Annotated in this window: 49 protein-coding genes (1 of these 49 running past the window's edge); 16 read left to right on the top strand and 33 right to left on the bottom strand. The window is 68.5% G+C overall.

Annotated elements, in window-relative coordinates; genetic code table 11:
- Positions 1 to 465, bottom strand: the 5' portion of a protein-coding gene (locus tag BLA15945_RS31635) for a glutathione S-transferase family protein (RefSeq protein WP_059233040.1). Its footprint begins 150 nt before the window's first position; only the first 465 of its 615 coding nucleotides appear in the window; its start codon is at positions 463 to 465; its stop codon lies off the left edge, out of view.
- Between the two features lie 360 nt (positions 466 to 825).
- On the opposite strand from BLA15945_RS31635, the gene BLA15945_RS31630 reads away from it, so the two are divergent.
- Both BLA15945_RS31630 and BLA15945_RS31625 read left to right on the top strand, forming a co-directional pair.
- A complete protein-coding gene (locus BLA15945_RS31630; protein WP_174994232.1) occupies positions 826 to 1,383 on the top strand; it encodes a DapH/DapD/GlmU-related protein in 558 nt (185 codons plus the stop codon).
- Positions 1,384 to 3,099: 1,716 nt separating this feature from the next.
- Entirely contained in the window at positions 3,100 to 6,672 is a 3,573-nt protein-coding gene (locus BLA15945_RS31625; protein WP_174994231.1) for an indolepyruvate ferredoxin oxidoreductase family protein, read from the top strand.
- Positions 6,673 to 6,767: 95 nt separating this feature from the next.
- Here the strand turns inward: BLA15945_RS31625 and BLA15945_RS31620 are convergent, their stop codons facing one another.
- Entirely contained in the window at positions 6,768 to 8,435 is a 1,668-nt protein-coding gene (locus tag BLA15945_RS31620) for a Na+/H+ antiporter (protein WP_059233043.1), read from the bottom strand.
- A 296-nt stretch (positions 8,436 to 8,731) separates the two neighbouring features.
- On the opposite strand from BLA15945_RS31620, the gene BLA15945_RS31615 reads away from it, so the two are divergent.
- From BLA15945_RS31615 to BLA15945_RS31595, 5 genes are all read left to right on the top strand, one after another.
- Complete coding sequence (locus BLA15945_RS31615; RefSeq protein WP_059233044.1) at positions 8,732 to 10,018, top strand: sensor domain-containing phosphodiesterase; 1,287 nt, start codon at positions 8,732 to 8,734, stop codon at positions 10,016 to 10,018.
- A gap of 157 nt (positions 10,019 to 10,175) precedes the next feature.
- Positions 10,176 to 10,562 carry a hypothetical protein gene (locus tag BLA15945_RS31610; RefSeq protein WP_059233045.1) on the top strand — a complete coding sequence of 129 codons (387 nt, stop codon included), beginning with the start codon at positions 10,176 to 10,178 and terminating at the stop codon, positions 10,560 to 10,562.
- Complete coding sequence (locus tag BLA15945_RS31605) at positions 10,559 to 10,963, top strand: hypothetical protein (protein WP_174994230.1); 405 nt, start codon at positions 10,559 to 10,561, stop codon at positions 10,961 to 10,963. The genes BLA15945_RS31610 and BLA15945_RS31605 overlap by 4 nt, the downstream gene beginning before the upstream one ends.
- Before the next feature lie 83 nt (positions 10,964 to 11,046).
- Positions 11,047 to 11,772 (top strand): copper homeostasis protein CutC, encoded by a 726-nt coding sequence (locus tag BLA15945_RS31600; protein ID WP_059233047.1) that lies wholly within the window; start codon positions 11,047 to 11,049, stop codon positions 11,770 to 11,772.
- Between the two features lie 81 nt (positions 11,773 to 11,853).
- Complete coding sequence (locus tag BLA15945_RS31595; protein ID WP_174994229.1) at positions 11,854 to 12,942, top strand: suppressor of fused domain protein; 1,089 nt, start codon at positions 11,854 to 11,856, stop codon at positions 12,940 to 12,942.
- Between the two features lie 32 nt (positions 12,943 to 12,974).
- On the opposite strand, the gene BLA15945_RS31590 is transcribed toward BLA15945_RS31595, so the two are convergent.
- From BLA15945_RS31590 to BLA15945_RS31565, 6 genes are all read right to left on the bottom strand, one after another.
- Entirely contained in the window at positions 12,975 to 14,330 is a 1,356-nt protein-coding gene (locus tag BLA15945_RS31590) for a purine-cytosine permease family protein (RefSeq protein ID WP_174994228.1), read from the bottom strand.
- A 220-nt stretch (positions 14,331 to 14,550) separates the two neighbouring features.
- Positions 14,551 to 15,546, bottom strand: a complete 996-nt coding sequence (locus BLA15945_RS31585; RefSeq protein WP_059233050.1) for a 5-oxoprolinase subunit C family protein — start codon at positions 15,544 to 15,546, stop codon at positions 14,551 to 14,553.
- A complete protein-coding gene (locus BLA15945_RS31580; RefSeq protein ID WP_059236589.1) occupies positions 15,536 to 16,411 on the bottom strand; it encodes a 5-oxoprolinase subunit B family protein in 876 nt (291 codons plus the stop codon). Before BLA15945_RS31580 ends, BLA15945_RS31585 begins: the two co-directional genes overlap by 11 nt.
- Positions 16,408 to 17,865 (bottom strand): acetyl-CoA carboxylase biotin carboxylase subunit, encoded by a 1,458-nt coding sequence (locus BLA15945_RS31575; protein WP_174994227.1) that lies wholly within the window; start codon positions 17,863 to 17,865, stop codon positions 16,408 to 16,410. The genes BLA15945_RS31580 and BLA15945_RS31575 overlap by 4 nt, the downstream gene beginning before the upstream one ends.
- A gap of 4 nt (positions 17,866 to 17,869) precedes the next feature.
- Positions 17,870 to 18,112, bottom strand: coding sequence for an acetyl-CoA carboxylase (locus BLA15945_RS31570; protein WP_059233052.1), 243 nt, complete (start codon positions 18,110 to 18,112; stop codon positions 17,870 to 17,872).
- 22 nt (positions 18,113 to 18,134) lie between these two features.
- A complete protein-coding gene (locus tag BLA15945_RS31565; RefSeq protein WP_059233053.1) occupies positions 18,135 to 18,917 on the bottom strand; it encodes a 5-oxoprolinase subunit PxpA in 783 nt (260 codons plus the stop codon).
- A gap of 260 nt (positions 18,918 to 19,177) precedes the next feature.
- On the opposite strand from BLA15945_RS31565, the gene BLA15945_RS31560 reads away from it, so the two are divergent.
- Positions 19,178 to 20,095, top strand: a complete 918-nt coding sequence (locus BLA15945_RS31560; protein WP_059233054.1) for a LysR family transcriptional regulator — start codon at positions 19,178 to 19,180, stop codon at positions 20,093 to 20,095.
- An 84-nt stretch (positions 20,096 to 20,179) separates the two neighbouring features.
- On the opposite strand, the gene bioB is transcribed toward BLA15945_RS31560, so the two are convergent.
- The 9 genes from bioB to aceK form a co-directional block, all read right to left on the bottom strand.
- On the bottom strand, positions 20,180 to 21,199 hold the full coding sequence (gene bioB, locus BLA15945_RS31555) for a biotin synthase BioB (RefSeq protein ID WP_059233055.1): 1,020 nt from the start codon (positions 21,197 to 21,199) through the stop codon (positions 20,180 to 20,182).
- Between the two features lie 41 nt (positions 21,200 to 21,240).
- Positions 21,241 to 21,960 (bottom strand): dethiobiotin synthase, encoded by a 720-nt coding sequence (gene bioD / locus BLA15945_RS31550; RefSeq protein ID WP_174994226.1) that lies wholly within the window; start codon positions 21,958 to 21,960, stop codon positions 21,241 to 21,243.
- Positions 21,957 to 23,141, bottom strand: coding sequence for an 8-amino-7-oxononanoate synthase (bioF, locus tag BLA15945_RS31545; protein ID WP_174994225.1), 1,185 nt, complete (start codon positions 23,139 to 23,141; stop codon positions 21,957 to 21,959). The genes bioD and bioF overlap by 4 nt, the downstream gene beginning before the upstream one ends.
- Positions 23,138 to 24,484, bottom strand: a complete 1,347-nt coding sequence (gene bioA, locus BLA15945_RS31540) for an adenosylmethionine--8-amino-7-oxononanoate transaminase (RefSeq protein WP_174994224.1) — start codon at positions 24,482 to 24,484, stop codon at positions 23,138 to 23,140. The genes bioF and bioA overlap by 4 nt, the downstream gene beginning before the upstream one ends.
- Before the next feature lie 477 nt (positions 24,485 to 24,961).
- Entirely contained in the window at positions 24,962 to 26,227 is a 1,266-nt protein-coding gene (locus BLA15945_RS31535; RefSeq protein ID WP_174994223.1) for a dienelactone hydrolase family protein, read from the bottom strand.
- A 106-nt stretch (positions 26,228 to 26,333) separates the two neighbouring features.
- Entirely contained in the window at positions 26,334 to 26,771 is a 438-nt protein-coding gene (locus tag BLA15945_RS31530; protein ID WP_059233060.1) for a YchJ family protein, read from the bottom strand.
- 39 nt (positions 26,772 to 26,810) lie between these two features.
- Positions 26,811 to 27,488, bottom strand: coding sequence for an SDR family oxidoreductase (locus BLA15945_RS31525; RefSeq protein WP_174994222.1), 678 nt, complete (start codon positions 27,486 to 27,488; stop codon positions 26,811 to 26,813).
- Between the two features lie 102 nt (positions 27,489 to 27,590).
- The gene (can, locus tag BLA15945_RS31520; protein WP_059233062.1) at positions 27,591 to 28,358 is read right to left on the bottom strand and encodes a carbonate dehydratase; all 768 of its coding nucleotides are present in this window, start codon (positions 28,356 to 28,358) and stop codon (positions 27,591 to 27,593) included.
- Between the two features lie 55 nt (positions 28,359 to 28,413).
- Positions 28,414 to 30,231, bottom strand: a complete 1,818-nt coding sequence (gene aceK / locus BLA15945_RS31515) for a bifunctional isocitrate dehydrogenase kinase/phosphatase (RefSeq protein WP_174994221.1) — start codon at positions 30,229 to 30,231, stop codon at positions 28,414 to 28,416.
- A 304-nt stretch (positions 30,232 to 30,535) separates the two neighbouring features.
- Here aceK and BLA15945_RS31510 point away from each other — a divergent pair, with 304 nt between their 5' ends.
- Positions 30,536 to 31,615: an MBL fold metallo-hydrolase gene (locus tag BLA15945_RS31510; RefSeq protein ID WP_174994220.1), complete on the top strand. Its 1,080-nt coding sequence runs from the start codon at positions 30,536 to 30,538 to the stop codon at positions 31,613 to 31,615.
- A gap of 16 nt (positions 31,616 to 31,631) precedes the next feature.
- Here BLA15945_RS31510 and BLA15945_RS31505 read toward each other — a convergent pair whose 3' ends face one another.
- The 6 genes from BLA15945_RS31505 to argS form a co-directional block, all read right to left on the bottom strand.
- Positions 31,632 to 33,272, bottom strand: a complete 1,641-nt coding sequence (locus BLA15945_RS31505; RefSeq protein WP_174994219.1) for an ABC-F family ATP-binding cassette domain-containing protein — start codon at positions 33,270 to 33,272, stop codon at positions 31,632 to 31,634.
- A gap of 192 nt (positions 33,273 to 33,464) precedes the next feature.
- Positions 33,465 to 35,060 carry an ABC transporter substrate-binding protein gene (locus tag BLA15945_RS31500; protein WP_174994218.1) on the bottom strand — a complete coding sequence of 532 codons (1,596 nt, stop codon included), beginning with the start codon at positions 35,058 to 35,060 and terminating at the stop codon, positions 33,465 to 33,467.
- 389 nt (positions 35,061 to 35,449) lie between these two features.
- The gene (locus BLA15945_RS31495) at positions 35,450 to 36,223 is read right to left on the bottom strand and encodes an SDR family oxidoreductase (protein ID WP_059233067.1); all 774 of its coding nucleotides are present in this window, start codon (positions 36,221 to 36,223) and stop codon (positions 35,450 to 35,452) included.
- A gap of 19 nt (positions 36,224 to 36,242) precedes the next feature.
- On the bottom strand, positions 36,243 to 36,881 hold the full coding sequence (locus BLA15945_RS31490; protein WP_059233068.1) for a thiol:disulfide interchange protein DsbA/DsbL: 639 nt from the start codon (positions 36,879 to 36,881) through the stop codon (positions 36,243 to 36,245).
- Between the two features lie 70 nt (positions 36,882 to 36,951).
- The gene (locus tag BLA15945_RS31485) at positions 36,952 to 37,854 is read right to left on the bottom strand and encodes an SPOR domain-containing protein (RefSeq protein ID WP_059233069.1); all 903 of its coding nucleotides are present in this window, start codon (positions 37,852 to 37,854) and stop codon (positions 36,952 to 36,954) included.
- Between the two features lie 92 nt (positions 37,855 to 37,946).
- Positions 37,947 to 39,728: an arginine--tRNA ligase gene (gene argS, locus BLA15945_RS31480; RefSeq protein WP_059233070.1), complete on the bottom strand. Its 1,782-nt coding sequence runs from the start codon at positions 39,726 to 39,728 to the stop codon at positions 37,947 to 37,949.
- A gap of 200 nt (positions 39,729 to 39,928) precedes the next feature.
- On the opposite strand from argS, the gene BLA15945_RS31475 reads away from it, so the two are divergent.
- Entirely contained in the window at positions 39,929 to 40,252 is a 324-nt protein-coding gene (locus tag BLA15945_RS31475; RefSeq protein ID WP_011353361.1) for a DUF1840 domain-containing protein, read from the top strand.
- Positions 40,253 to 40,369: 117 nt separating this feature from the next.
- Here BLA15945_RS31475 and metH read toward each other — a convergent pair whose 3' ends face one another.
- From metH to BLA15945_RS31450, 5 genes are all read right to left on the bottom strand, one after another.
- Positions 40,370 to 43,087: a methionine synthase gene (metH, locus tag BLA15945_RS31470; RefSeq protein ID WP_059233071.1), complete on the bottom strand. Its 2,718-nt coding sequence runs from the start codon at positions 43,085 to 43,087 to the stop codon at positions 40,370 to 40,372.
- 43 nt (positions 43,088 to 43,130) lie between these two features.
- A complete protein-coding gene (locus BLA15945_RS31465) occupies positions 43,131 to 44,198 on the bottom strand; it encodes a homocysteine S-methyltransferase family protein (protein ID WP_174994217.1) in 1,068 nt (355 codons plus the stop codon).
- 201 nt (positions 44,199 to 44,399) lie between these two features.
- Positions 44,400 to 44,657 (bottom strand): BTH_I0359 family protein, encoded by a 258-nt coding sequence (locus BLA15945_RS31460; RefSeq protein ID WP_006477667.1) that lies wholly within the window; start codon positions 44,655 to 44,657, stop codon positions 44,400 to 44,402.
- A gap of 241 nt (positions 44,658 to 44,898) precedes the next feature.
- Entirely contained in the window at positions 44,899 to 46,161 is a 1,263-nt protein-coding gene (locus tag BLA15945_RS31455; RefSeq protein ID WP_174994216.1) for a DUF3108 domain-containing protein, read from the bottom strand.
- Between the two features lie 114 nt (positions 46,162 to 46,275).
- The gene (locus BLA15945_RS31450; protein WP_059233074.1) at positions 46,276 to 47,142 is read right to left on the bottom strand and encodes an IclR family transcriptional regulator; all 867 of its coding nucleotides are present in this window, start codon (positions 47,140 to 47,142) and stop codon (positions 46,276 to 46,278) included.
- Positions 47,143 to 47,272: 130 nt separating this feature from the next.
- Between BLA15945_RS31450 and BLA15945_RS31445 the strand changes: the two genes are divergently transcribed.
- From BLA15945_RS31445 to rfaE2, 6 genes are all read left to right on the top strand, one after another.
- Positions 47,273 to 48,265 (top strand): fumarylacetoacetate hydrolase family protein, encoded by a 993-nt coding sequence (locus BLA15945_RS31445; RefSeq protein ID WP_059233075.1) that lies wholly within the window; start codon positions 47,273 to 47,275, stop codon positions 48,263 to 48,265.
- 124 nt (positions 48,266 to 48,389) lie between these two features.
- Complete coding sequence (locus BLA15945_RS31440; protein ID WP_174994215.1) at positions 48,390 to 49,217, top strand: enoyl-CoA hydratase/isomerase family protein; 828 nt, start codon at positions 48,390 to 48,392, stop codon at positions 49,215 to 49,217.
- 79 nt (positions 49,218 to 49,296) lie between these two features.
- Entirely contained in the window at positions 49,297 to 50,037 is a 741-nt protein-coding gene (locus BLA15945_RS31435) for a PhaM family polyhydroxyalkanoate granule multifunctional regulatory protein (protein ID WP_059233077.1), read from the top strand.
- A 24-nt stretch (positions 50,038 to 50,061) separates the two neighbouring features.
- Positions 50,062 to 51,288 (top strand): patatin-like phospholipase family protein, encoded by a 1,227-nt coding sequence (locus tag BLA15945_RS31430; protein WP_059233078.1) that lies wholly within the window; start codon positions 50,062 to 50,064, stop codon positions 51,286 to 51,288.
- 466 nt (positions 51,289 to 51,754) lie between these two features.
- The gene (locus BLA15945_RS31425) at positions 51,755 to 52,633 is read left to right on the top strand and encodes a ferritin family protein (RefSeq protein WP_011353352.1); all 879 of its coding nucleotides are present in this window, start codon (positions 51,755 to 51,757) and stop codon (positions 52,631 to 52,633) included.
- A 147-nt stretch (positions 52,634 to 52,780) separates the two neighbouring features.
- Complete coding sequence (gene rfaE2 / locus BLA15945_RS31420) at positions 52,781 to 53,266, top strand: D-glycero-beta-D-manno-heptose 1-phosphate adenylyltransferase (RefSeq protein WP_012329309.1); 486 nt, start codon at positions 52,781 to 52,783, stop codon at positions 53,264 to 53,266.
- A 16-nt stretch (positions 53,267 to 53,282) separates the two neighbouring features.
- On the opposite strand, the gene BLA15945_RS31415 is transcribed toward rfaE2, so the two are convergent.
- The 5 genes from BLA15945_RS31415 to BLA15945_RS31395 form a co-directional block, all read right to left on the bottom strand.
- Complete coding sequence (locus BLA15945_RS31415) at positions 53,283 to 53,525, bottom strand: hypothetical protein (RefSeq protein ID WP_059233079.1); 243 nt, start codon at positions 53,523 to 53,525, stop codon at positions 53,283 to 53,285.
- A gap of 168 nt (positions 53,526 to 53,693) precedes the next feature.
- The gene (locus BLA15945_RS31410; protein WP_059233080.1) at positions 53,694 to 54,479 is read right to left on the bottom strand and encodes a type III pantothenate kinase; all 786 of its coding nucleotides are present in this window, start codon (positions 54,477 to 54,479) and stop codon (positions 53,694 to 53,696) included.
- Positions 54,476 to 55,396, bottom strand: a complete 921-nt coding sequence (locus BLA15945_RS31405) for a biotin--[acetyl-CoA-carboxylase] ligase (RefSeq protein ID WP_059233081.1) — start codon at positions 55,394 to 55,396, stop codon at positions 54,476 to 54,478. The genes BLA15945_RS31410 and BLA15945_RS31405 overlap by 4 nt, the downstream gene beginning before the upstream one ends.
- 84 nt (positions 55,397 to 55,480) lie before the next feature.
- Complete coding sequence (locus tag BLA15945_RS31400; protein ID WP_059233082.1) at positions 55,481 to 56,026, bottom strand: hypothetical protein; 546 nt, start codon at positions 56,024 to 56,026, stop codon at positions 55,481 to 55,483.
- A 185-nt stretch (positions 56,027 to 56,211) separates the two neighbouring features.
- On the bottom strand, positions 56,212 to 56,801 hold a 590-nt coding region (locus BLA15945_RS31395; RefSeq protein ID WP_174994214.1), incomplete at its 5' end, for a tetratricopeptide repeat protein.

Below are 56,801 nucleotides of genomic sequence, written 5' to 3'. Positions count from 1 at the left end.
GAGCAGCAGGTCGGCCGCGGTGAAGCGGTCGCCGACGAGCCAGGGGGTGTGGGCGAGCGCTTGCGCGAGCGCGCGCTGCACGCGCGTGATGTTGCCCCAGCCGAACGCGACCGGATTGCCCGACGCGCCGGTGAATTTTTCGGCCATCGCCGGTTCGAGGCAGGCCGGCGTGAAGAACATCCATTGGAGGAAACGGCCGCGCAGCGGATCGTCGGGCGCGATGCCGAGCCCGGCGCCCGGGCAGCAGTCGGCGAGATAGAGCAGCACGGCGCCCGATTCGGCGAACGGCGCGCTGCCGTCGTCGAGCGCGGGCAGCTTGGCCATCGGGTTGACCTGCACGAATGCGTCGCTGCCCTGTTCGTGCGAGCGCAGGTCGATCGGCACGAGTTCGTACACCACGCCGATTTCCTCGAGCATCCACAACGCCCGGAATGCCCGGGTCTTCGGCCAGTAGTAGAGCTTCATCGCGCCTCCGCGTTTCGGTGCTGGTGTCGGTCCGGTCGATGCTCAAGCGTACCCGAGCGCAGCAGGTTCGGACAGGGGCGCCCGGCCAGGGGCGGTTCGGCTGAAAGAGACTGTTGGGGCGTCATCTGTCGCGCGTGAATCGGGCAGAAAATCGGGCAAAGCTCGATGGGATAAGGGGGGTTATCAATCACTAGTTATATGAAAACTAGTTATAAAAATCGGCAAAAATTCAGGCGAAAAGCAGCATCGCTACCAACGCGCACCGCCGATTCCGTAGCACCCGTACATGCGCGCCGCAGGCATTCGGCTGCAACCGCCGACGCATCGCGAAACACGGCAATCACTGGAGACAAGTCACGCATGGCAAACGACGATCGCACCACGATCATTCCGCGCAGAACGTCCGAATCGGCGGCCATGGTGGCCGAGGTCAAACGAGCGATGGCGATCACCGCGCGGCTCAACCGTCTGACGTTCGACGATGCGGCCGAGGTTCGTGCGCTGTTCGGCGAACTGATCGGCATGCAGGTCGACGACGGCTTCACGCTGATCCCGCCATTCCATGCCACAGGCGGCACCGGCATGAAGCTCGGGCGCAACGTGTTCGTCAACCAGAACTGCACGTTCTACGACCTGGGCGGGCTCGAGATCGGCGACGACGCGATGATCGGCCCGAACGTCAACCTGATCACGTCCGGTCATCCGGTCGAGCCTTCGCGGCGCCGTGACTGCGTCGTCGCGAAGCCGATCGTGATCGGGCGGAACGTGTGGATCGGCGCCGGCGCGACGATCATCGGCGGTGTGACGGTCGGCGAGAATTCGGTCGTCGCGGCTGCGGCGGTCGTCACGCGCGACGTTCCGCCGAATACGCTGGTCGGCGGCAATCCTGCGACGGTCATCCGGTCGATTGCCGAGTAACGTCGCTCGGGCGCGCGTGCGGGCGCGATGAGACATCGGCGGACCGATGTGGACAACTCGCTTCGCAGCGACTCGAAACGCTGTGCATTCGAAGGGTGAGGGTGCCGCCGGGGCCGGCCGGACAAGCCTTTCCGGTTGTCCCCGGCGGTGGTGCGCCGAGACGTCCGTCGACAGCCGGATGAAGATCCGGCCGCTCGCCGGGTTGTGGATATCCGCGCCCGGAAACGACTCGGCACGCTGTGGGTTTCACAGGTGAGGATGACCGGATGCTGCGCGAGACATGAATCGGGGTGTGGACAACTCGCCGCGAAACGACGCGAATTGCTGTGAAATTCATCGGTGAGTGTCGCGCCCGATCGCGCGGCGCGCCTGCTCCGGCGCGGGTTTCCGCCCTTTGCCGCGATTCGGGAGGGTCGCGCATTCTAGCTGAATGCGCGCATGCGTGACCAAGCCAGGCGCGCACCGCGACGCCGATATCCGGTTCCGGATCACGATCAAAGGGTCGTGCATTCTAACGGCGCAAGCGCGCGTGTGGTCCGCAAAGTGCGAATATCGCCGCGCATATCCGCGTTCTCGAGCGACTCGGCGCGCCATGCAATTCAATGGTGAGCGCGATTTCGGGATCGGCGTGCGGCCCGCCAGAATGCGGCCGGTCGGCTGCCGATGCCGCGCGAAGCGCTGTTCGGGTCGGGCTCGGCCGCGAGCTTGCAAACGGGGGGCGACGCACGCCGCCGTGTGGATATCCGGCCGCCGAAACGACTCGCCGCACTGTGTATTTCGAGGGTGAGCGTCGAGGCCCGATCGGGTGAAGAGCCGCGTCCGGTATGGATTGCCGGTCGTCGGAGCGCGGCGAAAGGCACATCTTCGATCGATCGGAGAACGTGCGCCCATGTGGATATCCGGACCCTCAAGCCACTCGAAGCGCTGTGGTTTTCGGCGGTGAGGGTGGTCGGATGGCTGAAAGGCAATGCAGTTCCGGGCGTGGACAACCGCCGCCGCAGCCAGTCGAATTCCTGTGCATATCAACGGTGAGGGTGAGACGGCGATCACGCAGCATGGGTGTTCCGGCGTGGATATTCGCCTGACAAACTCACTCTCGACCCTGTGTATTCGAACGGTGAATGTGCGCGGCGGATCGACGAAATGCACCGGGTCCGATGTGGATATCCCGCGCCGAAACCCACTCGCCGCGCTGTGCATTCCGACGGTGAGCAGCGACACCCGGGCGAGCCGCATGCCGATTCCGGGTGTGGATATCCCGGCCCGGACGCCACTCGAAACGCTGTGCAATCGAACGGTGAGCGCGCGCCCGATCGGACGAAGCATTGTGGACATCCGGCGCCACCGACCAATCGGAACGCTGTGTATTGCAACGGTGAGGGTGACCGCCCGAGCCACGGAAACCCTTGTCGCACGGGGTTCGCGCGCCAGTCGCGGGGCTGACGGCGGGCCGTCGGGCATGCACCGCCCGTGACGCCGATCCACCCGGTCGTCCGAACGTCCCGCCAACCCCGCTCCCGCCACCGCGCGCGAAAACTCTCTCAAATCCCGGCAAAAACCTGCGCAGTCTTTCTCGCTACAGCCCCGGCCGAGCAAGATGAGAAAAAACATTCTCGGCTCCGCGCGAAAAAATAGAGCCATTCGCTGCCGCCGGTCACGCGCCGCCCGACGTCCCGCCGCGCAGCCCAGAACAGCACAATCCGGAGACTATCCCCCATGACCGCCCGCCTGCCCGTCGATGGCACGCCTGCCTTGTCCGACTACCGCCTGACCGACAACCTGACCGCGACGCGCGGCCGGATCTTCCTGACCGGCACGCAGGCGCTGATTCGCCTGCTGCTGATGCAGCGCACGGTCGACACCGAACAGGGGCTCAACACGGCCGGCTTCGTCAGCGGCTATCGCGGCTCGCCGCTCGGCATGGTCGACCAGCAGCTGTGGAAGGCGAAGAAACTGCTCGACACCAGCGGCGTACGCTTCCTGCCGGCGATCAACGAGGAACTCGGCGGCACGGCCGTGCTCGGCACGCAGCGGGTCGAGTCCGATCCCGAGCGCACGGTCGAGGGCGTGTATGCGATGTGGTACGGCAAGGGCCCGGGCGTCGATCGCGCCGGCGACGCGCTGAAGCACGGCAACGCGTATGGCTCGTCGCCGCACGGCGGCGTGCTGGTCGTCGCCGGTGACGACCATGGCTGCGTGTCGTCGTCGATGCCGCACCAGAGCGACTTCGCGATGATCGCGTGGCACATGCCGGTCGTGAACCCGGCGAACATCGCCGACATGCTCGAATTCGGCCTGTACGGTTGGGCGCTGTCGCGCTACTCGGGCGCGTGGGTCGGCTTCAAGGCGATCTCCGAAACGGTCGAGTCGGGCTCCACGGTCGACCTCGATGCGCTGCAGACGCGGTGGCCGGCGCCGGAAGGCTTCACGCCGCCGTCGGGCGGCCTGCACAACCGCTGGCCCGACCTGCCGAGCCTGACGATCGAGGCGCGTCTCGCCGCGAAGCTCGACGCGGTGCGTCATTTCGCGCGCACCAACAGCATCGACAAGTGGATCGCGCCGAGCACGCACGCGAACGTCGGCATCGTCACCTGCGGCAAGGCGCACCTCGACCTGATGGAGGCGCTGCGCCGTCTCGACCTGACGGTCGCCGATCTCGACGCGGCCGGTGTGCGGATCTACAAGGTCGGCCTGTCGTATCCGCTCGAAATGACGCGCATCGAGACGTTCGTCGACGGTCTCGCCGAAGTGCTGGTGATCGAGGAGAAGGGCCCGGTCATCGAGCAGCAGATCAAGGATCACCTGTACAACCGCACGGAAGGCGCGCGCCCGCGGGTGCTCGGCAAGCACGACGCCGCCGGCGCATGCCTGCTGTCCGAACTCGGCGAGCTGCGCCCGTCGCGCATCCTGCCGGTGTTCGCCGAATGGCTCGCGCGGCACAAGCCGGCGCTCGACCGTCGCGAACGCGTCGTCGATCTGGTCGCGCCGCAGATCCTGTCGAACGAAGCCGACGCGGTGAAGCGCACGCCGTACTTCTGCTCCGGCTGCCCGCACAACACGTCGACGAAGGTGCCGGAAGGCTCGATCGCGCAGGCCGGCATCGGCTGCCATTTCATGGCGTCGTGGATGGAGCGCGACACGACCGGGCTGATCCAGATGGGCGGCGAGGGTGTCGACTGGGCCGCGCACGCGATGTTCACGAACACGAAGCACGTGTTCCAGAACCTCGGCGACGGCACCTACTTCCATTCGGGCATCCTCGCGATCCGCCAGGCGGTCGCCGCGAAAGCGAACATCACGTACAAGATCCTCTACAACGATGCGGTCGCGATGACGGGCGGCCAGCCGGTCGACGGCAGCATCTCGGTGCCGCAGATCGCGCGGCAGGTCGAGGCGGAAGGCGTGTCGCGCTTCGTCGTCGTGTCCGACGAACCGGAGAAGTACGACGGCCATCACGGACAGTTCCCGGCGGGCACGACGTTCCATCACCGCAGCGAGCTCGACACGGTGCAGCGCGAGCTGCGCGAGACGCCCGGCGTCACCGTGCTGATCTACGACCAGACCTGCGCGGCCGAGAAGCGCCGCCGCCGCAAGAAAGGCGAATTCCCCGACCCGGACAAGCGCCTGTTCATCAACGACGCGGTATGCGAAGGCTGCGGCGACTGCGGCGTGCAGTCGAACTGCCTGTCGGTCGAGCCGCTCGAGACGCCGCTCGGCCGCAAGCGCCGCATCGACCAGTCGTCGTGCAACAAGGACTATTCGTGCGTGAACGGCTTCTGCCCGAGCTTCGTGACGGTCGAAGGCGCGGCGCTGAAGAAGGCTGCCGGCGCCGCGTTCGACGAAGCGGCGCTGGCCGCGCGCGTCGACGGGCTGCCGGTGCCCGCGACCCATCTCGACGCCGCGCCGTTCGACATGCTCGTGACGGGCGTCGGCGGCACGGGCGTCGTGACGGTCGGCGCGCTGATCAGCATGGCCGCTCACCTCGAAGGCAAGAGCGCGTCGGTGCTCGACTTCATGGGCTTCGCGCAGAAGGGCGGCTCGGTGCTGTCGTTCGTGCGGATCGCGTCGAGCGACCGGTGGCTGAACCAGGTGCGCATCGACACGCAGCAGGCCGACGTGCTGCTCGCGTGCGACATGGTCGTCGGAGCGAGTGCGGAGGCGCTGCAGACGGTGCGTCACGAGCGCACGCGGATCGTCGTCAACACGCACCGGATCCCGAACGCATCGTTCGTGCAGAATCCCGACGCGAACCTGCATGCGGACGCGCTGCTCGAGAAGATGCATCACGCGGCCGGCGACGGCTACCTGTCGAGCTGCGACGCGCAGGCGCTCGCCGCGAAGTTCCTCGGCGATTCGATCGGCGCGAACATCCTGATGCTCGGCTATGCGTGGCAGCTCGGCCTCGTGCCGGTGTCGCTCGCCGCGATGATGCGCGCGATCGAGCTGAACAATGTCGCGGTGCCGATGAACAAGCTCGCGTTCTCGATCGGCCGGATGGCGGCCGGCGACGCGGCGGGCCTCGACGCGTTGTGGAACGCGCGTCACACGGTGGCCGTGCAGGCCGCGCCGGAGACGCTTGCCGAGGTGATCGCCGATCGCGAAGCGCGTCTCGACGCGTATGGCGGCGTGCGTTACGTCGAGCGCTACCGTGCGCTCGTGAACGCCGCGCGCGCAAAAGGCGACGACGCGCTGACGCGCGCGGTCGCGACGACGTTCTACCGGCTGCTCGCGGTGAAGGACGAATACGAGGTTGCGCGGCTGTACGCGGACGATACCTTCCGCACGGCGCTCGAAGCGCAGTTCGAAGGCGTGCCGGGGCAGGCGTACCGCGTGAAGTTCAACCTCGCTCCGCCGACGGTCGCGAAGGCCGGCAGCGACGGCAGCACGCCGAAGAAGCGCGTGTTCGGCCAGTGGATGTGGCCGGTGTTCGGCGTGCTGGCGCGCGTGCGCAGCCTGCGCGGCACGTGGCTCGATCCGTTCGGCCGCACCGTCGAGCGCAAGATGGAGCGCGCGCTTGCCGACGACTACGAGACGACGCTTGCGCGTGCGTTCGCCGCGATGACGGCCGGCAATGCGGCGCAGGTCGTGCAACTGGCCGATCTGCACGCCCGCGTGCGCGGCTTCGGCCACGTGAAGGTGCGCAACCTGGCCGGCGTGAAGCGCACGGAGCGCGAGCTTGCGTTGCAGCTCGGCATCGACGCGGCGACGAGCGTGGCGGTGCAGCATGCGCTCGACGAGATGAAGGGCGCGGGGATGCTGAAGGGGATTCCGGTCGTCGTCGCGAAGTAGCGCGATCGCGGGCGGATGTGAAAAAGGCGACGCTGCTGCGTCGCCTTTTTTTATCCGGACTTCGACCCGATTGCGCACCGGCGGCTGCCGGCCCGTCAAAGAATGCCTTTCTTGCGCGTCGACAGCGCGGTTTCCGACAGGTCGATCTCGCGGATCAGCTTCGTCAGCGTCTCGTCGGAAATCTTGCTGTCGCTGCGCAGCCGGTACAGCGCCGAGCGTTCCGCGCGCACGGCCGCGATCCGCATCTGCAGTTCCATCGTCTCGGCCTGCTTCGCTTCCGCGCGCGGCGTGGGGCCGTCCTCGGCCAGCGCGGAGAGCCGGCGGCGATACTGGTCCATCACGCGTGCGGAGATGTCCGCGCAGCGTGCGGCGCCCGATTCGTCGAGATCGGCCGAGATCGCATCGTGCGACGAGTCGATCGCGCGGATCGCGGCCTGCGCGGCGGCCGAGCGCGCGGAGCGCTCCTCGTCGCCGAGCGGGTTGCGCGCCGAGCGCACGCCGCGCAGCAGCAGCGGCAGCCCGATCACCGCGACGATCAGCGAGCCGAGGATCACGGCCGACGCGACGAAGATCGCGGTGTCGCGCCCCGGCAGCGGCGCGCCGTCCGACAATGCGACGGGGATCGACAGCACGCCGGCGAGCGTGACCGCACCGCGCACGCCGCCGACCGTCATCACCGCGATCGTGCGCACGCCGGCCATCGTGCCCGCGAGGCCCTGGCGCGCGGCGCGGCGGCTCGCGAACCAGCGCAGCAGCCACACCCACGTGAAGCGGATCGCATACAGCGCGAGCATCATCGCGCACACGTTGAAGATCATCCGGCCGACCAGCGCGTCGCTCGTATGGTGCGCATCGACGAGCGCGCGGCCGATGATGTGCGGCAACTGCAGCCCGAGCATGATGAACACCATGCCGTTGAACACGAACTCGATCATCGCCCACGTGCTTTCGGCCCGCACGCGCGACGCGACCGTGCTTTTGCGCGAGAAGCTCGTGTAATTCATCATCATCCCGGCCGACACGGCCGCGAGCACGCCCGACAGGTCGAGGTGCTCGGCGAACAGGTAGGCCGCGAACGGCACGAGCAGCGTCATCACGATGCCGGGGGCCGGATCGCCTTCCTGCTCGGCGTTCAGGAAGCGCGTGGACAGCGCGCTGAACACCCACGACACGATCGCGCCCGTCGCGAGCCCGCCGGCGGCGACGATCACGAACGTGACTGACGCGGCGCGCAGCGAGAACACGCCCGTCAGCGCGGCCGCGATCGCGAACTTCAGCGCGACGAGGCCCGACGCGTCGTTCATCAGCGCCTCGCCTTCGAGGATGTGCATCAGTTGCGGCGGGATCCGGCCTTTGCCGGCGATGCCGGACAGCGCGACCGCGTCGGTCGGCGACAGCACGGCCGCGAGCGCGAACGCGATCGGCAGCGGCAACTCGGGAATCAGCCAATGCGCGAAGTAACCCACTGCGAGTACCGTCATGAACACGAGCCCGAATGCGAGCATCAGGATCGCGCGGCGCTGCAGGTACAGCTCGCGTTTCGGAATCCGCCAGCCGTCCGCGAACAGCAGCGGCGGAATGAACAGCAGCATGAAGATTTCGGGGTCGAACGTGACGTGCAGGTTCAGCTTCGGCCATGCGAGCATCGCGCCGAACGCGATCTGCATCAGCGGCAGCGGCAGTTGCAACGGCAGAATGCGCGTGACGGCGCCGGACAGCGCGACGGTCAGCAGCAGGATCAGGACTGTGAAGACGATTTCCATCGATACGGCGAATACGGGGAATGAAACGATCGTACGGAGTGTAGCGTGCTGACGTGACGGCTGCGCTCGAGTGACCGGTGCGTGCGCACGAAAGTGGTGCATCCGGCGCGCGCCACGATGGTGCGAAGACCCCGTGCAGCCGCATGGCGTACGGGTTGTCAGGACCTTGCACGGAGCTTGCTTGAAGGTGGGCAGCCGTCCGGCATCGACCGGGCAACCGAGGGTCCAACCATGACATTGAACGCGCCGCCCGTTTCGGCGGGCGGCGCGTTCGAAGGCAATACCAGGAGGAAGGCATGACGATCGTTCAACAGGAGCGTCCGGCCGCCGCGTCGCCGTACCGGTTCGAGCGGGAGATGAGCTCCGGCTTCGAACGTCTGGCCACGCAGCACCGCGACCTGACGCTGACGACCGTGTTCCAGCCGATATTCAGCCTGTCGCACCAGCGTGCGGTCGGCTACGAGGCGCTGCTGCGCGCGCACGATGCGCTCGACCGCGCGGTGTCGCCGCTCGACGTGTTCGGCGAAGCCGCGCGGCAGGGCGAACTGCTGCAGCTCGACCGGCTCGCGCAGGCGCTGCATCTCGAGAACTTCGCGCTGCTCGGCGCGGAGCGCGAGTGGCTGTTCCTCAACGTCCATCCGGGTGTGCTGACCGATCCGTTCCAGGCAGCCGCGCTGCTCGCGAACCTGAAGCGGCTCGGCATGCCGCCGCGCCGCATCGTGCTCGAAGTGCTCGAACAGCGCGCGGAAGACGTCGAGCGGCTCGCGGAGGCCGTGCGCGAATTCCGCACGCACGGCTTCCTGATCGCGCTCGACGATTTCGGCGCCGGTCATTCGAACCTCGAACGGATCTGGCAGCTGAACCCGGACATCGTGAAGCTCGACCGGATCATGCTGTCGCACGCGGCGCACCGCACCGGGCTCACCGCGATCCTGCACGGGCTCGTCACGTTGCTGCACGAGGCCGGCAAGCTCGTGCTCGTCGAAGGGATCGAGACCGAGCACGAGGCGCAGATCGCGCTGTCGTGCGAGGCCGATTTCGTGCAGGGCTACTACTTCGGGCGCCCGGCGCCGGGGCTGCCCGACAGCGCGGCCGCGACCGGCTGCATCGGCGAGCTGACCGAGCGCTTTCGTCAGCAGACCGAAGCGCGCGAGCGGCGCGACGCGCAGCGGCTCGCGCCGTACCTGCGCGCGTTCGAGCGGGCGGCCGAGCGTCTCGCGGCCGGCGAGCCGCTCGACGAGGTGTGCTGGAACTTCCTCGCGCTCGACGCGGCCGCGCGCTGCTTCCTGCTCGACGCGCACGGCCGGCAGTCGGGCCGCAACGTCGTGCTGCGCGCCGATCGCGCGCTCGCCGAGGCGCGCTTCTCGCCGCTGGCGGACGCGCAAGGTGCGAACTGGCTGCGCCGGCCGTATTTCCGCTCGGCGATCGCCGAGCCGGGGCGCGTGCAGGTCACGCGGCCGTACCTGTCGATCAACGAGGCGCAGCCGTGCGTGACGCTGTCGGTGGCGGTGCGCGTCGGCGATGCGCAGCGCGTGCTGTGCGGCGACATCGACTGGGTCGACGACGAAGCGGACGCCGGCTAGGGGCGCACGGATCGCATGCGGCGATCGGGGCGCGGCGGCGCGGGGCGGCCGTTGCGTTCGCCGCGGGCTTCCCCGACAATGGCCCGACCGCGGCCGTCGTGACCGCGATCGCGCCGTCCCGGGGGCCAACCATGGCGGCGAATAAAAGGAAAACACAATGAAAAGACCGATTTCGCTGACCATCCTCGCGTGGATCATCATCGTGACCAACGCGATCACGTGCGTCTATACGCCGTTCTCGATCGGCATGCCGACCACCCAGGCGCTGATGTCGCACTACCTGCTGCCCGTGTGGGCGACGTTCGGCATCAGCATGATTATCGAAGCGGCGAACGTCGTCATCGGCATCGCGATCCTCAAGGGCCGCGAATGGTCGCGCATGGCGTATATCGTGACATTCGTGTTCGGGATTGCGTTCTCGTTAATCAACATGCCGGCGTCGATGCTCGCGGTGCTGATTCCCGGCGTCCTGCTGTTCGCGCTGTTCGTCTACCTGCTGTTCCGGCGCCCCGCGACCGCGTATTTCCGCCAGACACCCGCATGAACGCCGTGCGCAACGCGCTGGCGATCGTGCTGTTCGCGATCGCGGGCATGTGCGTGATCGTCGCGCAGATGGTCGCGTTCCTGAAGGTCGGCCAGACGACGGTGATGGTCGTGTTTGCCGCTGGGATGTCCGCGGTTTCGGTTGCGCTTTTGGCTGCGGGCGCGTTTGCCGGCGCGTTCCGGCCGCGTGCGCGCGGTGCCGGCATCGCGCTGCTCGTCGCGACCGCGACCACCGCGCTCGGGATGATCGGCTGGGCGACGCTGCTGCTCGCGCCGGGGATCGTCGACGTGATGCAGCAGCAGGGGGTGCAATTCACCGTGCGGATGTTCCGGTTCGCGCCCGGCACCGTGGTGACCGGCCTGTCCGCGCTCGCTGGCATCTGGCTCGTGCGGCGCGGCTGACGTGCACGGCCGCCGGCACGCTGGCGTCCGTCACGCGGCTCGGCTAGGATGCGCGAATTGTCCAGACGATTCGCGGGCCGCCCATGAACCGAAACGCCGCTTCTTCCGTCCTCCTCGAAGTGATCGCCACGACCGTCGGCGATGCGAAGGCCGCCGCCCGTGCGGGCGCCGACCGCCTCGAGCTCGTGACCGCGATCACCGAAGGCGGGCTGACGCCCAGCGTCGGCCTGATCGAGGCCGTCGTGGCCGCGGTGCCGATTCCCGTCAACGTGATCGTGCGTCCGCACAGCCGGTCGTTCGTCTATGACGCCGACGACCTGCGCGTGATCGAACGCGACGTGCGCGCGGCCGTCGCGGCCGGCGCGAACGGCGTCGTGTTCGGCGCGCTCGACGCGCACGGCGACATCGATCTCGGCGCGCTGGCCCGCATCGCGGCCGCCGCGGACGGCCGGGCACTCACGTTCCACCGGGCGTTCGACGTCGCGCGCGATCTGAACGCCGCGTTCGACGCGCTGCTGCGCGTGCCGGCCGTCACGTCGGTGCTGACGTCGGGCGGCCATCCGTCGGTACTCGATGCCGTCGCGACGATCACGCGGCTCGTGCGGCAGGCGGCCGGTTCGACCTGCACGGTATTGGCCGGCTCGGGGCTCACGATCGATGCGGTCGGCGATTTCGTCCGTGCGACCGGCGTGCGTGCGGTGCATTTCGGCTCGGGCGTGCGGCCGCGCGGCGAGGTGCTCGCGCCCGTCGACGAACAGCGCGTCGAGCGCGTGCGCGCGGCGCTCGACGGCGCGGCGGCGCACGTGTGATGCGCCCGGCGGCGGCCGCAGCCGCTGCCCCGTGCGCTGGCGCCACCACGCACCGGAACATGAAACGCGACAGAGGGCCACATGACCGACGCAACACACGACACGCAGGACGGCGCGGACGATGACGCCGCGCCCGGCTGGGACGCGATCGACGGTGCGCTTGCACGCCTCTATCCGGGCCAGGAGCCGAAGCACTACGGCACGCTGGTCAAGTGGCGGCTCGGCGGCCCCGATCCGCTCGACGGGATCAGCGTGTGGAAGCGCGCGGGGCCCGTGCCGCACTGGCACTTCGTCACGTACGGGCTGAGCGAGCTGTATGCGAAGGAGTCCGACGATCCGGCCGTCAGCGGCTTCGGGTTCGAGCTGACGATGCGCGTCGCGTGCGCGGCGGGCGAAGAGGAGCCGCCGCGCTGGGTGTTCAGCTTCCTGCAGAATCTCGCGCGCTACGTGTTCCAGAGCGGCAACGCGTTCGACGACGGCCACTGGATGACGGCCAACGGCCCGATCGCGCTCGATACCGGCACGGCGCTCTGCTCGATGGGCTTCGCGTTCGATCCGGAACTGCCGTCGATCGACACGCCGCACGGCCGCCTCGCGTTCCTGCAGGTCGTCGGGCTGACGCTCGACGAAGAGCGCGCCGCGAAGCGCTGGCGCACGCGCGCGCTGCTCGACACGCTGCTGCCGCACATGCCGCTCTGGGTGACCGAGCTCGGCCGCGCATCGCTGCTCGAACGCGCGGACGTGCGCGAGCAGGTCGACGCGGGTACGCAGCGCGACGGCTCGGCGAGCGGCTACCTGTTCACCGACGTGCTCGGATGGGACACGCGCAAGCGGCTGCTGCGCGCGCCCGTGATCGAGATTACCGTCGGCGCGCGGCAGGTCGAGGAACTCGTCGCGTTGCTGCCGTTGCGGCTGCCGTTCGACCGCGCGTTCCGCCTGGTCGGTCACGACGGCGCGCTGCGGTTCGTGCACGGCGACGCGAACGCCGTGACCGACGAAGACGGCACGCTGACGCTGCGGCTCACCGACGCGACGGTGCAGGCGCTGGCGCGCACGCTGAAGCCGCGCGCGGGCGAGTATGCGATCGACGGGCTCGACGGCGTGCGCTGGCGCGTCGAGAAGACGGTGATCCGCGACGCGAAGGGCAACCCGGTACAGACGATCGGGTAAGCCGCTGCCGCGCCGTCGCAGGCGCGGCGGCGTTACGTATTCCGCACGAACCAGGCCCGCTTCGCGGTGCCGAGCAGCGCGCGATAGACGACCCACGACACGACGAAGGTCGCCGGTGCCGACAGCGACGCGGCGAACCCGGTCGCCTGGTTCAGCGCGAGCCCCGCGAACGCACCCGCGAACCACGCAGTCAGCCCGCCCGGATTGAACACCGGCACATGCGCGTCGCGGCACTCGACATCGTCGCCGACGAGCTGCCCGTAGCGCGCCGACAGGATGTGCGCGAGCGCGACGCCGACCCACGCGACGACGAAGATGCCCTGGTACGCGAGCGCCTGCAGGATCCGCGAGAAGATGTCGGCCATCATCAGCGCGTAGACGACCGCGCCGACCACGAGCGCCCATACGAACTTCGGCGCGCGCAGCCCGGCGACCTTCTGGAAGAACGCCTGCATGTTGACGGTCGCGAGGTAGTAGTTCGCGGTGTTGATGCGCGACTGCGTGACCCATACGAACAGCAACCCCCACACGCCCATCAGCTTGAGCAGCGCGAGCACGACCGACACTTCCGACAGCGTGCCGAGCCCGGGAATCGTGGCGACGAGATAGATGCCGGCCGCGCCGTTGACGAGGAACGTGACGAGATAGAACGGCATCCCGAAGTTGAAGCGGCCGTGATAGCGGGCGTCCTCCTTGCGGCCGAAGCGCGCGTAGTCGAACGTGAACATCATCAGCACCCACACACCCATGTAGTAGACGAAGCACTGCCACCAGCCGCCGGCCGGTGCGCCGCCCGCCGGCCCGAAATCGAGCCACGCGGCGTGATAGCCGTACTCGGCCGTCGCGAGCCCGACCGCCGCGAGCAGCCCGAACAGGTAGAACGGCAGCAGCACGCCGTTGAACTTGTCGAGCCAGTGCTGCACGCTGCCGAACACGAGCGGCACGCTGTAGCAGACGACGATCAGCGCGGCCCATTGGTAGTCCAGCGCCGGAAACTGGTGATGCGCGGCGACCGCGATCACCGAGCCCTCGAACACCGCGTAGTAGATCGCCGTCGCGAAGAAGATCAGCGTCGCGAGCGCCGCGCCCGCGCTGCCGAACAGCACGCGCGAGAACAGCGCGACCGACAGGCCGGTGCGAATCGCATAGCGGCTGATGATCGAATTGACGACGCCGTACGACACCACCGACAGCGCCATGCCGATCAGCGCGTTGCGCGCGCCGTAGGTGAGCGCGAGCGTCGCGCCGACGACGATGTAGAACACCGCGCTGCAGACGGCCCACCACGCCATCGTCAGCGAAAAGGGCGGCATGCGCGCGTGATCGGGAATGGCGAGCGTCGACAGGTCGAGATCCTCGTCGGTGCGGGCCTGAGCCAGGTTGGCCATGAGCGTGCTCCTCGATGAGCAAAACAGCGGACGACGTCTGGGCCGCGGGTCAGGCGATCCGCAGGGTTGCCCCGACGTCGGGCGGGCAACCGGTCCGGCAGAAACGGCGCGCAAGCGTCCCCGCCGCGCCGCGCGCGGCCGCACGGGCGGGAAACGAAAGCGAAGGATGAAAACGGCGGGCGGCGAACGGCGCCCGGCAGGGTGGCCGGGCGTCCGGCGCTCAGTCCTGCAGCACGGCGCGCAGCAGCGCGAGGCGCCGCTGGTACTCGCGGCGTGCCGCGAGCGCATCGGCCATCGTCACGCGCACGAAGCGCGCGCGATGGTTCGGCTGCATCTGGCCGATCAGGTCCATGTCGGCGCTGATGACCGTGCCGATCGTCGCGTAGCCGCCACCCGACACCGCGTCGCGATGCAGGATGATCGGCTCGAGCCCGGCCGGCACCTGGATCGAGCCGATCGGATAGCACGCGTCGACGATGTTCGACGGATCGGCGCCCGCGCCGAACGGCTGTTCGCGCGGCCGGAACTGCAGCGGGCGCCCGTTCTTGTAGCGGTAGCCGATGCGGTCGGCTTCAGGCGCGACCGTCCATTCGTCGTCGAAGAACGTGTGCGCCGATGCGTCGGTGAGCCGGTAGTGGTACAGGCCCGTCAGCACGCGCAGTTCGACCTGGCTGTCGAGCGGCCGGACGACCGCCGCCGGCAGCTCGCGCCCTTCGCGATGCATGCCGCGCGCGGCGCCGATCGGCAGCCGGTCGCCTTTCTGCAGCCGCCGGCCCGCATGGCCGCCGATCGCGCCGAGCGCATAGGTCGAGCGGCTGCCGAGCACGACCGGCACGTCGATGCCGCCCGCGACGGCCAGGTAGGCCCGCGCACCGCCCTTCACGTAGTTGAACGACAGCACACTGCCCGCGCGGATGCGCAGCGCGATGTTGCAGCACTGCCCGACGCCGTCGATCTTCGGCGTCATCTCGGCGCCCGTGACGGCAACGAGCGCGTCCGCATGGAACATCAGCTCCGGGCCGAGCAGCGTGCATTCGAGCACGGCCGCTTCTTCGGGATTGCCGACCAGCAGGTTCGCCGCACGCGACGCATACTGGTCGAGCGCGCCCGACGGCGGGATGCCGACGTGGTAGTAGCCTTGCCGGCCCGTATCCTGGACCGACGTCGCGAGGCCGGGCTTGATGACCTCGATCAGGTTGTGCGCGTCAGCTGGCATGCAGCACCTCGACGAGAGAACGGTTGACCGCATCGGGATCGCGCAGGAACGCGTCGAGCGAGAATTTCACCGGGCGCACGCGCAGCGAGAACGTGCCGGCCTCGACGGCCGCCACTGCCGCGTCGTATGCGTCGCGATCGATCGGCTGGAACTTCACGATGTCGCCGGGCCGGAAGAACACCATGAAATCGTGCAGGTAGTCGAGCCGTTGCGCGGGATCGAAGATCGGCGCCGGCGTCACGCCGAACATCTGGTAGCCGCCCGCGCCGCGCACCGAATAGATGCAGCCGAAGCAGCCGCCGTGGCCGACCGTCAGCTTCGGCGTGTCGGTGCGCGGCCGCAGGTATTTCGGCACTTCGAGCTGCCGTTCGCGCTCGACCATCTGGTACATGAACGGCAGGCCCGCGACGAAGCCGACCATCGACACGAACCACGGCGAACCCGAGTGCGCGGCGATGAAGTCGTCGACGTCGCGCTTGCCGTTGATCCGCGCCGCGTATTCGAGATCGGTCGACGACGGGTCCTGGTGACGCTCGCGAAACCGCATCAGCGTCTCGTGCGTCCACGGGTCGTTGTAGAGCACCGGCACCTCGACGATGCGCGTGTCGAGTTCGAGCGGCGCGTCGCCGACCTCGGCCTCGATCGCCTTCAGCAGCGCGACGAGCGCGTCGGGCTCGATCACGTCCGGGTCGTAGCGCACCTGGTAGGACGCGTTCGCCGGGCAGATTTCGGTGATGCCCGGCACCGCGCGCCGCTGCAGCTCGCGCGTGATCGCCGTGCCCTTGAAGAAGGCGTCGAGCGACATCGCCTCGCTGATCTCGACGAACACGAACTCGTCGCCGCCGAACGTATAACGGGTCGTCACAGGGCCTCCCCGACGCGCGCGGCGTCCGCGGTTGCGTGCTGCCGGGCGGCGGCCGTCGCGGCCTCGCGCCATTGCGGCATCCATGCTTCGAGAAAATTCGTGTGATAGCGGCCCGCGCGCACGTCGTCGTCCGCGAGCAGCGCGACGTGCAGCGGCGCGGTCGTCTTCAGGCCGCCGACGTGCAGTTCGCCGAGCGCGCGCGACAGGCGCCGCAGCGCGGCCGCGCGGCTCTCGTCGTGCACGATCAGCTTCGCGAGCAGCGAATCGTAGAACGGCGGCACGACGTAGCCCGGATAGAGCAGCGAATCGATGCGCACGCCGGGGCCGGTCGGCCACACCAGTGCGTCGATCCGGCCGGGATTCGGGCGGAAATCCTGCAGCGGATCTTCCGCGTTGATCCGGCATTCGAGCGCCGCGCCGCGCATCGCGATGTCCGGCTGCGCGAACCGCAGCGGCTCGCCGTCGGCGATGCGCAGCGTCTCGCGCACGAGATCGATGCCGGTGATCGCCTCCGTGACCGGATGCTCGACCTGGATGCGCGTGTTCATCTCGATGAAGTAGAACTCGCCGCGCGCGTCGTCGAACAGGTATTCGAGCGTGCCCGCGCTGCGATAGCCGACTTCGCGCGCGAGGCGCGTGGCCGACGTGCACAGCGCGTCGCGCTGCGCCGGCGTGAGCGACGGCGACGGCGCTTCCTCGAGGATCTTCTGGCGGCGCCGCTGCAGCGAGCATTCGCGCTCGAACAGATGGACGACGTCGCGGCCGTCGCCGAGCACCTGCACCTCGATGTGCCGCGCCCGTGCGATGAAGCGCTCGAGATAGACTCCGCCGTCGCCGAACGCAGCCTGCGCTTCGCGCTGCGCGAGCGGCAGTTCGGCGTCGAGCTGCGCGGCGTCGTGCGCGACGCGGATGCCGCGCCCGCCGCCGCCCGCGGCCGCCTTGATCATGATCGGATAGCCGATGCGCGCGGCGACCGCACGGGCCTCGTCGAGCGATTGCACGACGCCGTCGCTGCCGGGCACCGTCGGCACGTTGGCGCGCCGCGCGGTGTCGCGGGCGCGCGCCTTGTCGCCCATCGTCGCAATGACCTGCGAGTCCGGTCCGACGAAGATCAGCCCGGCCGCCTCGACCTGCGCGGCGAACGCGGCATTTTCGGACAGGAAGCCGTAGCCGGGATGGATCGCGTCCGCGCCGCATTGCCGCGCGGCGTCGAGGATCGCGGCGGGATTCAGATAGCTTTTCGCTGCATGCGACGAGCCGATGTGGATCGCCTCGTCGGCCATGCGTGCGGCGAGGCTGTCGCGGTCGGCGTCGCTGACCACGGCGACCGCGCGCATGCCGAGCTCGCGCGCCGCGCGGATCACGCGCACCGCGATCTCGCCGCGATTCGCGACCAGCACGGTCTTGATCCGCGACGGGCGATAGAACGTGTCGGGGGAGGTGGCCGGCTTCATCGCGTCACCCCTCGATCCGCATCAGGACCTGGCCCGCGTCGACCGGTTCGCCGTCCTCGACGAGCAGCTCGACCACGCGGCCGGCCGCTTCGGCTTCGATCTCGGTGAACTGCTTCATCACTTCGACGAGGCCGACCACGGCGCCCGCGGCGACCGTCGCATCGACCGCGACGTAGTAGGCCGCATCGGGCGACGGGCGCCGGTAGAACGTGCCCGGCAACGGGCTGACGATATCGTGCAATGCCATCTGGCGTCTCCTTGAATCGGGTTCAGTGATGGGCGGCGAGCGGTCGCGGGCCCGCGGTCCGGATGCCTTCGCGGACCAGCGCATCGCGCGTGTCGCGGACGAGGTCGAGCGCGCCCGGCGTGTCGCTGTGGATGCAGACCGAATCGAAATCGATGTCGATGTCGTCGCCGTCGACCGTGCGCACCTTGCCGTCGATGCACGCGCGCAACACCTTGTCGGCGACCTGCTGCGGGTCGAGGCGGCCCACGCGGCGCGTGAACACGATCGAGCCGCTGCGGTCGTAGTCGCGGTCGGCGTAGAACTCGCGGATCACCGGCTGTCCGTACTCCCTGGCAACGCGATAGGTGACCGATGCCTCCATGCAGTACAGCCACAGGCCGGGGTCGACGCGCTGCAGCGTCTCGATCAGCAGCCGGGAGAACGCTTCGCTGGTTGCCGCGTGCATGTAGAGCGCACCGTGCGGCTTGACGTGCTGCAGGCTCACGCCGTTGAGCCGCGCGAACTCGCGCAGCGCGCCGAGCTGGTACAGGATGTCGTGGACGAGCGCCTGCGGCGTTTCGGTGATCGTGCGCCGGCCGAAGCCGACCAGATCGCGAAAGCCCGGATGCGCGCCGATCCCGACGCCGGCGTCGCGCGCAAGCTGCACCGTGCGCGCCATGATGTTCGGATCGCCGGCGTGAAAACCGGTGGCGATGTTCGCCGAGCTGATGAGCGGCATGATCTGCTCGTCGACGCCGTCGCCGATCGTCCACGGGCCGAAACCTTCGCCCATGTCGGAATTCAGGTCGACACTGTGCTTCCTCATACGGATCGTTCCTCCAGGTTCTCCGGTGTCGTTTGCGCCGGGGGCGCGGGCCGAAACCGTGTTGAACGCAGGTTAGCCGTGCGGGGTGCGTCAAAATAGTTCTATTTTTGTATGCGACCGTATCGATTTTTTAGATATCGCGCGAAGCGGCCGCGCAGCGCCGCCGCAGGCGGGTGTGCGCAGGGCGGGCGGTCACGGATTGCCGCCGGCGGGGCGGTTGATATGATGTTTGCCGTGTGCCCATCAGTTTTCCACCGGACATGGCCCTGACTCTCAGACAGCTCAAGTACTTCGTCGCGACCGCCGAGCTCGGACAGATCTCGCAGGCCGCGATCCAGCTCACGATCTCGCAGTCGGCCGTGACGAGCGCGATCAAGGAGCTGGAGGACAGCCTCGGCACGCAGCTGTTCCTGCGCACGCCGGCGGGCGTGACGCTCACCGACACCGGGCGGCGCTTTCTCAATCACGCGTACACGATCCTGTCGTCGGTCGACGAGGCGATGCGGATCCCGAACCTCGAAAGCACGCTGACCGGCACGCTCGCGATCGCCGCGAGCTACACGGTGCTTGGCTACTTCCTGCCGCACCACGTGCTGCGGTTGAATACGCTCTATCCGCGCCTGACGATCCACCTGCACGAGCTGAACCGCGAGTCGATCGAGGAAGGGCTGATCGCGGGCCGCTACGACATGGCCGTGCTGCTGACGTCGAACGTGTCGAATCCCGAGCTCGTGCTGGAGCCGGTGATCCATTCGGTGCGCCGGCTGTGGGTCGGCGCGCATCATCCGCTGCTCAGGCGCGAGAGCGTCACGTTCGCGGAGGTCGCGCACGAGCCGTTCGTGATGCTGACGGTCGACGAGGCCGGACAGACGGCGCTGCGCTACTGGAACGAGACGCCGTACCGGCCGAACGTGATCCTGCGCACGTCGTCGGTCGAGGCCGTGCGCAGCATGGTCGCGAACGGCAGCGGCGTCGCGATCCTGTCCGACATGGTGTATCGCCCGTGGTCGCTCGAAGGGCGGCGCATCGAGACGATCGTGCTGCGCGACCCGGTGCCGCCGATGAGCGTCGGCCTCGCGTGGCGCAAGAACATCGAGCTGAGCCCCGCGATGCACGCGGTGCGCGATTACTTCCGGCACACGTTCATGGAGCCGCGCGCGCTGGGCGGCGCGACCTGAGCGCGCGGCGAACGCGCATGAAAAAAGCCGGGACGCATCCCGGCTTTTTTTGTGTATGGCGGACGAATCCGCCATGCGTGGCGCTTACGCGCTGGCCGACATCGCGTCCGCGTCGCTCGAGCGGATGCCGAGGCGCTCGAACAGCGCGCGGTCCTTCTGCGATTGCGGATTGCTGGTCGTCAGCAGCTGGTCGCCGTAGAACATCGAGTTCGCGCCGGCGAGGAAGCACATCGCCTGCAGCCCGTCGTCGAGCTGCTCGCGGCCGGCCGACAGGCGCACGACGGCCTTCGGCATCGTGATGCGCGCGACTGCAATCGTACGCACGAACTCGAACGGGTCGAGCGGCGCGGTGCCTTCGAGCGGCGTGCCTTCGATCGCGACGAGGTTGTTGATCGGCACCGAATCCGGATACGGGTTCAGGTTCGCGAGCTGCGAGATCAGGCCCGCGCGCTCGCGGCGCGATTCGCCCATCCCGATGATGCCGCCGCAGCACACGTTGATGCCGGCGTCGCGCACGCGGTCGAGCGTGTCGAGGCGGTCCTGGTACGTGCGCGTGGAGATCACCTGGCCGTAGAACTCCGGCGACGTGTCGAGGTTGTGGTTGTAGTAGTCGAGGCCCGCGTTCGCGAGTTCCTGTGCCTGTTCGTCCTCGAGCATGCCGAGCGTCATGCAGGTCTCGAGGCCGAGCTCCTTCACGCCGCGCACCATCTCGGTCAGCGCCGGCATGTGGCGCTCCTTCGGGTTGCGCCACGCGGCGCCCATGCAGAAGCGGCTCGCGCCGTTCGCCTTCGCCGCGCGCGCGGCATCGAGCACCGCGTCGACGTCCATCAGCTTCTCGGCCTTCAGGCCCGTGTCGTGATGCGACGACTGCGAGCAGTAGCCGCAGTCTTCCTCGCAGCCGCCCGTCTTGATCGACAGCAGCGTCGACAGCTGCACTGCGTTCGCGTCGAAGTGCTCGCGATGCACCTGCTGCGCGCGGAAGAGCAGGTCGTTGAACGGCAGTGCGAACAGCGCGACGACGTCGGCGACGCGCCAGCGCTGCGAGGCCGGTGCAGCCACGGGAATCGCGTCGGGTTGCACGGCGGCGGTCTGGGCTTGGGTCATTTCGTTTTCCTGTCCTGGGCGGGATTGGGGGATCGGTTGGGTCAATGCTGCGCGGTGCGCAGCGTCTCGACGAGCGCGGCGATGTCGAGCATCGCCGCGGCGGATTCGGGGGCGGCCGGGCTCATGTACGGAATGCGGCCGAGCAGCGGCGCGCCGTGCTCGCGCGCGAGCCAGTCGCGCATCGTTGCGATGTTCTCGTCGGGGAACGACATGGCCGCGTCGACGTGGTTCGCAACCCAGCCTGCGAGCTTGAGGCCGCGTGCGGCAATCGCGTCGGCGGTGAGCAGCGCGTGGTTGATGCAGCCGAGCCGCACGCCGACCACGAGCACGACCGGCACGCCGAGCGCGACGGCAAGATCGGCCATGTCCTGCGTGTCGTTCATCGGCACGCGGAAGCCGCCGGCGCCTTCGACGACGACGATATCCGCGCGCGTGAGCGCTTCGCGATGGCACGCGACGATCGTGTCGATGTCGAGCGTCACGCCTTCCTGCGCGGCGACGATATGCGGCGCGGCCGGTGCTTTCAGCAGGAACGGCGTGCGCAGCTCGGGCGGCAGCACGACGTTCGCGGCGGCATCGAGCTGGTCGGCGTCCTCGTTGCGCCAGATGCCGTCGCGTTCGTACGCGCCGGCCGCGACGGGCTTCAGTGCGGCCGCACGCAGGCCGTGCCGCGCAAACCCGTGCAGCATCGCGGCCGACACGAAGGTCTTGCCGATTTCGGTGTCGGTGCCGGTGACGAAAAGGGAAAGGGGGGCCGTCATGCTGCGTCCTTGCTTGCTGCCAGCAACGCGGCTTCGAGCCGCGCAAGATCGTCGAACGAATGCGCGGCCGACAGCGACACGCGCAGCCGTGACGTGCCGGCGGGTACCGTCGGCGGCCGGATCGCGGGTACCCACAGGCCGTGCGCGTCGAGCGCGCGCATCGCGGTGAGCGTCGCGTCGTTGCTGCCGATCACGAGCGGCTGCACGGCCGTGTGCGAATCGACCGGTCGCCAGCGCGTGTTGCGCAGCAGCGCGCGGGTGCGTTCGATCAGGGCGGCGAGGTGCGTGCGTCGTGCGTCGCCTTCGTCGCCCGCGATCACCTTCAGGCTGGCCGATACCGCATGCGCGACGGCCGGCGGTGCGGCCGTCGTGAAGATGTAGCTGCGCGCGCGCTGGATCAGCCATTCGATCACGGTTTCATGGGCGATCACGAACGCGCCCGCGACGCCGGCCGCCTTGCCGAGCGTGCCGACGTAGACGAGATGCGGCGAACGCAGCGCGGCGGCCGCGAGCGCACCGCGGCCCTGCGGGCCGAGCACGCCGAAGCCGTGCGCATCGTCGACGACGAGCCACGCGCCGTGGCGTTCGGCCAGCGCGACGAGTTCGGCGAGCGGCGCGATATCGCCATCCATGCTGAACACGGTGTCGCTGACGATCAGTTTCGTTTCGGCATCCGATGCGTCGAGCAGTGCGGCGAGCGCCGCCGTATCCGCGTGCGGATAGACCTGCACGTTCGCGCGCGACAGCCGCATGCCGTCGATCAGCGAGGCGTGGTTCAGCGCGTCGGAGAAGAGTGTCGCGCCCTTGCCGGCCAGGGCCGTCATCGCGGCGAGGTTCGCCATGTAGCCGGTGCTGAAGTACAGCGCGCGCGGGGCATCCGAGAAGCCGCCCGCGAAGCCCGCGAGTTCGTCCTCGAGTGTCGCGTGCGCGCGCGAATGGCCTCCGAGCAGGTGCGAGCCGCCGCTACCGGAGCCGTAGCGCCGCGCGCCTTCGGCGAATGCGGCGACGAGCGCCGGATGCGCAGCGAGGCCGAGGTAGTCGTTGCTCGCGAAGCCGATGATCTCGCGGCCGTTCACGGTCATGCGCGCGTCGCACGCGGTGTCGGCGATGCGGCGCACGCGGCGCAGCCCTTGCGCGTCGAGATCGGCGAGGCCGCGTTGCAGGGTGTCGAGCAGGCTCATCGGCCGATTTCCTCCAGGGTCGCGTCGAGCGTGTCGCGCGTGCGCTGCGCGAGCCACGCGATGTCGTCGTCGCTCATCACGTACGGCGGCATCAGGTACACGGTCGTGCCGATCGGGCGCAGCAGCAGCTCGCGCTCCAGCGCGCGTTCGAAGAAGCGCCGCGAGAAGCCGCGTGCCGCGTCGCCGTCGAGCGCGACGTCGAACGCGAACAGCGTGCCGCGTTCGCGCAGGTGGCGCACCTGCGGATGCGCGTCGAGGGAGCCAAGCGCGGCGCGCAGCGTCGCCGATTTGCGCGCGTTGCCCGCGAGCACGTCGTCGCGCGCGAACAGGTCGAGCGTCGCGACCGCCGCGCGGCACGCGAGCGGGTTGCCGGTGTACGAATGCGAGTGCAGGAAGCCGCGGGTCGTGTCGTCGTCGTAGAACGCCGCGAACACGTCGTCGCGCGTGAGCACGAGCGACAGCGGCAGGTAGCCGCCGCTGATGCCTTTCGACAGGCACATGAAATCGGGCCAGACGCCGGCCTGCTCGCAGGCGAAGAAGGTGCCGGTGCGGCCGCAGCCGACCGCGATCTCGTCGGCGATCAGGTGCACGCCGAATTCGTCGCACAGCGCGCGCAGCCCGCGCACGTACGACGGATCATGCATCGCCATGCCGGCCGCGCACTGCACGAGCGGCTCGACGATCAGCGCGGCGATCCGGTCGCCGCGTTCGGCGAACAGGCGCCGCACGTCCGCGAGCGCGCGGCCCGCGACGTCGGCAGCCGTCTCGCCCGGCAGCGCGCCGCGCGCATCGGGCGACGCGACGACGTGCGCATGGCGGATCAGCGGGTCGTACGCATCCTTGAACAGCGCGACGTCGGTCACGCCGAGCGCGCCGATCGTCTCGCCGTGATAGCTGTTCGCGACGCAGACGAATTCCTGCTTGTTCGCGCGGCCGCGGTTGCGCCACGCGTGGAAGCTCATCTTCAGCGCGATCTCGACGGCCGATGCGCCGTCCGACGCGAAGAACGCATGGCCGAGGTTGCGCGCGGTGAGCGCGTGCAGCCGCTCGCCGAGCTCGATCGCGGGCTCGTGCGTGCAGCCGGCGAGCATCGCGTGCTCGAGCGTGTCGAGCTGGTCCTTCAGCGCCGCGTTGATGTCCGGGTTCGCATGGCCGAACAGGTTGACCCACCACGAGCTGATCGCGTCGAAGTAGCGGCGGCCGTCACGGTCGTACAGCCACACGCCCGCGCCGCGCGCGACGGGGACGAGCGGCAGGCGCTCGTGATGCTTCATCTGGGTGCAGGGATGCCAGACCGCGCGCAGGCTGCGCGCGACCCAGTCGTCGGTGGCTGGCGTACTCAAGGCGACTCCGGGGGTAAAACGACCGCGCGGCATCGACGGGATGCCGCGCGGCGGGATACGAAACGCGCTGAGATTAGCGTGTTCCGCGGGACGTTGCACTAGCGGTTACAAACCCTGCAAAGCCTTACTGGGCGGGAGTTCGGCGCAGTTCATGGCGGCTCGGAACGGAACGCGGCGGAAGGGGGGAAATGGCCGCAGATGACGACGTTCGAGTGACACCCCCCGACAGAAAAAAATCGCGGGACGGCACGCGGCACGATTGCAAAAAATCGGGGAGCGAAGGGGGAAACGGGCGAACGGGGCGACGTCGCGCGCACAAGGCGGCGGTCGAATGATCTGCGGAATCGGGGGGGAAATCAGGTGCGAAAACGGGCGCGCCGGAACGGCGTGCGACGGCGCGCGAGGTGCACGCGGACAGGAGAAAACGCAGGAAGGAGCGTCAGCTGAGCGGGCCGGCGGCGGACGGGCCGCCGCGCGTCAGCGCGAGGCCAGCGCGCGCGTGTCGGTGTCGCGCGTGGTGTCGTCGCCGTTGTCGGCCGTCTGCGTCGTGTTCGCGTTCCACACGACACGGTCGTTGACCGCGTACAGCCGGCATGCCCCCGCGCCTTGCTTCGCGCAGTTGTCGAGTGCAAGCGCCATCGGGTCGTCGCCGCCTTCTGCCCACGACCACGCCCCTTCCGACGACACCGCGAACGCGCGGCTCGGATGCTGGTTCAGGAAGCGGCGATAGCCTTCGCGGCCGGCTTCGTCGACGAACGGCACCGCGCCGACCGCATCGATCGACGCATAGCCGGTGGCCTTCGGCTCGTGCGGGTTCGCGACTGCGTAGCGTACCGAGGTCGGCAGGTTCAGTTGCGCGAGGAATGCATTGACGGCCGGCCACCACACGGGCACGCCGTCGCGATCGACGATCAGCCGGTGCGCGTCGTCCTTGTAGCGGCCGAAATCGATGAACTGGGCCTGCGTGCCATGCGACACGTACGCGTCGTGCATCTGCGCGACGAGCGCCGGGGTCCATACCGAATCGTTGTCGCCGTACAGCCACAGCGACCGCACGGCCGTGTGCGCGCCGTACTGGTCGAACGCATCGACGAGGTTGCGCTGCCAGCCGTCGCACAGGTCCTGGCGCAGCCCGCCCGAGAAGTTGATGATGCCGCGCACGCCCGGCGCGGCTTCGGTGCCGTACGCGACCGATACGAGGCCGCCGTGCGACGTGCCGGCGACGACGATGCGCGACGCATCGACGTACGGCTGGTGCGACATGTAGCGCACCGTCGCATCGACGTCGGCGGCCTGCGCGAGGCCGTTCTTGCCGACGTTGCAGCCTTCCTGCTGGTACGTGCCGCTCGAGCCGGCGAAGCCCTGGCGGTTCGGCGCGATCACCGCATAGCCGCGGCGCACGAATTCGCGTGCGAACGCGAGCGGCCGGCTGCGCGGCTGCAGATGGAGATCGCCGGTGTTCTTGCCGTGGTTGAAGACGACGAGCGGGAACGGGCCGGGGCCGTCCGGCTTGAAGAGCGTCGCCTCGAGCGTTACGGCGCCCGAAGCATCGGCCGGGATGCGGAGAATCTGTTCGTTGAGATCGGCCGCGACCTGCGGCAGGTTCGCGTCGCTGTAGTCGAAGCGCTCGGCATGGGCGAGCGATACGCTGGTACCCGTATTGGCGTTCGGCAGCGTACCGGCCTGAGCGGCCGACAGCGCACAGGCCGCCATCCATCCCACCAATACCTTGCTGAACGCCATTCGTAAGCCCTGCCATGCAACATGACCAATTCGAGGTCATCGTAGCCCGACAAAATCGGGTTGTGCAATGCGGGAATTACCCGGCGTCTGACACAGCAACTATTTGTCAGCGTTCGCTTACTTCGCCGTCGACATAGCGCCAGAAACCGTGCTCGTCGCGCTCGAAACGGCTCGTCTCGTGGAGCCGGTAGGCGCGTCCGCCGACCTTGTAGCGCGCCACGAATTCGACCTCCGCGTGGCGTTCGTCGAGCGGCGCATGGCGTTTGACCGCGAGGCCGAGCCAGCGCGGCGCGTCGGGTGCTTCGGGGTCGGTGTCGAGATCGGGCGGGCAGGTGCGCGCCGCCCACGTCGCGCGCAGGTAGTCGGTCGCGCCGAGCACGTATGCGCTGTACCGCGAACGCATCAACTCGAGCGCGGTCGGCGCGGCTTCGCCGCCGTCGATGAAGCGGCCGCAGCAGGCCGCATAGCGCGGCGGCGCCGCTTTACCGGCGGCGGCGGGGGACGCGCCGCCGCACGGGCACGCGTCAGGTCGGGTCAAAATCATGCGAAACGGGAATTAACGACGATCGGTTGTCGGTTCGGCTCACCAGCTCAGCTCGATGCCGTCGTACTGGAAGAAGCGGCCGTTGGCCTGCGACACGTCCGAACCGGATTCGGCGATCACGCGGCGCATGCCGGTCACGCTGGTTTCCGGGTCGATCGCGGCCTGCGCGCCGCCCATGTCGGTGCGCACCCAGCCGGGATGCAGCGAGATGCACGCGGCATGGCGTGTCTGCAGCGACGCGATGCGCAGCGCGTCGTTCAGCGCGGCCTTGCTCGCGCGGTACAGCCAGCCGGTCGTGCCGGTCGCCTCGGCGATGCTGCCCATCCGGCTCGACACGACGGCCAGCACGCCGCGCGCATCTTCGACGAGCGGCAGCAGGATCGGCAGCAGTTGCATCGGTCCACGCACGTTCGTATGCATCACCGCGTCGAAATCCTCGGCGGTGATCGTCTCGACGCCTTCGGTGCGCGGCCCGTACACGCCCGACACGAGCACGGCCGCATCGAGCCGTTCGCCGTCGAGCTTCCAGCCGAGCGCCGCGATCTGCTCGGGCTGCGCGATATCGAGCGCATGCGCCTGCGCACCGAGCGCGCGCAGCGCGTCGAGCGACGCATCGTCGCGCGCGGTGGCGATCACGTTCCAGCCGTCGCGCCGGTATTGCCGGACGAATTCGCGGCCGAGGCCGCGCGATGCGCCGACGATCAATACGGTTTTCATGCCCGTCGCTCCTTTCCGTGGCGCCGCCGCGGCGGCGCCGGTGTCAGATCCGTTCGATGCGTGTCGCGGCCGCGTCGCAGCGGCCGCCAGGCGAATGCCGCGTTACTTCGCGTCGTCGCACGGCTTCAGCGTGGCGGCGACCGCCTGCGCGACGCCTTCGAGCCGCGCGGCGTCCGCCGCGATCATGTCGTTGTCCGGCGCATGCTCGCCGCCGGCGGTGAGCGCGGCCACGCAGCGCTTGTAGGTCTCGTCGAGCGCTTCGAAGTTCGACACGGCCATCCCGAGGTTGCGCATCCGGCCGTCGTGCACGCCGTACACGAGCCCGTGCACGGTGAGCGACTGGCCGCGGGCCCACGCGTCGTTGACGATCGTCGTGCGGCACACGTTGACGACCTGCTCGATCGCGTTCAGCTCGATCAGGCGGCGATAGCGCGCTTCGCCGACCGGCCAGTCGTCGAGCAGGTCCGCATGGCGCTCACGCACGTCCTGCACGTGATGCAGCCAGTTGTCCGCGAGGCCGACGCGCCGGTTGAGCAGCGCCGCGTTCACGCCCGAGCAGCCGTAGTGGCCGACGACCATGATGTGCTTCACGCGCAGGATGTCCACCGCGAACTGGATCACCGACAGGCAGTTCAGGTCGCTGTGCACGACGACGTTCGCGATGTTGCGGTGCACGAATACTTCGCCCGGCGGCAGGCCGATGATCTGGTTTGCGGGCACGCGCGAATCCGAACAGCCGATCCACAGGTATTCCGGCGCCTGCTGGTCGGCGAGGCGCGCGAAGAACTGCGGATCGTCCTCGAGCTTGCGCTTGACCCAGGCTTCGTTGTTGTCGAACAGATGTGAAAGCGGATTGTCTTGGGTATTCATCGGTGTGGCTTCCGTTGGCGGAAATCGGGTCGATATCGGTTCGGTGTCACCGGCGTCAGGCAGCGCGCTGCGCGTTGCCTTCGCCGTCGTTCTGGTCCGACGCGCCGAAGCGCGCAGGGTAGCGCACGCTGAAGCGCAGCGCCGCGTCGTACGGGTAAAAATCGGGCAATTCGCCCTGCATCAGCTTGTCCTTGCTCGCCTGCCACAGCGCGGGATCGAAAAAGTCCGCGTGATGCTTCATGAACACGCTGCGCACGCGCGGGTCGCCGAGCAGGAACGGTCCGTAGGTCTCCGGAAAGATGTCGTGCGGGCCGACGGTATACCACGGTTCGCCGGACAGCTCGTCTTCCTCGTTGCGCGGCGGCGGCACGCGGCGCACGTTGCAGTCGGTCAGGTACTCGATCTCGTCGTAGTCGTAGAACACGACGCGGCCGTGGCGCGTGACGCCGAAGTTCTTGTACAGCATGTCGCCGGGGAAGATGTTCGCCTTCATCAGCTCCTTCACCGCGTTGCCGTATTCCTTCACGCCGTGCTCGACGTCCGCGTCGCTGCCGTTCTGCAGGTACAGGTTCAGCGGCGTCATCCGGCGCTCGATGTACAGGTGCCTGATCACGAGGTTGTCGTCCTCGTATTCGAGCAGCGACGGCACTTCCTTCTCGAGCTCGCGCACGAGCGCGTGGTCGAGCCGCGCGAGCGGCAGCGCGACGCTCGAATATTCGAGCGTGTCGGCCATCCGCCCGAGGCGGTCGTGGCGCTTCACGAGCTGGTACTTCTCCATGATCTGCGCGCGCGTCGTTTCCTTCGGCGGCGGGAAGTGATCCTTGATGATCTTGAACACGTACGGGAACGACGGCAGCGTGAACACGAGCATCACGAGGCCCTTGATCCCGGGCGCGATGATGAAGCGGTCGCTCGAATGCGACAGATGGTGCAGCAGGTCGCGGTAGAACAGGTTCTTGCCCTGCTTCTGCAGGCCGACCGACGTGTAGATCTCGGCCTTCGGCTTGCCCGGCATGATCGTGCACAGGAAGTCGACGTACGCGGACGGCACGCCCATGTCGACGAGGAAGTACGAGTGCGAGAAGCTGAAGATGATCTGCAGCAGGTCGCGGCGCAGCAGCACCGTGTCGAGCGCGAGCACGCCCGGCCGCACGTGGCGGATCGGCACCGCGAACGGCAGCACGCGGTCGGCGTTGATGATGCGGCCGATGATGTACGCGCTCTTGTTGCGGAAGAACAGCGACGACAGCACGTGGATCTGGAAATTCGGCGCTTCGTCGAAGTGGCCGAACTCGTCGTCGATCGCCTGCATCACGCAACCGATGTCGCGCGGGAGATCCTCGAACGCCGGTTCGAGCTGGAAGTTCGTGACGATGCGCTCGAGCGTGGTGGCGAGCCCGTCGGTGCCCGGATAGTACGCGCGGTAGGTGGGCTTCGCGGCCGGCTCGTCGTTCTCCAGGTACTCGGTCGAGATCGCCGGGCGCACGAAGATGAAATCGTTGCTGAAGTACGAGCGGTGCAGGATCTTGCAGCACACCGAATTGAAGAAGGTTTCCGCGCACTCGGGCTGGCGGTGCGACGTGAGCAGGCCGATGTAGTGCAGCTTGATCTGCTGCCACACTTCGTCGTCGATGTTCTCCGCGTCGTATTCGTCTTCCAGCACCTCGACGCATTCCTGCACGCGATCGTCGTACGACGTGATCCGCTCGCGCGCGAGCCGCTGCAGCCCGTGCCAGTCGCCATGCTCGTACAGCGTCTTCGCCTCGACCGCCGCTTCACGGAAGATCCGGTAGTGGCGATCGAAGTATTCGAGCATCGTCTGCGCGACGTCGAAACCGATCTGCGACGACAGCAGTTTGGGGAAGTGATTCATCGCGTGCAGGCTCGTTCGGGAGGGGCTGTAAGCACTCGCCATTTTAGCGCCCAAGTCGGCGTTTCAATGACTTTCGGGGTGACGCGCCAACGGTCGGCAATCGGCGTGTTGTTCGCCGTTGCGTACCGTTCGGTGCATCTTCGCGTAAAGATACGGGTACGGGACCGATTCTGGCACGAACTTTTTTTGACCGCCCGGCGGCGGCCGGGCACGCGTTTCGTGCGACGGCGATAGAATCGACGCAACGCCCGCCGTGCCCGCCGCCGGCGTGCATTCGCACCGATAACGACGAGACACCCCACCGATGAACGCACTGGAACACCAACTCGACTACCCCTTCGCCGACACGCTGCCCGCCGCGGGCGACACGTTCGAGGTTGCGCCCGGCGTGCGCTGGCTGCGCATGCCGCTGCCGTTCTCGCTCGACCACATCAACCTGTGGCTGCTGCGCGACGAGATCGACGGGCAGGCCGGCTGGACGATCGTCGATTGCGGGATCTCGTCGGACGCGATCCGCACGCACTGGGAGCAGATCTTCGACACGCATCTCGACGGCCTGCCGGTGCTGCGCGTGCTCGTCACGCACTGCCACCCCGATCACTTCGGCCTCGCGAACTGGCTGTGCGAAGGCGGCGACCAGGGTCGCTGGAACGTGCGGCTGTGGATGACGCTCGGCGAATACATGTTCGGCTGCCTGATGGCGGCCGGCAACGGCTCGAACGCGGGCGGCGCGGCGGCCGCCGACCACTTCGCGCGCCACGGGCTGACCGATCCGGCCGCGCTCGACAAGCTGCGCAACCGCCGCAACTATTACTCGGATCTCGTGCCGGCCGTGCCGCCGCGCTACCGGCGCCTGCGCGAAGGCGACGCGGTGACGATCGGCGCGCGCACCTGGCGCGTCGTCACCGGCTTCGGCCATTCGCCTGAACATTGCGCGCTGCACAGCGACGCGGACGGTGTGCTGATTTCCGGCGACATGGTGCTGCCGCGCATCTCGACGAACGTGTCCGTGTTCGACCTCGAGCCGGAAGGGAACCCGCTCGCGCTGTACCTGCAGTCGCTCGGCCGCTACGAGACGATGGCGCCCGACACGCTCGTGCTGCCGTCGCACGGCAAACCGTTCCGCGGCGTGCGCACGCGCATCGCGCAACTGCGCGAACACCACGACGCGCGGCTCGCGGAAGTGCGCGTCGCGTGCGCGGAGAAGCCGATGAGCGCAGCCGACATCGTGCCGATCATGTTCCGCCGCCGCGAGCTCGACATCCACCAGATGACGTTCGCGCTCGGCGAGGCGCTCGCGCACCTGAACCTGCTGTGGCTCGCGGGCGAACTCGTGCGCGAGCAGGGCGACGACGGCATGCTGCGGTTCCGCACCGCCGGCTGAGCGCGCTGCGTCGTCCTTACACGACGGGTTCGTAGCGCCACCCGTCGTGATGCCATTGCATCGTGTGCGTCGGTTCGAGCGCCGCGAGAAACGCGGGGTCGTGCGACGCGACGACGATCGCGCCCGGGAAGCCGGCCAGCGCCGCTTCGATCGCGCGCACCGATTCGAGGTCGAGGTGATTGGTCGGCTCGTCGAGCAGCAACAGCTGCGCGGGCGTGCCGCGCCACAACGCGCACGCGAGCGCGGCCTTCAGCCGTTCGCCGCCGCTCAGCTGCCGGGCAGCCTGCGTCGCGCGTGTTGCGTCGAGCTGCAACAACGCGAGACGGCTGCGCAGGTCGCCTTCGGCAAGCGGCGTATCGAGCAGCCCCAACTGTTCGACGATCGAGCGCTCGGGATCGAGCAGCGCGAGGCGCTGGTCGAGATACGCGGCGCTCACGTGTGTCGTGCATTCCCCCGAACGCGGCGCGAGTTCGCCCGCGAGCATTCTCAGCAATGTCGATTTGCCGCAGCCGTTCGGGCCCGTCAGTGCGATGCGCACCGCGCCGCTCGCGGACCACGTGATTGCGTCGGCGTTGCCCGCGACGTGCCACGGCAGTTGCGCGCGGTCGAGCGTGAACAGCTGGCGCCGTGCGCTGACTTCGGTGCCCGGCAGCGACACGAGCACGGGTGCCTCGGCTTCGACGCGCGCGGCCGCCTGCTGCACGCGTTCGTCGAGCGCCGTCTTGAACGTGTCCTGATGACGCCGCACATGGCCCATGATGCTGCGCGCCGCGCCCTTGCGGCTCTGGCGCGCCATCGACGACAGGTTGGCCGTCTTCGCGTCGCGCAACGACGCGGCCGCGTGGCGCTGGATCGTGTCGTGTTCCTGTTCGAGCCTGCGCCGCACGCGTCCGCGCTCGGTGCGCGCATGATCGAGCGCGGCGTGCGCCGCATCCTGTTCCGCGTCGCGCTGCGCGCGGTAGAGCGCGTAGTTGCCGCCATACGAGCGCGCCCCGTGCGGCGTCAGCTCGACGATGCGTTGCACGCCGGCGAGCAGCGCACGGTCGTGGCTCACGATCACGACGCCGCCGCGCCAGCCGTCGAGCGCCGCCTGCAGCCACGCGCGGCCCGGAGCGTCGAGATGGTTGGTCGGTTCGTCGAGCACGAGCAAGCCGGCACCGGACAGCAGCGCGCCGATCAGCGCGACGCGTGCGAGCTGGCCGCCGCTCAGCGCGTGCGCGGGTGTACCGGCGTGCACGTCGTGCAGGCCGGCTGCGTCGAGCGCGGCGCGCAGCCGCTCCGCGAGATCCCAGCGATCGCCGATCAGGTCGAAGTCGTGTGGCGCCGCGCGGCCATTCGCAAGACGCGCGAGCGCGCCGAGCGGCGCATCGAGCGCGGCGACCTGCGCGACGGTTCGGGGGCCGGCCGCGTCGTCGTCATGCTGCTGCGCGACGTAGACGACGGGCGCATGCCGCTCGATCGTCCCCGCGCTCGGTGCGCAGCGACCCGCGATCAGTTGCGCGAGCAGGCTCTTGCCGATGCCGTTGCGGCCGACGATGCCGGTCGGCGTGCGATCGATGGACAGGTCGAGCGAATCGAACAGCGTGATGCCGTCGTCGAAGCGGAAGGAAACGTGATGAAGCGCGACGAGCGCGCCGGTGGGCGTGGCTGCAGCCATAAGCACCTCCAAAAATGCGTGAAGACCTTCGCGCGCGGCGTGCGTGGCACGGGCGGCGAAAACATTTCGGGAAGGCTTAGTTGTTCACTTTGGCTGGCGTCCGGTATGAGGAACAGGCGCGCAGTGTAGCAAGCGAAACGCGCGGGCCGCAAGCGGGCGGCGCGAACGCCGTCGCTTGCGCGCCACGCACGGTTACTGCACGGCGACCGTCGTGAAGTTCTGGCGTCCGAACGGACTCACGCGATAACCGCTCACGTTCGTGCGCGTCAGTGCCGCGGCGGTGGGGTAGCCAAGCGGGATCCACAGCGCCTGGTCGTGAATGATCTTCTGCGCCGATTCGTACAGCTTCGCGCGCTTCGCCTGGTCGGCGGTCGACTTGCCGTCGGCGATCAGCTTGTCGAGCTGCGCATCGCAGAAGCGCGCGAAGTTGATGCCCGATTTCACCGCGTTGCAGCTGAACAGCGGCGACAGATAGTTGTCCGGATCGCCGTTGTCGCCGGCCCAGCCCATGAACAGCATGTCATGCTGGCCGAGCTTCGCCTGCTTGATCAGCTCGCCCCATTCGATCACTTTCACTTCGGCCTTCACGCCGATCTTCGCGAGGTCGGCCTGCAGCAGTTCCGCGCCGACCTTCGGGTTCGGGTTCAGCACGCTGCCGGTCGGGCGCGTCCAGATCGTCGTCGAGAAGCCGTTCGGGAAGCCGGCCTGCGCGAGCAGCTGCTTCGCCTTCGCGGGATCGTACGCATACGGCGCGATGTCCTTCGCGTAGCTCCACGTGTTCGGCGGATACGGGTTGTTCGCGGCCGTCGCAGTGTTGTCGAACACGACCTTCAGGTAGGTCGCGCGGTCGAACGCGAGGTTCAGCGCTTCGCGCACCTTGTCATTGTCGAGCGGCTTCTTCTGCGTGTTCAGCGCGACGAACGCGGTCATGAACGCGGGCGTCTGCACGACCTTCAGCGCGCTTTCGCCCTTCGCGGCGAGCACGTCCTGCGGCTTCGGCGACAGCGCGATCTGGCATTCGCCGGCCTTCACCTTCTGCAGGCGCACCGACGGGTCGGGCGTGATCGCGTAGATCAGCCGGTCGACCTTCGGCTTCGTGCCCCAGTACGTCGGGTTCACGTCGTAACGGATCAGCGCGTCCTTCGTATAGCTCTTCAGCACGAACGGGCCGGTGCCGACCGGTTTCGCGTTCAGGTCGGCCTGCTTGCCGGCCTTCAGCAGCTGGTCCGCGTATTCGGCCGAGTAGATCGACGCGAAGCCCATCGTCAGGATCGGCACGAAGGTCGCGTTCGGCTCGTTCAGCACGAATTTCACCGTACTGTCGTCGACCTTCGTGACCGACTTCACGAGCTTCACGAGGCCCATCGATTGCGCATGCGGGAAGCCGCTCGCGCCGGCGACCTTGTGCCACGGGTTCGAATCGTCGAGCATGCGCGTGAACGTGAACACGACGTCGTCCGCGTCGAGCGCACGGCCCGGCTTGAAATAGTCGGTGGTCTGGAACGCGACGTTCGGGCGCAGGTGGAACGTGTACGTGAGGCCGTCGGCGCTCGCTTCCCATTTGTCGGCGAGCGCGGGCACGACCTTCTTCGCGGCTTCGTCGTAGGACACGAGCGTATTGAAGATCACGTCGGCCGACGCGTTGGTCGTGACGAGCGAGTTGTACTGCACGACGTCGAAGCCGTCCGGGCTCGATTCCGTGCAGACGGTGAGCGGCTTGGCGGCGGCGAGGCCGGGGGCGGCAAGGGCGGCGGCAACGGCGGCCGCGGCGAACAGCTTGACGTGCATAGGATCTCCCACGTGGCTTGTGTTTTTTGCTGGGTGACGGGATGCGGGCGCGGCCCGGAAGCGGGCAGGGCCGGCGCGGCTGGCGAATAGCATACCGTCAAAGCGCGCGACGCGTGGAAAAAGGCGACGGAACGCGGCGAATTGACCGAAAAACGGCTGCGTTCGCGACGGAACGGGTGTTGATGCGGCGGAAGGTGCGGCGGGGGCGGGAGAGCCGGCGGGCGGAGCGGGGGATGGGGCGGTGAAGCTGCAACGGAAGGCGACGCAGAACCGGCGCGGAACCGGCGCGGAACCGGCGCGGAACCGACGCGGAACCGGCGCGGAACCGACGCGTCACGGCGCGACGATACGGCCCGGCGCACGTCGCGCGAGGCCGCTTCGGCGGATCGTCAGTGCGCGCCGGCCTTCGGCTTGCGCGGCGCCTTTTCGAACAGGCGGTCGTACAGCCAGCGTGGCAGCACGTGCAACACCTTCGCGACAACGCCCATCTGCCACGGAATCACGCGGAACGCGTGCTGCCGCGCGATCGCGCGCGCCGCGCGTGCGGCGAAGCGGTCGGCGTCCATCAGGAACGGCATCCGGTACGGGTTGTGCGCGGTCATCGGCGTGCGGATGTAGCCGGGCGCGATCGTCACGACGCCGACGCCGGCCGGACGCAGCTCGACGCGCAGCGATTCGAGATACTTGATCGCGGCCGATTTCGACGCGCTGTACGCGCCGGAGCCGGGCAGGCCGCGCACGCCGGCGACGCTCGCGACACCGACCAGCGTGCCGTGGCGCGTGGCCGTCATCGGGCCGACGAACGGCTCGAACGTCGCGACCATCCCGTAGTAGTTGATGTCCATCACGTCGCGGAACGTCGCGAGATCGCCCTGGCCCGTGACGGCGCCCTGGCTGATGCCCGCGTTCGCGATCACGACGTCGGGGCAGCCGTGCGTCGCGATGAACGACGCGGCGGCCGTCGCGAGCGCGTCGGCGTCGCGCACGTCGGCGGAATAGACGGAGATGGTCAGCTTGGGGAATCGCCGCGCGAACGCCTCGAGTGCATCGGTGCGTCGCGCGACGAGGGCGAGCGTGGCGCCCTGGCGGGCGTATTCCTCGGCCATCGCGAGGCCGAGGCCGCTCGACGCACCGGTGATGAAGACCTTCAGTGGAGTAGTCATGCCGGTGCGCGGACGGGGATCAGAGCTTCTTGTCCTGAACCTGCTTCACGAGGAAGTCGAGCACCTGGGCCGTGCCCGGGATGCTGTTCGTGTAAGCGGGGCCCGTCTTGTACTTGCCATTGACGACGACCGTCGGCACGCCGTCGATCGCGTAGTCCTTCAGCAGCTTGGCCGACTGGTTCACCTCGCCCTGCACGCTGAACGAGTTGTACGCGTCCATGAACTGCTTCTTGTCGACGCCCTGCGTGGCCAGGAAGTCGGCCTGCGCCTGCGGCGTCAGCAGGTAGTTCTTCTGCTTGTGGATCGCGTTGAAGATCGCCGGCGTGACCTTCTCGGAGATGCCGAGCGCGGACACCGCGTAGTACAGCTTCGAGTGCGGGACGAAATCGTCACGGAATGCGACCGGCACGCGCTTGAAGTCGATGTTGTTGCCCTGCTTCTTCACCCAGGCCTCGATCGTCGGCTCGAATTCGTAGCAGTGCGGGCAGCCGTACCAGAAGAACTCGATCACCTCGACCTTGCCGGCCGGCGCGGACGCCGGCTGCGGCGACTTCATCACCTCGAAGTCCTTGCCGGCGACCGGTGCGGCGGGCGAAGCCTGGGCGAGACCGGCGGCCAGGCCCAGGGACAGAAGGAGCGTGCTAAGCAGTTTTTTCATGTTGTGAACGTCGAATCAGTTGCTCGGGTTACGGAACGTAACGGGTTCTGCGTGGGCTCGGCCGGTTGGCTTACTGCTTCGTGAAGCGGATCACCGCCGTGTCGACACCTGCATCGGACAGGCGCTGACGGGCCGAGTTCATATCCTCGAATTTCGAGAACGGGCCGACGCGTACACGGAAATAGGTCACGCCGCTGACGTCGCGCTTCGACACCTTCGACTCGAAGCCCTGGAAGCCGAGGCGCGCGCGCTGCTGCTCGGCGTCGCCTTCGGTCTTGTACGCACCCACTTGCAGGAAGTAGCCGGTGTTCGCGTCGGCCGCGGTCGGCGGCTTCGCTGCGGCTGCGGCCGTGGCCGACGACGTCGGCTTCGGCGTGTTCGCGGCCAGCTGCTGTTGCTGCTGCTTTTGTGCGGCAGCCTGCTGCGCCTGCTTCTGCGCGGCGAAGCGGGCGAGGTCGTCCTCGCCGCCTTGCTGCTGTTGCTGCGCCTGTTGGGTCTTCTTCGGCGGCGGCGGGGTGTCAGCCGGCTTCGGTGCGACGGCGACGCCATTGCCCGACGACGGATTGTTCGACGCGGTCGTGTTGTTCGAGCTGCCGGTGTTGTTCGAACCGCTCGACCCGTTGGCCGACGGCGGCACTTCGACGATCTGCGGTTCGGGCAGCAGGCCGCCCTGGGTCTGGTTCGCGGCCTGGCCGGGCGCGGTGTTCGGCGGGGCGGGCTGTGCGGCCTGCGGTACCGGCTGGCCGGGCGTCTTGCCCTGCAGCGCGCGGTTCGGGTCGAACTGCTGCGGCTGGCTCGCGCCGTTGTCGGCCGGCGGCGGCGCGACCTTCGACACGAACGGCGACGGCGAGCGCGTGATGTAGAGCGCCACCACCACGGCGATCGCGAGGCCGACGATCAGGCCCAACACGATTCCAAGAAATGTCCCTCCGGCTTGTTTCGATTGCTTCGAAGTTCGGCGTGGTTGTGCCATTGCTTGAGTCACCTGCAAAAAGAATCGTGAAAGGGCCGTGGCAGGCGCTTCTGCCACGGCCATTCGCTGCCCGGTTCGGGCCGCTTACATCCTTACATCTTGGCGGGCGCGGACACGCCGAGCACCGCCAGACCGTTTTCGAGCACCTGCCGGGTCGCGGCGAGGAGCGCGGCGCGCGCATTGCGCGGCGCTTCGTCGTCGACCAGCACGCGCTCCGCATTGTAGAACGAGTGGAATTCGCCAGCGAGATCGCGCAGGTAGAACGCGACCGCGTGCGGCGAAAGCTCGTTCGCTGCGTGCGTGAGCATGTCCGGATACTCGGCCAGCTTCTGCATCAGCGACGCCGCCTGCGTGCTCGTCAGCTGCGACAGGTCGGCGCCCGGCAGTTGCGAGACGTCGACGTTGTAGCGCGACTTCAGCTCGTTGAGCACCGAACAGATCCGCGCATGCGCGTACTGGACGTAATAGACCGGGTTTTCGTCGTTCTGTTTCAACGCGAGGTCGATGTCGAACACGAACTCGGTATCGGCCTTGCGCGAAATCAGGAAGAAACGCACCGCGTCGCGGCCGCGCGTGATGGTCGCCTCGTCGATCAGGTCGGGGGCCGCTTCCTGGCCCGCCGCTGCGCCGCCCGACCATTCGATCAGGTCGCGCACCGTCACGTAGCTGCCCGCGCGCTTCGAGATCTTCACTTCCTGGCCGTCGCGCATCACGGTGACCATCTTGTGCAGCACGTAGTCGGGATAGCCCTTCGGGATCCCGATGTGCAGCCCCTGCAGGCCGGCGCGCACACGCGCGATCGTGCCGTGGTGGTCCGAGCCCTGGATGTTGATCACCTTCGTGAAGCCGCGCTCCCACTTCGTCACGTGGTACGCGACGTCCGGCACGAAGTACGTGTACGTGCCGTCCGACTTGCGCATCACGCGATCCTTGTCGTCGCCTTCGTCGGTCGTGCGCAGCCACAGCGCGCCGTCCTGCTCGTAGGTCATGCCGGCCTTGATCAGCGCGTCGACCGTCTTCTCGACGCGGCCTTCGCTGTACAGCGACGACTCGAGGTAATACTGGTCGAATTTCACGCCGAACGCCTGCAAGTCCATGTCCTGCTCGCGACGCAGGTACGTGACCGCGAACTTGCGGATCGCGTCGAGATCCTCGACGTCGCCCGTGCCCTTCACCGGCTCGCCGTCCGATGCGGCGACCGTTTCGCCGCTCAGGAAGTCGCGCGCGATGTCGGCGATGTATTCGCCGTTGTACGCGGCTTCCGGCCAGCCCGCGTCGCCCGGCTTCAGGCCGCGTGCGCGCGCCTGCGTCGAGATCGCGAGGTTGCCGATCTGCACGCCTGCGTCGTTGTAGTAGAACTCGCGGTGCACCGCGTAGCCCTGGCTCGCGATGACGTTCGCGAGCACGTCGCCGAGCGCGGCCTGGCGGCCGTGGCCGACGTGCAGCGGGCCGGTCGGGTTCGCCGACACGAATTCGAGCAACACCTGCTTGCCTTTCTCGCGATCCGACGTGCCGAACGCGCGGCCCTGGTCGAACACGGCGGCGATCACCGCCTGCTTCGCGGCGGCCGACAGGCGCAGGTTGATGAAGCCGGGGCCGGCGATCTCGGCGGCTTCGACGAGGCCTTGCGCGGCCGGCTGCGCGATGAGCGCGGCGACGATCTGCTCGGCGAGCTGGCGCGGGTTCGTGCCGAGCGGCTTGGCGAGCTGCATCGCGACGTTGCACGCGACGTCGCCGTGCGCGGCGACCTTCGGGCGCTCCAGCGTGATGGTCGGGGCGACGGACGCGCCGTCGGCGCCTTTCAGCGCGTGTGCGACCTGCTTGACGCTATCCGCGAGCAGGGCTTCGAGGGTCTGTTTGTGTGCTGGCAGCATGCTGGTAGAAGGCTTCGTTGGTGGCGGCCGGAAACGCCGGCCCGCCGGCGCGCTTTTTAAGCGCGCGTTTCAGGGATCGCAGAATTTTAACAGGTGCTAATATGCCGCTCAGGCGGCCCGCGTCCGCGAGGCCGGACGCCGGTCTGCCGGCGTTCCCCAACCGCGCCGCGCAGGCACAACAAGATGAAAAGGGAATTGTCATGATTACGTTCAAGAGCAAGGCGGCACAGGATCTCGACGTGCTGAAGGATTTCGCCGTGTATGTGCTGGGTCTCGTCGGCAAGCAGCTGGGCGAGCGCGGTGTGATTACGCACGATGAGCTGGACCACGCGATCGCCAAGCTGGAAGGCGCCGTCGCGCAGGCGAAGCAGGAGCGCGCCGAGCATGCTGGCCATTTCCACGAGGACGAAGCCGACCACGCGCACCACGAAGTGCCGCCGAGCCTGGCCCAGCGCGTCGCGCCGTTCCTCACGATGCTGCGCGAAGCGAAGGCCGGCGAAGCCGACGTGCACTGGGGCTTCTGAGCGTCCTTGCCTGGCAACACGACAGATTGGCCAGACAAGAAAAAGCCCGCTTTCGAGCGGGCTTTTTCTTTTGTCTGACCAAACGAAGGCGGGCCGCTGGCCGCCCGTTCGCGTCGCTCAGAGCTGCGGCGCGAGCGCGCGTCGCGCGTCGTCGAGCGACAGCGCCATGCGCTGCGCGTAGTCCTCGAGCTGATCCTGCCCGATTTTGCCGACCGAGAAATAGCGGCTGTCCGGATGCGCGAGGTAGAAGCCCGACACGCTCGCGGCCGGCAGCATCGCCAGCGAGTCGGTCACGCTCATGCCGATCTCGTCCGCGCGCAGCACGTCGAACATGTCGCGCTTCACGAGGTGGTCGGGGCAGGCCGGGTAGCCGGGCGCCGGGCGGATGCCCGCGTACTTCTCCGCGATCAGCGCGTCGTTGTCGAGCGTCTCGCCGCTCGCATAGCCCCACAGCTCGCGCCGCACGCGTGCATGCATCGCTTCGGCGAACGCTTCGGCGAAGCGGTCGGCAAGCGCCTTCAGCATGATCGCGCTGTAGTCGTCGTGGTCGGCTTCGAACTGCTTTTCCTTCACGTCGACACCCAGGCCGGCCGTCACCGCGAACATCCCGATGTAGTCGGCCACGCCCGATTCCTTCGGCGCGATGAAGTCGGCGAGCGAGCGGTTCGGCCGCATCACCCCGTCGACCACCGGGCGCACGCTCTGCTGGCGCAGGTTGCGCCACGTGAGCAGCACTTCCGAGCGCGACTCGTCGCTGTAGATCTCGATGTCGTCGTCGTTGACGGTATTCGCCGGCAGCAGCGAGATCACGCCGCTCGCGGTCAGCCAGCGGCCCTGGATCAGGCGCGCGAGCATCGACTTCGCGTCGGAGAACACGCGCCGCGCCGATTCGCCGACGATCTCGTCGTTCAGGATCGCCGGGTACGGGCCCGCGAGGTCCCAGGTCTGGAAGAACGGACCCCAGTCGATGTAGTTCGCGAGTTCGCTCAGGTCGTAGTTCTTGAACACGCGGCGGCCGATGAATTTCGGCTTCACCGGCGTATAGCCGGCCCAGTCGACCTTCGTCTTGTTCGCGCGCGCCTGCTCGAGCGTGACCATCGGCTGCGCCTTGCGGTTCGCGTGCTGGTCGCGGATGCGTTCGTAGTCGGACTTCAGCTCGTCGAGGTATTTCGCCGCGCCTTCGTCGGACAGCAGGTTCGACGCGACCGACACCGAGCGCGATGCGTCGGGCACGTAGACGACCGGACCTTCGTAGTGCGGCGCGATCTTCACGGCCGTGTGCACGCGCGACGTCGTCGCGCCGCCGATCAGCAGCGGAATCTTCTTCACGCGGAAGTAGTCGTCGCGCTGCATTTCGGATGCGACGTACGCCATTTCCTCGAGGCTCGGCGTGATGAGGCCCGACAGCCCGATGATGTCCGCGCCCTCGACCTTCGCCTTCGCGAGGATCTCGTTGCACGGGACCATCACGCCCATGTTGACCACTTCGAAGTTGTTGCACTGGAGCACGACCGACACGATGTTCTTGCCGATGTCGTGCACGTCGCCCTTCACGGTCGCGATGACGATCTTGCCCTTCGCGCGCACGTCGCCGCCCGCTTCCGCGAGCAGGCGCTTTTCTTCCTCGATGAACGGAATCAGGTGCGCGACGGCCTGCTTCATCACGCGCGCCGATTTCACGACCTGCGGCAGGAACATCTTGCCCTGGCCGAACAGGTCGCCGACGATGTTCATCCCGTCCATCAGCGGGCCTTCGATCACGTTGATCGGACGGCCGCCGGCCGCGTCGATCTTCGCGCGCACTTCTTCGGTGTCCTCGACGATGAAGGTCGTGATGCCGTGCACCAGTGCGTGCGAGAGCCGCTTCTCGACCGGCTGGTTGCGCCACTCGAGGTTCTCTTCCTTTTTCGCGCCCCCCGCCTTGAACTTGTCGGCGATCTCGAGCAGGCGGTCGGTGGAATCGTCGCGGCGGTTCAGGATCACGTCCTCGACGCGCTCGCGCAGCTCGGCGTCGAGATCGGCGTACACGCCGAGCTGGCCCGCGTTCACGATGCCCATGTCCATCCCGGCCTGGATCGCGTGATAGAGGAACACGGTGTGGATCGCCTCGCGCACCGGGTCGTTGCCGCGGAACGAGAACGACACGTTCGACACGCCGCCGCTCACCTTCGCGTACGGCAGGTTCTGCTTGATCCAGCGGGTCGCCTCGATGAAGTCGACCGCGTAGTTGTTGTGCTCCTCGATGCCCGTCGCGACCGCGAAGATGTTCGGGTCGAAGATGATGTCTTCCGGCGGGAAGCCGACTTCGTTCACGAGGAAGTCATACGAGCGCTTGCAGATCTCGGTCTTGCGTTCGTACGTGTCGGCCTGGCCCGTTTCGTCGAACGCCATCACGACGGCGGCTGCGCCGTAGCGGCGGATCAGGTTCGCGTGGTGGCGGAACGCGTCCTCGCCTTCCTTCAGCGAGATCGAGTTGACGATCGCCTTGCCCTGCACGCACTTGAGGCCGGCCTCGATGACTTCCCACTTCGACGAGTCGATCATGATCGGCACGCGCGCGATATCCGGCTCCGATGCGATCAGGTTCAGGAAGCGCACCATCGCCGCCTTCGAATCGAGCATCGCCTCGTCCATGTTGATGTCGATCACCTGCGCGCCGTTCTCGACCTGCTGGCGCGCGACGGCGAGCGCCTCGTCGAACTGGCCGTTGAGGATCATCCGTGCGAACGCCTTCGAGCCGGTGACGTTGGTGCGTTCGCCGACGTTGATGAAGAGCGTCCCGGACGTGACGTTGAACGGCTCGAGGCCGGCAAGGCGCATCATGTGATCGGTCATGGCGGTGCGAATTCTGGTGATGAAGGACGTGGGGACGGTCGGGTCAGGCGTTGTCGCTGTACTGGTTCGGCCAGCGGCGCGGCTTCACGTCGGCGAGCGCCTTCGCGATTTCGGCGATGTGTTCGGGCGTCGTGCCGCAGCAGCCGCCCGCGAGGTTCACGAGCCCGGCCTGCGCGAATTCCTTCAGCAGGCCCGACGTGACGTCCGGCGTTTCGTCGAAGCCCGTGTCGCTCATCGGGTTCGGCAGGCCCGCGTTCGGGTAGCACGACACGTAGGTGTCGCACAGTTTCGCGAGCTCGGCGATGTACGGGCGCATCAGCGCCGCGCCGAGTGCGCAGTTCAGGCCGAACGTGAGCGGCTTCGCGTGACGCAGCGAATTCCAGAATGCCTCGACGGTCTGGCCCGACAGGATCCGGCCCGACGCATCGGTGACGGTGCCCGAGATCATGATCGGCAGGCGTTCGCCGGTGTCCTCGAACAGCTCGTCGAGCGCGAACAGCGCGGCCTTCGCGTTCAGCGTGTCGAAGATCGTCTCGACGAGGAACAGGTCGACGCCGCCGTCGAGCAATGCCTTCGCCTGCTGGTAATACGACGTGCGCAGCTCGTCGAACGTGACGTTGCGCGCGCCCGGATCGTTGACGTCCGGCGAGATGCTCGCCGTCTTCGGCGTCGGCCCGATCGCGCCCGCGACGAAGCGCGGCTTGGCCGGCGTCGCGTATTTCGCGGCGGCTTCGCGTGCGAGCTTCGCCGATTCGATGTTCATCTCGACGACGAGATCTTCCATCCCGTAGTCGGCCTGCGCGACGGTCGTCGCGCCGAACGTGTTGGTTTCGACGATGTCGGCGCCGGCCGCGAAATACTGGTCGTGGATCTCGCGGATGATCTGCGGCTGCGTGAGCGACAGCAGCTCGTTGTTGCCCTTGATGTCGCGCGGGAAATCCTTGAAGCGCTCGCCGCGATACGCAGCTTCGTCGAGCTTGTAGCGCTGGATCATCGTGCCCATCGCGCCGTCGAGGATCAGGATGCGCGATTTCAGCAGCGCGGGCAGGGCGGCGCCGCGCGTGTAGGGCGCGTCGAGCGGGGCGGAAGCGGCGAGAGGAGTCGCAGACATGGGCGAAAGACCGGCGAAGACGGGAAAACCGCCATTGTAGCCGGTGCGCCTGGGTGCCGCCCGGCCTTGCGCGGCGCCGGGCGGCGCGCCAAATGAAAACCCCCGCCGGCGAACCGGGCGGGGGCAGGATCGGAGTGCTCGCGGCGCCGCGTCGCTGCGCGGCGAATGGCCCGGCCGCGCGAGGCGCCGGGCCGCGGGTCGTCAGTGCAGCACGACGGGCATCATCATCAGGCTGTCGAATTGTCCGAGGAATTCGTCGACTTCGTCGAGCGACGGCTCATCCTCGATCAGCTGCTTCACGTGCGCGCGGAATCGTTCGGCAAGTTCGCCGTCGATGAAGATCTCGCGCTGCGCGTTCTTGTCGACGATTTCGTAGCCACCGGCATTCATCAGGTGATGGCCGGCCTGCGGCGCAAATTCGACGACGCAGTAGTTGGGGCTGTTGTAGATCATTTGCATGGCGGCACTCCTCTTCGCAGTGGCATCTGGCCTTGTTGTCCCCTAGGTGGGGCGGGCCTTGCCGGTTTCAAGGGGCTTGCGCTGCACACCCCGTTCCCGTTTGCTGGGGTGTATCGGTTAGAAGCCGATGTCTATGAAACGTTTCTTATTGTCTGCCGGTGGACGGAAATAGTTGTTAAAGAGTGTCATCGGCCATTTCGACGAAATCTGTAATCGGTCGAATTTGCCGATCCGTGCGCGTTCACTGTGTGACAGCCGACGATGCAGGCGGTTGCCCGCTCGCCGGCGGCGCGGGTTGCGCCGGTTCCGTCGGCGGTGCGGACGTTGCATCGGGTGGCGTTGCGCCGGCGGGCGCGTTCGTTGCGCCGCCTGTCGGCGCGGTGTCGGCAGGCACATCCGGTGCCGCGAGCCGACCATGCCATAGTAGCTCGATCTGCGCACCGTTCGGCTCGGTTTGCACGAGCCGCGCGGGCAGCCAGCCGAGCGACGGCGCGAGCCACATGTCGATGCGGCGCGTGTCGCCGTCGCGGCGCGGCAGGCGCATGAAGTGCCGCGCGTCGATGATGCCGGTCTGCGTCTGCACCTGCTCGTTGCCGATCACGGTGATCGGCCAGGTCTCGCCGCTGTTGTTGTCGATCACGAAGAACTGCTGCGTGACGCCCGGCTGGTACGCGGCAGGGTTGCCGCGCACGAGCCCCGACAACTGCATCAGCATGCTGAAGCGGTCCTGCACGCCGTCGGGCAGCGGTGCGTTGTTCGGCGTGCGCGTGAACACGACCTGGCGGATCTCGCGATTGAAGATCGCGATGTCTTCCGGCCGTTTGCCGCGCTTCTCGACGTACCGGTCGGGCGCGACGCCGAACGCGTCGATGCGGCCTTCGCTGCGATAGGTGAACGGGCCGACGAACGGCACCGGCATCGACACCGACAGGTCGTAGGTGTGCCCGTCGGTGCGCCAGCGGATCGTGCCGATCATGTTCTGCATGCCGTTGTAGAACGTGTCGTACTGCAGGTCGCCGGACGGCGGCGCGGCGAACTTCACGCCATGCGTCGCGGGGCCGGGCGTTGCGGCGCTGCTGGCGCCGGCGGCCGATGCGGCGTGCGCATCCGACGCGCCCGATGCGCCCGATGCGCCCGGTACGCCGCTCGCAGCGGAGGCGGCGGCCGGCGGTTCGCCGCGCTCGGCCGTCTGCGTTGCCGTGAGGACCGGCTCGGGCGACGGTGCGGGCTTCGGCGCGGCCGCCCCGGGCGCAGCCGGCGCGGGGGTGGCCGGATGCTCGACGGCCTTCGGCGCGCTCTGGCGTTCGATCGGTTGCGGCTTCAGCAGCTCGATCTGCACGGGGATCTCGGCGGGCGGCGGCGGCGTGAACGATTCCCGGTTGCGCATCAGCCAGAACGCGGCGAGCGCGTGCAGCACCAGCACGACGACGAGCGCAATGCCCACGCGCAGCCAGCGGCGGGGCAGGGCGTGACTCGGGCGGATGTCGGCAGGCTGCATGGGCATCGGAACAGGATCGGGGCGGTCGCGTGACGTCGGGCGCGCAAGCGCGCCACAGGAATCGGACCGTCGGATGCGCTACGCGTTCGCGATGCGTGACACGGGGCGAACCGGGGGGCGTCAGGCGTCGCGCGCGTCGGGACTATAGCCGAGTTCGTAGGACAGTTTCTGCGCGCATGCACGCAGCGCGGTGTCGATCTCGCCGCCCCATGCGATGTCGAACGAGCCTTCCTGGCCGAGTGCGACGATCGCGAGCGCGAGTTCGCCGACCGCGTCGAACACGGGCATGCAGAACGCGTGGATCGTCGGCAGCAGCATCCCTTCGACGCGCGCGGCTTCGTGCTGGCGCACGCCGGCAAGCACCGCGTCGACCTCGTCGAGCGTGCGCGGGCCGCCGTGGTGCGGCGAACGGCGCGTATCGGCGAGTTCGCGCTCGAGCATCGCGGCGGTCTTGCTGCGCGGCAGGTACGCGGCGAACAGCAGCCCCGTCGCGGAGCCGAGCAGCGGCATCACGTCGCCGAGCTTCAAGGACGCCTTCGCCGGATGGCTCGATTCCATCCAGTGCACGATCGTCGGCCCCTGGTTGCCCCACACCGCGATGCCGACCGTCTGGTCGAGGCGGTCGCGGAATTCGGTCAGCGCGATCCGCGCGAGCTTCACGCCGTCGACACGTGCGAGCCGCGCGAGCCCCATCTGCAACGCGAAGCCGCCGAGCTCGTAGCGCCCGGAGACGGGGTCTTGCGACACGACACCGAGCCGCGAGAAGCTGACGAGGTAGCGGTGCGCCTTCGCAGGACTCATGCCCGCGCGCTGCGCGAGATCGCGCAGCATCATCGCGCGCGGTTCGCTCGTCAGCACGTCGAGCAGGCGGAAGCCGACCTCGATCGACTGGATGCCGGAACGGACCTTCTCGCCGTTCTCGCCGGAGGCGGCGTCGTCGGTGTCGGAGTCGGCGAGATCGTCGTCGGGAAGCGGGTTGGCGGGCATGGGCAACGGGTGCGCGAAAATGCGGCAGGAATCGGGGTGAAAACGGCAGGCGCGATCGTCGCGCGCCGCATGGATTCACCATCGTAAAATAGATTCCCTCCATCGTCACTACAACGGCAGAGTCCCCCTTATGAAACTTGCTTCGCTGAAGGACGGCACGCGCGACGGCCAGCTGATCGTCGTGTCGCGCGATCTGCACACCGCGGCGATCGCCGACGCGATCGCGCCGACGCTGCAGCGCGTCCTCGACGACTGGGCGTTCTACGCGCCGCAGCTGCGCGACCTGTACGACGCGCTGAACCACGGCCGCGCGCGCAACACGTTCGCATTCGATCCGGCCAACTGCATGGCGCCGCTGCCGCGCGCGTTCCAGTGGGCCGACGGCTCCGCGTACGTGAACCACGTCGAGCTCGTGCGCCGGGCGCGCGGCGCGGAGATGCCGCCCGAGTTCTGGACCGATCCGCTGATGTACCAGGGCGGCAGCGACGATTTCCTCGGGCCGCGCGACGACGTCGTGTGCCCGTCGGAAGCGTGGGGCATCGATTTCGAGGCGGAAGTCGCGGTGATCACCGGCGACGTGCCGATGAGCGTGTCGCCCGACGCCGCGCTGAAGGCCGTGCGGCTCGTCACGCTCGTGAACGACGTGTCGCTGCGCAACCTGATCCCCGCCGAACTCGCGAAGGGCTTCGGCTTCTTCCAGAGCAAGCCGGCCACCGCGTTCGCGCCGGTCGCCGTGACGCCCGACGAGCTCGGCGACGAATGGCGCGAAGGCCGCGTGCACCGGCCGATGATCGTCCACTGGAACGGCAGGAAGGTCGGCCAGCCCGATGCGGGCACCGACATGGTGTTCCACTTCGGCCAGCTGGTGGCGCACGCGGCGAAGACGCGCAACCTGCGTGCCGGCTCGATCGTCGGCTCGGGCACCGTGTCGAACAAGGACGCGAAGCGCGGCTACTGCTGCATCGCCGAGAAGCGTTGCCTCGAGACGATCGAGCACGGTGCGCCGCAGACCGAATTCATGCGCTACGGCGACACCGTGCGCATCGAGATGTTCGACGCGGCCGGCAAGTCGATCTTCGGCGCGATCGAGCAGTCGGTCGCCCCGCCCGACGGCACGGCGTAAGCGGCGCGGCGCACGCCACGCCACGGCGGAACCTGGCTCCGGCCCGCGCGCCGGGTTTCGCCTGATGTTTGAGTGCGCGGGCTTGGCTACACTCGATTCAAGAGCCTCGAACAAGGAGCGGCACATGGCCGATCTCGCCGCGTACAGCGGTTACGAAGCACTGAAGGTGACGCGCCGCGACCACGGCGTGCTCGACATCGTGATGAGCGGCGAGGGCGCGAACCGCAGCGGCCTCGCGACCGCGAACGCACGCATGCATCGCGAGCTCGCCGACATCTGGCGCGACGTCGATCGCGATCCCGACACGCGCGTCGCGGTGATCCGCGGCGAAGGCAAGGGTTTTTCGGCGGGCGGCGATCTCGCGCTCGTCGAGGACATGGCGAACGACTTCGACGTGCGCGCCCGCGTATGGCGCGAGGCGCGCGACCTCGTCTACAACGTGATCAACTGCAGCAAGCCGATCGTGTCGGCGATGCATGGCCCGGCCGTCGGCGCGGGGCTCGTCGCCGGGCTGCTCGCCGATATCTCGATCGCCGCGAAGGATGCGCGCATCATCGACGGCCATACGCGGCTCGGCGTCGCGGCCGGCGACCACGCGGCGATCGTGTGGCCGCTGCTGTGCGGGATGGCGAAGGCGAAGTACTACCTGCTGCTGTGCGAGCCCGTGAGCGGCGCGGAAGCCGAGCGGATCGGGCTGGTCTCGCTCGCGGTCGAGCCGGCCGACCTGCTGCCGAAGGCGTACGAGGTGGCCGAGCGGCTCGCGCACGGTTCGCAGTCGGCGATCCGCTGGACCAAGTACGCGCTGAACAACTGGCTGCGCTCGGCCGGGCCGACCTTCGATTCGTCGCTCGCGCTCGAATTCATGGGCTTCTCGGGGCCCGACGTGCAGGAGGGCATCCGTTCGCTGCGCGAGCGGCGCCCGCCCGCGTTCCCCGGCGACGCGCCGTTCTGACGCGCGCTATGATCGAACCACGCGCGGCTGCGCGACGCATGGCGGCCGCCTCGCTCCCCCAGTCAACCAGGATGCCCGTATGACGACCGATGCCTCCGGCGCCAACCCTTTCGCCGGCTTTGCCGGCTTCAAGCCCGCCGACATGATGGACCGCATGTGGGACATGATCCGGATGTCGCCGTTCGGCGGGATGACGTCTTTCCCGGGCGCCACGTCAGGGCTGCCGCCGTCGCTGTCGAGCATGTCCGACATGATGTCGCCGCTCACGAGTGTCGAGGAGCTCGACAAGCGGATCACCGATCTGCGCGCGGTCGAGCAGTGGCTGAAGCTCAACCTCAGCATGTTGCAGTCCGCGATCCAGGGGCTCGAGGTGCAGCGTGCGACGCTCGCGACGCTGCGTGCGTTCGGCGCGTTCGCGCAAAGCTCAATGTCGGCGGCCGAGGAAGCGGCCGTTGCAGCCGCGCAGGCGGCGAAGGCCGCGCCGTCCGGCGATGCATCGCCGGCGCCGGGTGCCGCCGATGTGCCCGCCGGCGACGCCGAGCAGCAGGCGTTCGACCCGGCCGGCTGGTGGAACCTGCTGCAGTCGCAGTTCAACCAGCTCGCGAGCCTTGCGATGGCGCAGCCGGGCATGCAGCCTGCTGCGCCGGACGGCGCGCCGCCGGATGCCGCTGCCGCGCCTGAGCCGGCCGCCAAGCCCGCACCGGCCGCCGCCGCGCCGCGCAAGCCGGCCGCGAAGCGCGCGAAGCCGTCCGGTTCGGCCGCGGCGCGCGCCGCCGCCGCATCGTCGCCCGAAACGCGTCCGCCGAAGCGCTCGACGTGACGCGGCGCAGGTAGCAGGTCGATCATGCGGCTCGCGCTCGTTCTGATGGGAGGCGGCGCACGTGCCGCTTACCAGGTCGGCGTGCTGAAGGCGCTGGCCGAGATCGCGCGCGAGGCCGATCCGCAACGGCACACGCTGCCGTTCACGGTCGTGTGCGGCTCGTCGGCCGGCGCGATCAACGCGACGTCGATCGCGAGTCACGCGGACGATTTCTCTCACGGCGTGCGGCGCCTGCTCGAATTCTGGGAGCCATTGCGCGCCGATTACGTGTATCGCAGCGACTGGCTCGGCATCGCGGCCGCCGGCGCACGCTGGCTCGCGGCGATGACGTTCGGCTGGGCGTCCCGCCGCTCGCCGCGCGGGCTGCTCGACAACGCGCCGCTCGCGCACCTGCTGCAGCGCGAGCTGAGCTTCCACCGGATCGAGCAGATGCTCGAGGCCCGCCTGCTGCATGCGCTTTCGATCACCGCGCTCAGCTATTCGAGTGGCCGGCACCTGACGTTCTACCAGGCGGCGCAGCCGATCCAGGCGTGGCGGCGCGCGCAGCGTACCGCGCGGCTCGTCGACCTGTCGGCGTCGCACCTGCTCGCGTCGTCGGCCATTCCGTTCGTGTTCCCGGCCGTGCCGCTCGTGCTCGACGGGCAGATCGAATACTTCGGCGACGGTTCGATCCGGCAGATCGCGCCGCTGTCGCCGGCGATCCACTTCGGTGCCGACCGGATCGTCGTCGTCGGCGCGGCCGACCCGCGGCCCGAGATCCCGGCTGCGAACGGCGCCGGGCTGGTGCGCGGCTACCCGACGCTCGCGCAGATCGGCCAGCAGGTGCTCGCGAGCGTGTTCCTCGACTCGATCGGCTCGGACATCGAACGCATCGAGCACATCAACCGGATGATCGAGCACCTGCCGCACCAGGTCGAGATCGACAGCGGCTGGCGGCATGTCGACGTGCTCGCGATCGCGCCGTCCGAGCGCATCGAGCTGATCGCCGCGAAACACCTGAAGCAGATGCCGGCACCGATGCGCGGGCTGCTCGGTGCGATCGGCGGCAGCCAGCCGGCCGGCGCGTCGTTTGCAAGCTATCTGCTGTTCGAGGAGGCCTTCACGCGCGAACTGATCGAGCTCGGCTACGTCGACGGGCGCGCGCAGCGCGACGCGCTGGCCGGCTGGATCGCGCAGGCGGACGGCGGCAGCGCGCCGGCGGCCGGCACGCCGCCGGAAGACGGTCTTGCTGCCGGCGAAATACGGGTCTGACACGCGCAGGGGAATGTAAGGTTGCGTTTTCGCCACGGTCGACCGCGACGGATCGCCGCACCCGCGGTGGGCGGCGCGCGACCGGGCAGGCGTCTCGGAACCGTCATGGACGCGTGATATCATGGCCGCCGCCGTATACACCATATCGAGCAGCCCGCCGATCCGGCATCCGCACGGGACCCTCCGGGGAACCCGCCTGGGGCAGGGGACGGGCGCGTCAACGAGCCGGCCAGCGCCGGCCCCCACTCAGGCAAGCGCGGCCGGCTCCGTCCGAACGGAGCGGGGCTGCGGGATGCCCAACGGCGGCGACGCGGCCGCCCGGCTGTCGGACGAGGAATCCCCGTCCGGCGGGCCGGTTTCCCGCGTAAAATTAGAGTCTTGGCTGCAAAAAGCGCGCTCGGCGTGCTTGCGCGGCAACAGTCACGTTTAGAGAAGTCGCATTGCGCAGAACAGGGGTGGGACCATCATGAACACGATGCTTTATCCGGAACTTTACAGGTCGCTCGAAGCTGTCCGCTGGGACATGGAGAAGGACATTCCGTGGGACAAGTTCGACGCTTCGCTGCTCACCGACGAGCAGGCGAAGACGATCAAGATGAACGCGATCACCGAATGGTCGGCGCTGCCCGCGACGGAAATGTTCCTGCGCGACAATCAGCACGACAGCGACTTTTCCGCATTCATGAGCGTGTGGTTCTTCGAAGAGCAGAAGCATTCGCTCGTGCTGATGGAATACCTGCGCCGCTTCAAGCCGGAAATGGTGCCGACCGAGGAGGAGCTGCACGCGGTGCGCTTCCAGTTCGACCCGGCGCCGCCGCTCGAGACGCTGATGCTGCACTTCTGCGGCGAGATCCGCCTGAACCACTGGTATCGCTGCGCGGCCGACTGGCACACGGAGCCCGTCATCAAGCAGATCTACGAAACGATCTCGCGCGATGAAGCGCGTCATGGCGGCGCGTACCTGCGCTACATGAAGAAGGCGCTGAACAACTGCGGCGACGTCGCGCGTGCCGCATTCGCGAAGATCGGCGTGCTGATGGCGTCGGCGCGCCGCACCGAGAAGCCGCTGCACCCGACCAACCTGCACGTGAACCAGGCGCTGTTCCCGCGCGACACCGTGCAGTCGCGCCTGCCGGATCCGGAATGGCTCGAGCGCTGGCTCGACGAGCAGATCCGTTTCGACGGCGAGTGGGAAAAGAAGGTCGTCGAGCGCATTCTGCACAACCTGTCGATCCTGTTCGAGCGCACGTTCGCGACCGCGCAGGAGCTGAACCGCTACCGCAAGGAAGTCACCGGCCGCCTGCAGGCCGAAAGCGGCCCGTCGTCGGCTGCGCAGCCGGCCTGAGGCCGGCAGGTGCCGCCGCCGGCGTGAATCGCGCCGGGCCGTGCGGCGCCGTGCCCGTTGCATGAAGCCCGCCTGGTGAGTCCGGCGGGCTTTTTATCTGGCGCCGCGCGTCGCGCGCGCCGTTGTTCATTCCGTCCGACCTTCGCCATGTCCGCCACTTTCGAACGCAAGCTGATCACCCGTGATGCCCTCGTCGCGCTGCGCGCCTCGCTGCCGTCGCCCGTCGTGTTCACCAATGGCGTATTCGACATCCTGCATCGCGGCCACGTCACGTATCTCGCCGACGCGAAAGCGCTCGGCGCGTGCCTGATCGTCGGCGTGAACAGCGATGCGTCGGTGCGCATGCTCGGCAAGGGCGACGACCGGCCGATCAACCGCGAAGAGGATCGCGCGGCACTGCTCGCGGCGCTGGAAAGCGTCGACTGGGTCGTGACGTTCGGGGAGAAGACGCCGGTGTCGCTGATCGAGGCGGTCCGTCCGGACATCCTCGTAAAGGGGGGCGACTACGACATGGATGCGCTGCCGGAATCGGCGCTCGTGCGCGGCTGGGGCGGCCGTGCGCTGGCGATTCCGTTCGAGCACGACCGCTCGACCACCGCGTTGCTGAAGAAGGTGCGCGCGCAGCAGTCCTGAGCGCGGACCGGCGCCGTCAGGGCGCGGACGCCGCGAGCGGCGCGGTCGTGACGGCCGGCGGCGCGATCGGGCCGCCGACGACGGGCTGGTCGGTCGCCTGCGCGAGCGGCGTCACGCGCAGCGCATCGGGCCGCACCTGCCGCGACAGCACGCCGGGTTCGCGCGGGCCGGCCGACGGCAGCGGCCCGAACACGCCGTGCGCCACCACGAACGCGAGCATGTTGGCGAGAAAGAGAACAGCGATCAGCCAGCGCAGCATCGTCGAAACTCCTTGTCGTCATCGACGTGGTTCACGTCATTCAGTCGAGCCGGCCGCAGGGCCGGCTTTTTCATGGTTTCCGCCGGTCGTTCGCGCGGGCCGCCGGCGCGGTACCGCCCGTACCGCATCGCCACGCACCGGCGCGATGGCGGTGCCTTTCGCTTCCCATCAATCCTGCGCCGCTTCCGCGGCAATCAGCGCGAGCCCGGACAGGATCAGTGCGTCATGCCGCGTATGCGGGACCGTCAGCGCACGCGCGATGTCGTCCGCCGCACCGCCGGCCAGCACGAGCCGCACGGGCGCCTGCCACGCTTCGGCGAGGTCGCGCGATGCGCGTTCGATCAGCCCGGCCTGCGCGTACAGGCAGCCGGCCGACAGCGAGCGCGGCGTATCGACCTGGAACGGTTCGGCCTGCGCGCCCGCGAGCAGCCCGCTCGCGACGTCGGTGGTCAGCGTCGGCAACTGCGCGGTGTGCGTGCCGAGCGCGCGCATCATCAGCGCCCAGCCCGGCGCGATCAACCCGCCGGTGAAGCGGCCGTCCGCGCGCAGTGCCTCGAGGGTCGTCGCGGTGCCGAACGTCGCGATCAGCAGATGCTCGCCCGGAAACGCCGCGTGCGCGCCGATCAGGCCGGCCCAGCGGTCGCTGCCGAGCTGTTCGGGCGTCGTATAGCCGTTCGTCACGCCGCATTGCGCGGGCCGCGAGCGGATCGTCGTGCGCGGCAGGCCTGGCCAGCGCGCGTCGAGCAGCGCGTCGATCCGTGCGGCCGCGTCGGCGCCCGCGACGTTCGAGATCCACGCGCCGCGCGGCTGCGGCAGTTGCGACCAGTCGGGGTCGGCGCCGCCGTCGCGCGTGTGGCCGAACGCGCCCGTGTCGACGAGCGTGCGCTGCGCGTCGGCGAGCGCCCACTTGATCCGGCTGTTGCCGGCGTCGATCAGCAGGTGCGGTTCGCTCATTGCGCTTCGCGCAGCGACACGTCGCCGGCCGCGATCGTCTGCACGCCGTTCGGCGTGTCGAGCAGCAGTTGCCCGGTCGCATCGATGCCCGTCGCGATGCCGCGCGCGCGTTCGACGCCCTGCTCGAGCAGCACGACTTCGCGGCCCGCGTACGCATGGAGCGCGTGCCAGCGCGGCAGGAACGGCGCGAGGCCGTCGGTGCCGAACTGCGCGAGCGCGGGCGTGAGCGCGTTCAGCGATGCGGCGAGCGTATCGGTGAGGTTGGCCGACGCGCACGCGATCGACAGTGCGGCCGGCGGCAGCCCGCTCGCGAGCGTCGCTTCGCGCGCACGCAGCGCGTCGACCTGCGCGGCGACCGCTTCCGCGCCGCGCACGTTGATGCCGAAGCCGATCACGACGGCGGTGGCGTCGGCAGTGGTCCAGACGGTTTCGATCAGGATCCCGGCGAGCTTGCCGACGATGCGCGGCGTGCCGTCGTCGTCGGCCGTCAGCAGCAGGTCGTTCGGCCATTTGAGCGCGACGCGCGTGCGGGCGTCGAGCGGCAGCGCGGCCAGCCCTTCGGCGAGCGCGACGCCGATCGCGATGCTCAGGCCGCCGAGCGCGTCGACGGGGCGCGGCACGATGCAGCCGACCGAGCAGAGCAGCGCATTGCCGGGCTGCGCGAACCACGGGCGGCCCTGCCGGCCGCGGCCGGCCGTCTGCTCGAACGCGACGCGCACGAGTGGCGCGGGCAGTGCTTTTGCGCTGCGTGGCAGCGCCTTGAGCCGCGTCGCGACGTCGGCGTTGGTCGAGCCGGTGGCCGCGACGATGTCGAGCGGCCACGCGCGCGGCGCGGCATCCAGATGGGCCTCGAGCCGGTTGCGCGCGATGTGCGCGTCGCCGGAATCGGGCGTGTCGGGGGAGGTGGGGGCGTTCATGGTGGGTATTGTAGCGACAGGGGGCGTTGGCGCGCGCCGGACGGCGCATGCGACCGGCAGGGCGGCGGAGCACCGCCGCGCCGCCTAGTGTTGCTTTTCCATCCGTTCCAGCGCTTTGATGTCGTCTTCGGACGTCATTTCGCAGGCGAGCAGCGTCTTGCCCTTCAGCGCCGGGCCCTGGCGGGCCGACACGAGGATCAGCGCGCCACCGGGACCGCGGACGGTCAGCCGGCGCGAATAGCCGACGGACGACGCGCCTAGCAGGTGGCCCTTCTCGAGCGTGAGCCGGTAACGCTCGGCGAGCTGGCTGGCGACTTCGCCGTCGACGAGCACGCCGATGCCGGTACTGACGAATACGACGTGCCGGGTCGTGAAGCCGTCGCGGCGAATCGGCTCCGGCAGGCGATAGACCGCGGCGCCGAGCATCGACTCGTCCGGCTTTGGATCGGCCGCCTTCGCGGTGTTGTAGATCGAGTCCATCAGGTCCGACGTGAACGGCGGCTTGCAGAGCGCGGCGTTGAAGATGTCGTAGTGTGCGGGCGGCGCGGCGAGGGCAGCGAGCGGAGCGGCCGTGACGGAAACGACGGCCACGCCAAGGGCGGCGCGAAGCCGCGACAGGCGATCGGACATGATGCAGTGCTCTCAGGTTTTATCGTGAGGCTGCATGTTAAGGCATTGCCGCGCGCGTATCGGCGGGCGGGCTTGCGCCCGCGCCCCGCGCCCCGATGCCGCTTCCGGACGATCGATGCACGGAGCACGGGCGGTGCGTGTCACGCCGCCGGCCAGATCGCGCGCGCGTCCTGGCCGGACGGCCGTCACGGCGCCACCACCGGGTGCTTCAGCGCGTGCGCGGTCTCGATCCACTGCGCGTGGAACGCGTCCGCGTCGGGCTTGAGCCCGAGCTCGCCGTTGCGATAGGCCATCGCGAGCGTCTGCACGGCTTCCGGCAACTCGTGCTCGGCCGCCCGGCGATACAGCGCCAGTGCGCGCGCGTCGTCGCGCGGCACGCCGCTGCCGTCGCGGTACGCGTTCGCGAGCATGAAGTCCGCGGCCGGGATGTCGGCTTGCGACGCGACCTCGAACCAGTGCGCGGCCTGCACGGGATCGGCGGCGACGCCGTAACCGCTGCGGTAGATCAGCCCGAGGTAATACGCGGCGGCCGGGTCGCCCTGTCCGGCCGCTGCGCCGAGCAGCGCGCGGGCGCGTGCGTAGTCTTTCGGGATGTCGCTGCTGCCGAGCAGCAGCGCCTTGCCGAGCGCGAGCTGCGCGCGCCGTGCGGCCGGTGCGTCGGCCTTGGCGTCCGCCGCCGCGGCTGTTTCCAGCCAGCCGCGGCCTTCGTCGCGCAGCCCCGGTTCGCGCGCATCGACGAGCGCGATGCCGAGCGCCGCCTGGGCGGCGCCCGAGC

Origin of the sequence: Burkholderia arboris, from assembly GCF_902499125.1 — a bacterium.
In the GTDB taxonomy this organism is placed as follows: Bacteria; Pseudomonadota; Gammaproteobacteria; order Burkholderiales; family Burkholderiaceae; genus Burkholderia; species Burkholderia arboris.
This window is presented reverse-complemented; position numbering and strand designations above follow the sequence as displayed.

What these genes read in the sequence shown, in the direction of transcription:
- BLA15945_RS31430 (WP_059233078.1), top strand. Translation starts at nt 50,062, where the DNA reads ATGCGGCTCGCGCTCGTTCTGATGGGAGGCGGCGCACGTGCCGCTTAC.
- can (WP_059233062.1), bottom strand. Translation starts at nt 28,358, where the DNA reads ATGAATACCCAAGACAATCCGCTTTCACATCTGTTCGACAACAACGAA.
- BLA15945_RS31475 (WP_011353361.1), top strand. Translation starts at nt 39,929, where the DNA reads ATGATTACGTTCAAGAGCAAGGCGGCACAGGATCTCGACGTGCTGAAG.
- bioF (WP_174994225.1), bottom strand. Translation starts at nt 23,141, where the DNA reads ATGAGCCTGCTCGACACCCTGCAACGCGGCCTCGCCGATCTCGACGCG.
- BLA15945_RS31630 (WP_174994232.1), top strand. Translation starts at nt 826, where the DNA reads ATGGCAAACGACGATCGCACCACGATCATTCCGCGCAGAACGTCCGAA.
- BLA15945_RS31415 (WP_059233079.1), bottom strand. Translation starts at nt 53,525, where the DNA reads ATGCTGCGCTGGCTGATCGCTGTTCTCTTTCTCGCCAACATGCTCGCG.
- BLA15945_RS31560 (WP_059233054.1), top strand. Translation starts at nt 19,178, where the DNA reads ATGGCCCTGACTCTCAGACAGCTCAAGTACTTCGTCGCGACCGCCGAG.
- BLA15945_RS31510 (WP_174994220.1), top strand. Translation starts at nt 30,536, where the DNA reads ATGAACGCACTGGAACACCAACTCGACTACCCCTTCGCCGACACGCTG.
- BLA15945_RS31425 (WP_011353352.1), top strand. Translation starts at nt 51,755, where the DNA reads ATGAACACGATGCTTTATCCGGAACTTTACAGGTCGCTCGAAGCTGTC.
- bioD (WP_174994226.1), bottom strand. Translation starts at nt 21,960, where the DNA reads ATGACGGCCCCCCTTTCCCTTTTCGTCACCGGCACCGACACCGAAATC.
- BLA15945_RS31600 (WP_059233047.1), top strand. Translation starts at nt 11,047, where the DNA reads ATGAACCGAAACGCCGCTTCTTCCGTCCTCCTCGAAGTGATCGCCACG.
- aceK (WP_174994221.1), bottom strand. Translation starts at nt 30,231, where the DNA reads ATGAATCACTTCCCCAAACTGCTGTCGTCGCAGATCGGTTTCGACGTC.
- BLA15945_RS31625 (WP_174994231.1), top strand. Translation starts at nt 3,100, where the DNA reads ATGACCGCCCGCCTGCCCGTCGATGGCACGCCTGCCTTGTCCGACTAC.
- BLA15945_RS31410 (WP_059233080.1), bottom strand. Translation starts at nt 54,479, where the DNA reads ATGAGCGAACCGCACCTGCTGATCGACGCCGGCAACAGCCGGATCAAG.
- BLA15945_RS31565 (WP_059233053.1), bottom strand. Translation starts at nt 18,917, where the DNA reads ATGAGGAAGCACAGTGTCGACCTGAATTCCGACATGGGCGAAGGTTTC.
- BLA15945_RS31610 (WP_059233045.1), top strand. Translation starts at nt 10,176, where the DNA reads ATGAAAAGACCGATTTCGCTGACCATCCTCGCGTGGATCATCATCGTG.
- BLA15945_RS31585 (WP_059233050.1), bottom strand. Translation starts at nt 15,546, where the DNA reads ATGCCAGCTGACGCGCACAACCTGATCGAGGTCATCAAGCCCGGCCTC.
- BLA15945_RS31455 (WP_174994216.1), bottom strand. Translation starts at nt 46,161, where the DNA reads ATGCCCATGCAGCCTGCCGACATCCGCCCGAGTCACGCCCTGCCCCGC.
- BLA15945_RS31435 (WP_059233077.1), top strand. Translation starts at nt 49,297, where the DNA reads ATGACGACCGATGCCTCCGGCGCCAACCCTTTCGCCGGCTTTGCCGGC.
- BLA15945_RS31615 (WP_059233044.1), top strand. Translation starts at nt 8,732, where the DNA reads ATGACGATCGTTCAACAGGAGCGTCCGGCCGCCGCGTCGCCGTACCGG.
- metH (WP_059233071.1), bottom strand. Translation starts at nt 43,087, where the DNA reads ATGACCGATCACATGATGCGCCTTGCCGGCCTCGAGCCGTTCAACGTC.
- BLA15945_RS31460 (WP_006477667.1), bottom strand. Translation starts at nt 44,657, where the DNA reads ATGCAAATGATCTACAACAGCCCCAACTACTGCGTCGTCGAATTTGCG.
- BLA15945_RS31570 (WP_059233052.1), bottom strand. Translation starts at nt 18,112, where the DNA reads ATGGCATTGCACGATATCGTCAGCCCGTTGCCGGGCACGTTCTACCGG.
- BLA15945_RS31500 (WP_174994218.1), bottom strand. Translation starts at nt 35,060, where the DNA reads ATGCACGTCAAGCTGTTCGCCGCGGCCGCCGTTGCCGCCGCCCTTGCC.
- BLA15945_RS31530 (WP_059233060.1), bottom strand. Translation starts at nt 26,771, where the DNA reads ATGATTTTGACCCGACCTGACGCGTGCCCGTGCGGCGGCGCGTCCCCC.
- BLA15945_RS31495 (WP_059233067.1), bottom strand. Translation starts at nt 36,223, where the DNA reads ATGACTACTCCACTGAAGGTCTTCATCACCGGTGCGTCGAGCGGCCTC.
- argS (WP_059233070.1), bottom strand. Translation starts at nt 39,728, where the DNA reads ATGCTGCCAGCACACAAACAGACCCTCGAAGCCCTGCTCGCGGATAGC.
- BLA15945_RS31575 (WP_174994227.1), bottom strand. Translation starts at nt 17,865, where the DNA reads ATGAAGCCGGCCACCTCCCCCGACACGTTCTATCGCCCGTCGCGGATC.
- BLA15945_RS31590 (WP_174994228.1), bottom strand. Translation starts at nt 14,330, where the DNA reads ATGGCCAACCTGGCTCAGGCCCGCACCGACGAGGATCTCGACCTGTCG.
- BLA15945_RS31450 (WP_059233074.1), bottom strand. Translation starts at nt 47,142, where the DNA reads ATGCCCGCCAACCCGCTTCCCGACGACGATCTCGCCGACTCCGACACC.
- BLA15945_RS31605 (WP_174994230.1), top strand. Translation starts at nt 10,559, where the DNA reads ATGAACGCCGTGCGCAACGCGCTGGCGATCGTGCTGTTCGCGATCGCG.
- BLA15945_RS31505 (WP_174994219.1), bottom strand. Translation starts at nt 33,272, where the DNA reads ATGGCTGCAGCCACGCCCACCGGCGCGCTCGTCGCGCTTCATCACGTT.
- rfaE2 (WP_012329309.1), top strand. Translation starts at nt 52,781, where the DNA reads ATGTCCGCCACTTTCGAACGCAAGCTGATCACCCGTGATGCCCTCGTC.
- BLA15945_RS31400 (WP_059233082.1), bottom strand. Translation starts at nt 56,026, where the DNA reads ATGTCCGATCGCCTGTCGCGGCTTCGCGCCGCCCTTGGCGTGGCCGTC.
- BLA15945_RS31405 (WP_059233081.1), bottom strand. Translation starts at nt 55,396, where the DNA reads ATGAACGCCCCCACCTCCCCCGACACGCCCGATTCCGGCGACGCGCAC.
- BLA15945_RS31525 (WP_174994222.1), bottom strand. Translation starts at nt 27,488, where the DNA reads ATGAAAACCGTATTGATCGTCGGCGCATCGCGCGGCCTCGGCCGCGAA.
- bioB (WP_059233055.1), bottom strand. Translation starts at nt 21,199, where the DNA reads ATGACCCAAGCCCAGACCGCCGCCGTGCAACCCGACGCGATTCCCGTG.
- BLA15945_RS31535 (WP_174994223.1), bottom strand. Translation starts at nt 26,227, where the DNA reads ATGGCGTTCAGCAAGGTATTGGTGGGATGGATGGCGGCCTGTGCGCTG.
- BLA15945_RS31485 (WP_059233069.1), bottom strand. Translation starts at nt 37,854, where the DNA reads ATGGCACAACCACGCCGAACTTCGAAGCAATCGAAACAAGCCGGAGGG.
- BLA15945_RS31465 (WP_174994217.1), bottom strand. Translation starts at nt 44,198, where the DNA reads ATGTCTGCGACTCCTCTCGCCGCTTCCGCCCCGCTCGACGCGCCCTAC.
- BLA15945_RS31440 (WP_174994215.1), top strand. Translation starts at nt 48,390, where the DNA reads ATGGCCGATCTCGCCGCGTACAGCGGTTACGAAGCACTGAAGGTGACG.
- BLA15945_RS31445 (WP_059233075.1), top strand. Translation starts at nt 47,273, where the DNA reads ATGAAACTTGCTTCGCTGAAGGACGGCACGCGCGACGGCCAGCTGATC.
- BLA15945_RS31620 (WP_059233043.1), bottom strand. Translation starts at nt 8,435, where the DNA reads ATGGAAATCGTCTTCACAGTCCTGATCCTGCTGCTGACCGTCGCGCTG.
- BLA15945_RS31490 (WP_059233068.1), bottom strand. Translation starts at nt 36,881, where the DNA reads ATGAAAAAACTGCTTAGCACGCTCCTTCTGTCCCTGGGCCTGGCCGCC.
- BLA15945_RS31595 (WP_174994229.1), top strand. Translation starts at nt 11,854, where the DNA reads ATGACCGACGCAACACACGACACGCAGGACGGCGCGGACGATGACGCC.